Source organism: Streptomyces sp. NPDC001920 (genome assembly GCF_053594495.1).
Window position 1 is genome coordinate 1 of the sequence record NZ_JBSFEP010000015.1, and the last position, 54,863, is coordinate 54,863.

A 54,863-nucleotide genomic window follows, 5' to 3' on the forward strand; every position below is an offset into this window, starting at 1 on the left:
TACGAGGGCTTCCGCCCGGCACGCCGAGAGCACGCACCATACGCCGCGGGGCCCGCCCTCCGGGCGGACGACGGGACTTTGCGGACACGACCTAGCGGTCGGCGGGGGCGGCCGGGTCCGTGGTGGCTGCCGTCTGCCACGCCGGCCGTGCCTCCGCCGCTCGCGCCGGCCCCGCGTTGGCCGCCAGGACCAGCGTCACCACGGCGACCACGGCGGCGGCGACACCTCGGGTGTAACGCTCGGTGGTGCTGGTGCGTTCGAGCACGGCGACCTCTCAGCGGCAATGTATTAAGCACGTTTAATACACGGTTTAACCTAGGGGTCGTCCCAGCCGAACGGCAAGGGTCACAGGGGGAGTTGGGGCCATGGCCGAGCGTGACGACCCGGAGGTCATCGGGCGCCGGGTACAGCAGCTGCGCGCCGAAAGGGGGCTCACCCAGCGCCAGTTGGCGGAGCCCGCCTACACGCCCGCGTACGTCTCCACGCTGGAGGCCGGCCGGGTGCGGCCCTCCGACGACGCGCTCAGGCATCTCGCGGAGCGGCTCGGCGTAGGCTTCGACGAGCTCGCGACCGGACGTCCGGCCCGTCTCGCCACCGATCTGCGCCTCCGGCTCACCGAGGCGCAGCGCACGTTGGCCGTCGGACAGGCCGAGACCGCGGCGGAGCAGTACACGGCCCTGCTCGCCGAGGCGCGCGAGCACCGACTCGTCGAGGCGGAGGCCGTCGCGCTGCTCGGACTCGGCGAGTGCGGCATCGACACGGGCGAACTGACCGAGGCCCGCAGGTACTTCGAACTGGCCGAGCGGGCCCTCGCGGACGCACCCCTGCCCGCCCGGGTGCCGGCCCTGCGCGGCCGCGCCGTCTCGCACTACCTGGCCGGTGAACTCCGGTACGCCGTCTATCTGTTGGAGTCCACCCTCGACGAACTGAACCGCGGCGGACTGCACGACCCCGACGCCCTGCTCCTGCTCTACACCGCGGTCATCGGCCCCTACATGGACATGGGCGCCCACGCCCGCGCCGCCCAGGCCGCCGAGTACGCCCTCGCCCTCGCCCCGCAGGCCGGCGACCCGGCCCTGGTCGCCCGGATGCACCGCTCCGTCGCCCGCACCCTCCTCGCCGAAGGACGGATCGCCGAGGCCGACGCCTCCCTCGCCAAGGCCGCCGAACTGTACCGGCAGCTCCAGATCCGCACCGAGCTGGCCAACTGCCACTGGATGCGCGGCTACGTCTACGCCCAGAACGGCGAGCTGGAGCGGGCCGAGGCCGAACTGCGCCAAGCCCGGACCATGCTCACCGCCCAGCGCGCCGCCCTCTACACCAGCCAGGTCGCCGTCGAACTCGCCGACGTGCTGCACCGGCGCGGCAGCTCCGGCGAGGCAGCCGCCCTCCTGCACGAGGTGCTCAGCGACCTCAGCCCCGAGCGCGGCGCCCTGCACTCCGCCGCCGCCCACCGCCTCCTCGGCATCATCGCCGAGGACGCCCGTGACACCGAGGCCGCCGAGGAGCACTACGTACGCGCGCTGAGCCTGCTGGAACGCGCGGGCGCGGCAGGCGACCTCGCCGACCTGTGCCGGCTCCTCGGCGACCTGCTGCGCCGCACCGGCAGGGTGGAGGCGGCCCTGGACGCGTACCGCACGGGCCTGGGCCACCGCACGGCCCCCGGCACCACGACCCTCGGCCCCGCGCCCGCACAGCCTCCGCTGTAAGGCCCCGGGGTGGTGCCCGGCCCCGGCCGGGTTAGCCTGCGCGGGAGCGGTGAGAACGATGGGGCGGGCGCGTGGAGAACCAACGGACGGTGGCCGACGGCCTGCGCATGGCCGTGCGCGCGCTGGTGTACGCGGTGTTCGGCGGTGCCGCGCTCCTCGTCATCGCCACCGTCGCCTCGGTCCTCGGCCCCGCGCTCGCGCTCGACCTGTACACCCCGCCCGTCGCCGCCTGGTGGACCGTCTTCACCGCGATCGCCGTGCAGGGCGTGCCCTTCCTGCTCCTCGGCACCGTCGTGTCGGCGGCGATCGGGGCCTTCGTCCCGGAGAAGGTCTTCAGCCGGCTGCTGCCCCGCAACCAGGCGCTCGCCGTGCCCGTCGCCGGCGCGGCCGGCGTCGTCCTGCCGGGCTGCGAGTGCGCGTCGGTACCGGTGGCCGGGAGCCTGATGCGGCGTGGCGTGGCCCCGGCCGCCGCCCTCGCCTTCCTGCTGTCCGCACCCGCCATCAACCCGGTCGTCCTGGTGGCCACGTCCGTCGCCTTCCCCGGGCAGCCGGAGATGGTCCTCGGCCGCCTGGTCGCCTCGCTCGCCACGGCCCTGGTGATGGGCTGGCTCTGGCTCCGGTTCGGCCGCGAGGAGTGGCTGCGGCCACCCGCACGGCACGCCGACCCGGCCGCCTCCGGCCTGCGCGCCTTCACCGCCGGTCTCCAGCACGACTTCCTGCATGCGGGCGGCTTCCTCGTCGTCGGCGCGGCGGCCGCGGCGACCTTCGACATCGTGGTGCCGCGCTCGGTCCTGGACCTCTTCACCGACTCGCCCTGGCTGTCGGTGCTGCTGCTGGCGCTGCTGGCGGTCGTGCTGTGCGTGTGCAGCGAGGCGGACGCGTTCGTCGCCGCTTCGCTGAGCGGGTTCTCACCGACCGCGCGGCTGGCCTTCATGGTCGTCGGGCCGATGGTGGACCTGAAGCTGATGGCGCTGCAGGCGGGGACGTTCGGGCGTTCCTTCGCGCTGCGGTTCTCTTCGGTGACCTGGGTGGTGGCCGTGGTGAGCAGCGTGCTGGTGGGATGGTGGCTGCTGTGAGGCGCTACGGCCCGGCCGTCCTGCTGCTCCTGACGGGCGCGGCGATCCTGCGGATCTCCCTGTTCGGCGAGCTGTACCTGCGCTACGTCCAGCAGTCGCTGCGGCCGTACCTGGTGCTGTCCGGCCTGGTGCTGGTCGCGCTGGCGGTGGCGGCGGCGGTCGTACGCCCGCGGGAACGGCACGCGGGTCCCGGGAACATCCCGCACGGTGGCCCCGAGCCCGAGCCCGAGCCGGGGCCCGAGCACCGGCCAGGGCAGGGGGACCGCCACGGGCACGATCACGGCCACAGCCCGCGTATCGCCTGGCTCCTCGCCCTCCCCGCCCTCGCCCTCCTGCTGTTCCCGCCCCCCGCCCTCGGCTCCTACAGCGCCGAACGCGAGGCGGCGCGACGGGCGGCGCAGGGCGTCGGGACGTTCCCCGCGCTCCCGGCCGGGGATCCAGTGGAGCTGACGCTGGCGGAGTTCGGCTCGCGGGCGGTCTACGACAGCGGACGGTCACTGGCGGGCCGCACGGTCCGGCTCACCGGCTTCGTCACCCGCGACGCCGACGGCACCTGGTACGTCACCCGCCTCCAGATCGCCTGCTGCGCGGCCGACGCCACCGTGGACAAGGTCGAGGTCCGGGGCGTCCAGGCGCCTTTGGCCGACACCTGGATCGCCGTCACCGGCACCTGGCGGGCCAAGGGCGCGCTCGGCACGGACGAGGCCTGGCCACCGGTCCTGGACGCCGCTTCGGTGCGGCGGGTCGAGCCGCCCGCGAACCCGTACGAGAGGCGGTGAAGGCGGGGTTCGCCGCGCCGGCCGGGGGGTTTCACGGGGCAGGGCACGGGTAGTCGGGCGTCGTTCGAGACGAGCGATCGAGGCCGCGTGGGTCTGGGACGAGGCATGCCGTTCCGCGCTCGGGACGAGGAGGCTGCCATGCAGCCCGAAGACGATCACCGGGGTGAACGGGGGCAGGAGACGGTCGGCGCGGGCGTGCGGGGCGCGGGGCCCGGAGAGATTCCCGCGCGGCTGTGCCACGTCGCGGTGGAGCTGCTGCCCGTCACGGGCGCGAGCGTGTCGCTGCACAGCGACGGCATGCCCGTCCAGCTGGGCGCGAGCAGTCCGCAGGCCGCCTATGTGACCGAGCTCCAGGCCACCCTCGGGGACGGTCCCTGCCAGTCCGCCGCGCTGAGCGGGGCGCCCGTGCTCGCCCGCGACCTGACGGGAGGCGGGGACGTCCTGCGCTGGCCGGTCTTCGCCCAGCAGGCCACGGCCGTCGGAGTGCGGGCGGTGTACTCGATACCGCTCGGCAACGAGACGGTGTGCGTGGGCACCCTCGACCTCTACCGCGACACCCCCGGCGACCTCACCGACCGGGACCTGCGCACGGCGCGGCTGGTGGCCGGGATGATGACCGTGGCGCTGATGGCGCTGCCCCGCGCGGAGGAGGCGGGCGGCGACCCGGAGGACGAGCGGTGGCTGAGCGGACTGGCCGCCGACCAGGACCGGCTCTACCAGGCCACCGGCATGATGATGGCCCAGCTCGGCATCGGCACGGACGAGGCGCTGGCCCGGCTGCGCGGCCACGCCTTCGCGCACGGGCGTACGGCACTGGACGTGGCGCGGGACGTGGTGGCGCACCGGTTGCGGTTCGACAGGGATTAGCCGGCGTCCGGCCGGTCCGGCCCGCCCCGTGGCGTGCGGGCCCCGGCCCGGTGCCTAGGATCGACGGTCATGGACACAACGGGGCTGATTTTCGTGGCCGTCGCGCTCGTGATGCTGCTCGGCGTCGAGAGCCGGATGGGCCGTGCCGACAAGCGGGTTGCCAGAGTGGAGCGCAAACTCGACCTGATCATGGACCACTTGGGGTTGCGTGACGAGGACCCGAGGATGGACGAGGTCGTGGCGCTCGCGCGGGAGGGCAAGAAGATCCCGGCCATCAAGGCCTACCGGGAGATCACCGGGGCGGGACTGAAGGAGGCCAAGGACGCGGTGGAGCGCATCGTCTAGAGGCCGCCGTGCCGTAGGCCCTGTCGTCGAATTCCGGGCCCGCCCTGCGGGCGGACGGCGGGAATGTGACGACAGGGCCTTTGCCGCGCGCCGCGTTCACACGCTCGCCCGGCCCCGCTTGCGCACCTCCGCCAGCCGTTGGACGCCCACCTCAAGGGCCGTCCGGGTGGCGTCGGCCGACACCTCGCCGAGGCCCCCGGTGGTGACGACGATCGCGTCGTCGCCCACACGGACGGCGGCCACGTCGAAGGTGAGGGTGGGTGCCTCCTCGTCCTCGGAGACGGCGCCGAGGACGATCCGCAGGCCCTGCCGGGCGTCCCCGACCTCCGGCAGCTCGACTCCCCTGACCCATACGGTCATCGGCCCGCCCCGCGCGGTGGCCGCGAACCGCCCGCACTCGCTCGACAGCCCGTCGAGCCAGGCCAGTGCCCGGTCCACGTCCGCCGGCCGGTGCGCGACGACCTGGTAGCGCAACTGCGCCTCGTCCCCCTGGTCGTCCAGGCCCACCGACGCGCGGACATGGGCGTCGGGGCCGAAGAGCTCCTCCGCGTAGAGGCTGTCGAGGAGCCGGCCGCACTCCTCGGACTCGGTGGTCGCCTTCAGCATGGTTTCCCGCCAGGTGGCGAACCCCTCGGTGGGCACCCAGGGCTCCCCGAGGTCGGCCTCGCCGATGAGGGCCGCCCTGGCCTGGGCCTGGGTGAGCGTGGGGTCGGCGGCGGGCACCCGCGGCGCGCCGGTGGTGCCCGCGGGGGAGGCGGGGGCGCGTACGTCATCGGCCGCCCGGTCCAGCCCGACGGCGGAGCAGGCGGACGCGGTCAGCAGGGCGCCCGCGGTGAGCGTCGAGGCGATGACTGCGCGGGCCGGGGGACGGGGCATCGGGGACCTCCTGCGCTGGGACCGTGGGCGCGCTCAAGATCGGGGTACGTGTTCTCAAGGCACCACCAAGGAAGGGTGACCACCAGCGCGCCGGTCCGTCCGGGTGACGCGGCCCGCCCGCGCGGGTCCGTACCCCGCCGTTCCCGGCGAGGCGTGTCAGGGGCGGGGCGCTCCCGGTGCCCGCCGCGATGCCGGGGGGCCGGCTGGTCTGGTCCGCGCCGGGCCGCGGCGGCCGGACGGCTCGCGGGTGACGTAGGGGGCCGCCCGCGGCCCCTCCCCCGCTCCAGGCGGGCGTCGACGGTGCGGTCGGAGCAGGGGCCCGTGCCCGAGGCGTGGACGCCGTGGCCCTCGTCGCCCTCGACGGACGGCATCCGCGAGCCCTGCGGGGAGGGGAACCGGAGGCCCGATCGCCGTGCGGGCACCGCAAAATCACCGCGACACCCGCACCCCGCCGCTGTTACGGTCGCCCCATGAAGCGCGCCATGCCGTCTGTGACGACGACGCCGGACCCCGTCCCGGCGCGCTGACAGCTGAGCGAATCCGAAGCCCCGGGGCGAGCCGCCCCGGGGCTTCGTCGTGTGGGTGCTCGCTTCCGGCCCGACCCAGGGAGCCACCGTGCAGGAACCCACCCCGCAGCGACCCTCCGTCCACGACCACCGCCGCCTCGGTCGCGAACTCGGCCTCTTCGACACCGACCCCCTGATGGGCGCAGGCCTCCCCTACTGGCTGCCCGACGGCGCCACCCTCCGGCAGGTGCTGGAGGAGTACGTCCGCGAGACCGAACGCCGGGCCGGCTACCGGCACGTGTACTCACCCGTGCTGGGCAAACGGGAGTTGTACGAGATCTCCGGGCACTGGTCCCACTACAGCGACGACATGTTCCCGCCGATGGACCTGGGCGGCGGGGGAAACACCGCCGAACAGGTCGTCCTGCGCCCCAGCCTGTGCCCGCACCACGCCCTGATCTACCGCTCCCGCTCCCGCAGCTACCGTGAACTGCCCTACCGCATGGCCGAGTTGGGGGGCATGTACCGCTCGGAGCTGTCCGGGGTGCTCGGCGGCCTCACCCGGGTGCGGGCCATCCACCTCAACGACGCCCACATCTTCTGCACCCTCGACCAGGCCGTCGAGGAGGCTCGCGCCGCACTCCGGCTCATCGCCCGCGCCTACGCCGACCTCGGCATCCGTGCCGCCCGACACCGTCTCTCCCTGCCGGGCGAGAGCGGCAAGTACGTGGCCGATCCGGTGCTGTGGCGCCGGGCCACCGCGCTGCTGCGCGAGGTCCTCGACGGGTCCGGCATCCCGTACGAGGCCGTCGAGGGCGAGGCCGCGTTCTACGGGCCCAAGATCGATGTGCAGATCACCGACGCGGCCGGCCGCGAGGCGACCCTGTCCACCGTGCAGATCGACTTCCACCAGCCCGAACGCTTCGACCTGCACTACATCGGCCCCGACGGCGCCAGGCACCGCCCGGTGATGGTCCACCGCAGCGTCATCGGCAGCGTCGAACGCGCCGTCGCCCACCTCGTCGAGCAGCACGGCGGCGCCTTCCCGGTGTGGCTGGCCCCCGTGCAGCTGGTGATCCTCCCCGTGTCGGACGCCCAGGCCGACCAGGCGCGGCGACTGCTGCGCGCCGCCCTCGACCGGGGACTGCGCGCCGAGCTCGCCGGCCCCGAGGACGGCACCCTGGGCGCCCGGGTCCGGGCGTCCCGCCTGGTGCCGTACCAGGCGGTCATCGGGGAACGCGAGTCCGCGGCGGACGGCGGCCTCGTGGCCGTACGGCTGCGGGACGGGCGCAGCCCCGGGGCCCTGTCCGGTGCGGAGCTGATCGGCCGGATCGCCGACCGGGCCGCCGCGCGCGGCCCGGAGCTGTGGGAGTGAGCGGGACATCCGCGGCGCCCGCAGGCCGTAAGGTCGCTCCCGCAGGGCCGCCGCCCGTGAGAGGAGCCTGTCGTGACGAACGACGGTCAGCCCGTCCCGGTGATCATCGACTGCGACACCGGCGTCGACGACGCCCTGGCACTGCTGTTCGCCGTCCGCCACCCGGGCCTCGACCTGCGCGCGGTCACCTGCGTGGCCGGCAACACGGACGTGGACGGCGTCGTACGCAACACCCTGACCGTCCTGGAGACGGCCGGCGCCCCCGACGTCCCCGTGGCCCGGGGAGCCGGACGCCCGCTGGTCGAGCCCCCGCGCTCGGCACGGCACGTGCACGGCGAGGACGGCATGGGCGACCTCGGCCTGCCCGGCCCGACCCGCGCCCCGGCCGAGGTGGACGCGGTCACCCTGCTGCGCCGCGAGATCCTCGCCTCCCCGCGCCCGGTGACCCTCGTCCCCACCGCCCCGCTCACCAACATCGCCCTGCTGCTGCGCACGCACCCCGAGGTCACCGCGAACATCGAGCGGATCGTCTTCATGGGCGGCGCGGTGGCCACCGGGAACGCCACGCCGGTCGCGGAGTTCAACGTGTGGCACGACCCGGAGGCGGCCGCGATCCTGCTCACGGCCGGCGTGCCGATCACCATGTACGGCCTGGACGTCTTCCAGCGGGTCGTGGTGCCCGGGGCGGACGTGCGGCGCCTGCGCGAGAGCGAGGAGCCCGGCGCCCGGCTCGCCGGCGACCTGCTGTCCCACCGCCCGGCCACCCCCGACCTCGCCGCCGATCTGCTGTCCCGCGACCCGCCGGCCTCCGGCGTCACCGCCGACCCGGAGGCCGGCGGCATCGGCGACGCCGGTGCGGTCTGCGCGGTCGTGGACCCGGCGGGCATCACCACCCGCCTGCTGCCGGTGGAGGTCTCCCTCGCCCCCGGTCCGACCCGCGGCCAGACCATCGTCGACCGCCGCCCGCGCCACGGCGAGTCCGAGATCCACGCCGGCCATCGCGAGCAGCCGCTGGTGGACGTGGCCCTGGGCGTCGACGTCGACCGGTTCGTGAAGCTGTACCTGGGGACCGTGGCCGGTCTCTGACGGCCGGTCGGACCGGCGGCGAGGGCCAGTGCCCGTCGTCCGGATCATGCCGGCGTCCGAACGACGGACCCCAGGGTGACCGAATGCCGCCTTGTCCGTACAAGTGCGGTTCGGTCACTGTCGGGGGCACAGTGAGGCACCGCCTCGCGCCCACATCCCCCCACCACCCGATGACCGACCACCATCGGAGACCCCATGCTGCGGGTGCACTTCACCGCCGACGACCTCGCGCGCGTGCGCGTCGCCGCCGCCCCCGACCCCCTCTGGGAGATCGCCACCAGCTTCCAGACACTGATCAGCGCGGACGCCCCGCTGCTCTTCGACGAGTGGCGCAGGCTGGTGCGGCGCCGGGTGGGCTCGGTGCACACCCTGCTCGCCGCGCTGCTGCCGCCGCGGGGCTACTTCCCGGACTTCCTCACACCCGACCCGCGCGGCTCGTTCGACCTGCCGGCCGCGGTCGACGCCGTGCTCGGCACGCCCCGGACCCGGCTCCGCCGCGACCTCGCCCTGCTCGCCGCCTCCCCGGCCCGGCCGCCGCGTCCGCTACCACCCGGCATCCGTGCCCTGGCCGACGGCGAACCCGAGGCGCTGCGCGGCCTGGGCGCCGCCCTGCACGCCTATCACCGGGCCGCGCTCGCCCCCTTCTGGCCCCGGATCCGGGCCCAGATCGACGCGGACCGGGCCGTCCGCGCCCGGGCGGTGCTGGAGGGCGGCACCGACGGGCTGCTGGCGGGCTTCCGGCCGGTACTGCGCTGGCGGCCGCCCGTCCTGGAGGCCGACTATCCCGTCGACCGCGAACTGCGGCTGCACGGCAGGGGGTTGCTGCTGCAGCCGTCCTTCTTCTGTCTGCGCCGACCCCTGACCCTGGCCGTCGACGAAGGGACGCCGGTCCTGGTCCACCCGATCCAGCACACCCTGGGCTGGGCCGGGGAGCCCGGCCCGGTCCGGGTCGGCACGGCGGCCGGCGGCGCGGAACTCGGGGCGCTCATCGGCCGGACCAGGGCCGCCCTCCTGGAGGACGTCGTCGCGGGCCGTACGACCGGCGAACTCGCCCTGCGCTTCGGCATCTCCGACGCGGCGGTGAGCCAGCACACCGCGGTACTGCGCCGGGCCGGCCTGCTGGTGAGCGTCCGCCGCGGCAGGAACGTCCTGCACACCATCACCCCGACGGGCCTCGCCCTGATCTCCGGCGCGGTGCACCGCCCGGTCGACGCCTGAGCTCCGGCTTCCGTTTAAGGCTGGGCTTCAAGGTGTGGCAGGGGGAGGAGGGGCGCTGACAGCCTGAGGGCGACCAAGCTCCACACCACACAGGGGGAGTTCACTCTCATGCGTCTACGTTCCCTTCTCGGTACGGCCGTCACCGCCGCGGGCATGCTGGCCGTGGGACTGGCCCCGGGTGCCGGCGCCGCGCCGGCCACCGGTGACGTGAGCACCCGGGCGAACGCGCCGACGGTGTCGCCGGCCGCGGACTTCTTCTACACGCCGGGCCCCGGCTACGAGTGCCCGACCGGGAACCTGTGCGCCCGCGTCTGGGACCCGACGAGGAACACGTACAAGGTGTTCAAGTTCTACCGCTGCGCCACGTACGCGCTGTCGTACTGGAACGGCACGGGCGGCTACGCCAACTTCCAGACCGGCAGCCGCGCGACGGCGACCTTCTACGGCTCGTCCGGCAACGTCCTGAGGAACGTCCCGATCGACGAGCAGAACACCAGCTACGACTGGGGGCCGGTGTACCGGATCCGCAACTGCTACTGACGTCCCACCGTGCAGCCGAAGGGCCCGGGGACGGCACCCCGGGCCCTTCGGCTGCCGGATGGTCAGGAACGCGCCGTACGACGCCGCTTCGACGCCACCACGAACGCCGCGCCGCCCGCGACGAGCACCACCGCGCCGATGGCGATCGGGCCGGTCGCGCTGCTGCCGCCGGTCTCCGCGAGGTTGTCACCGCCGCCGTTGGGCTTCGGGGCCGGGGGAGTCGTCGACTCGGAAGGCTCCGGGGTCGGGGTCTCGGTCGACGGGGTCTCGGAGGCCGGCGGCGTGGTCTCCTCCGGCGGGGTCGAGGGCTCCTCGGACTCCGGCTCCGACGGCTCCGCCGGCGGCGTGGTCGGCGGCTCCTCGGTGGCCGGGGGCTTGCTCGTGCAGTCCTTCGTGCCGCCGTTCCAGGCCGCGATCAGCTTGTCCTTGATCACCGGACGGTCCGGGCCCTTGGGCAGCTCGCCGTGCTCGAAGCCGTCGTTCGCGTCGAGCTTGCCGTCGAACTTCACCGCGCCGCGGTACAGGTCGATCTGCCCGAAGCAGCCCGCGTCCGGGACGGCGATGTCGAGGGTGCCGGTCGCGCCGGGCTTGACCGTGACCGTGTCGAAGTCGACGAAGACCTGCTCACCGGAGGTGGCGAAGGTCGGGCCGTGGGCGAGGTAGGACGCGAGCGAGGCGGTGCAGGTCGTGGCGTCGGCGGCGGCGCGCACCGTGAGGTGGACCTTGCCGTCGTCGCTGACCTTCAGGTTCTGGTCGTCGACCTTGACGGAGTCGTAGAAGTTCGTGCCGTCGAGCGAGAACTGGCAGCGGTCGGTGGCCGTCTCCGTGCCGGCGCCGGTGCCGGGCTGGTAGGAGCCGCCGGACTTCCAGCCGTCGCCGCCGGGCGTGCCGGTGGCCCAGGCACCGGAGGCGGAGGCGACGGTGGCCGCGCACAGGGCGAGTGACGCGGCGCCCGTCCCCAGCAGGCGTCGCGCGATGACACGTCTCGCTATGGACATGCGTATCCCATTCTTGGCGTGTGCATGGTGGGGGGACAGAACACCCCCATGGTCGAAGAAACACTGGGCTCATTGGTCACCTGCGCCACAGCGTGAGCACATGGTGGGTCCCCTGGTAGAACGCTGTCAACCTGCGGCGATACAAGCCCTGTTCGCGGTGTCATCACAATTTCGCCACACAAGGAAGCAACCACTCCGGGGGGCTCAGAGGTTCACGTTTCCGGTGATATGGACAGAGTTCTGGTTATCGCCTGTACGGACCGCCGCACCGCAGAGGAGTACGCGTGACCGTCCGCACCACCACGCCCGCGACCCCCGACCTCTCCTCCAAGGACCCCGACTGGTGGCGCCAGGCCGTCATCTACCAGATCTACCCCCGCAGCTTCGCCGACGGCGACGGCGACGGGCTCGGGGACCTCAAGGGCGTCACCCAGCGCCTGAACCACCTCGCCGCGCTCGGCGTGGACGCCCTGTGGCTCAGCCCCTTCTACCCCTCCGAGCTGGCCGACGGAGGCTACGACGTCGCCGACTACCGCGACGTCGACCCGCGTCTGGGCACCCTCGACGACTTCGACGCCATGACCGCCGAGGCCCACCGGCTCGGCCTGAAGGTGATCGTCGACCTCGTCCCCAACCACACCTCCCACCAGCACGTCTGGTTCCAGGAGGCGCTGCGCTCCGGCCCCGGCTCCGCCGCCCGGGACCGCTACGTCTTCCGGGACGGCCGCGGCCCGCACGGCGAACTCCCGCCCACCGACTGGCAGTCCGTGTTCGGCGGCAGCGCCTGGCACCGGGTCCCCGACGGCCAGTGGTACCTGCACCTGTTCACCCCGCAGCAGCCCGACCTGAACTGGGAGAACGAGGAGGTCCGCGCCGACTTCCGCACCACCCTGCGCTTCTGGTGCGACCGCGGCGTCGACGGCTTCCGCGTCGACGTGGCGCACGCCCTCGCCAAGGACCTGAGCGAGCCGCTGCGCGACCTCGGCGCCCCGGAGCTCAGCCGCGAGGACGCGCTGCCCGGCTTCCCGCCCGGCACCCACCCCTTCTACGACCGCGACGAGGTCCACGAGATCTACCGCGACTGGCGCAAGATCCTCGACGCCTACCGCCCGCCCCGCATGGCGGTCGCCGAAGCCTGGGTCAACCCGAGCGCCCGCCGCGCGCTGTACGCCCGTCCGGACGAACTGGGCCAGGCCTTCAACTTCGAGTACCTCCAGGCCGGCTGGGACGCGGCGGAACTGCGCCGGATCATCACCGACTCCCTGGCCACCGCCCGCGCCGCCGGAGCCTCGGCCACCTGGGTGCTGTCCAACCACGACGTCGTACGCCACGCCTCCCGCCTGATGCTCCCGCCCGGCACCGACGACAACGCCTGGCTGCTGTCCGGCGGTCACGCGCCGGAAGTCGACGCGTCGGCGGGCCTGCGCCGCGCCCGCGCCGCCACCCTCCTCATGCTGGCGCTGCCCGGTTCGTCGTACGTCTACCAGGGCGAGGAACTCGGCCTGCCCGAGGTCGCCGACCTGCCCGTCGAGGTCCTCCAGGACCCCGTCTGGGAGCAGACGGGACGTGTGCGCAAGGGCCGCGACGGCTGCCGGGTGCCGTTGCCGTGGACGACGACGGGCCCGTCGTACGGCTTCGGCGCGGGCGGGGCCTGGCTGCCGCAGCCCCCGGCGTTCGCGGCGTACGCCGTCGAGGCCCAGGACGGCGTCGAGGGCTCCACCTTGGAGCTGTACCGCAGGGCCCTGCGCCTGCGCCGCAAGCTCCTGCAGGGCGAGGAACTCCACTGGGCGCCGGACGGCCCGCCCGGAGTGCTGCACTTCGCACGCTCGGACGGCTGGCGGTGCGTGGCCAACCTCTCCGGCGCGCCGGTGCCGTTGCCGCCCGGTGAGGTGCTGATCGGCAGCGCGCCGCTGGAGGGCGGCCTGCTGGGGCCGGACACGACGGTCTGGCTGGCGTAGCCGGGCGGGCCGCCGACGGGCCGGGCCCCGGGCCCGCCTGGCGGCACCGGTCGACTCCGTCCGGGTGACAGGCACGGGCCGCGCGCGTGGCGAGACGGGCGGCGCGGCCCGGCTGCCCAAGGATCCGGACGCGTGGCACGCACCTTCGACGAGCTGGTCGCCATGCAGCGGGCGGCCGACCAGGCGCACACCAGGGTCGAGGAACTACGGGACCGGTACGGGCCGCCCGCCCATACGCCGTGGACCCAGCTCCAGACCGAAACCTACGAGACGGCCTGGCGGGCCTGGCGCGATCTCGCCCGCGACGTGCAGAGCGCGGTGACCGAGTACGCGAAGCAGCAGGGCACCTCGCGCAACGAGGCCGAGGAGGACGTCAAGAAGGCCGTACGGCATGCGAAGCCCGAGGGCGAGGGCTGACACGACCGGCCGTGGGCGGCGCCCGGACGGGTGGTGGGCGCCGCGGCCCTGGCCCGTACGGCCGAACTCCGCACGTCGGGGACGGGAACACGCCGTGAGAATCGCAGACAGTGCTGTTGCCGACGCGTGTGAGGAGCTCCGCCGACGATGAGCAGGTACGCAAAGACCTCGGTGCTCGGGTCGCTCGCCGTCGCGGGCGCGCTGGTGATGTCCGGTACGGCGTACGGGGGAGAGGGCACGGTCGGACTGCTCGGCCGTGGCCTCGGTCCGGTCGTCGACAGCCTCGGGCCGGCCGGCGGCCCCCGCCCCGTCGACCGTGATCTGTGGGCGTCCGCGACCATCGAGCCCGGGCGCGAGGGCATCGTCGAGGTCGGCGGGTACGACGGGGCGGCGCTGAAGGCGGGTTCCACACTGACCCTGACGGCGCCCGCGCGGACACGGGTGACCGGGGTGCCGTACCCGACGGGCGCGTACCGGGCCTCCGTGGCGCTGGGCGGGGGCAGCGGGACGTACACGTTCGTGGGAACCCCCTCCTCGGCGGGGGAGCCGGTGCCGGGTTCCGCCGCCGAGGCGGACGCGGCGGCCGGGGAGGCGTGGAAGGGCCGTACCTTCCCCTTCGTGCTGTCGGTCCGTCCGGACGCCGAGCCCGGCACCCGGCTGCCGGACTGCACCCTGGTCCTGAGGGACGCCGAGGGCGTGGTGCGGGAGCGGGGCACCTGCACCGTCACGGTCGGGCTGCCCGCACCGACCCTGTCCCGGCCCCACTCGGGCGTCCCGTTGGGCGCCTCGCCGCAGGCGGCGGGGACGGCCTACCCGGGCGCCCAGGTGACGGTGCGCGACGCGGGCGAGAACGAGGTCTGCGCGACGACCGCCGCCCCCGACGGCACCTGGTCCTGCGTACCCGGCCTCGCCCTCACGCCGGGCCCGGGCCGCCTCCAGGCGACGGCGACCCTGAACGGGGTCAGCGCGACGAGCGAACAGATCAACATCACCGTGGCCGGGCGGCCGCACACCGTGTCGGACGGCGAGGGCGATCCGCTCCGGCGCAGTCCGACACGGTGACCCGCGCTCAGTAGCGCACCGCCCGTGCCACCTCCGCCCGTACCTCGCCGCTCAGATCACGCGTGCTGCGCGCGGTGCCCGTCCCCGATCCGCCGGCGGCCACGTCGGCCACGGTCACCACGGCCGCGTCGAGCAGATTGCCGTCCTCGTCCCGGAAGTCGATCTGCGCCGCGAAGGACCGCGTCGAGTCGGTCGTGTTCCGTACGGTGACCTGCACGGTGGCCCGGCCGTCGGCGTCGGTCGTCGGCTCGCCCAGCCGCACCGCGTCCCTGGCGTCGACACCGCCCTTGATGTCGTCCAGCTTGCGGCCCGCCTCCGCGGTGGCCGAGGCGAAGGCCGACGCCGCCTTGCTGGCCGCCGAGGAGGGGGTCTCGTCCTCGGAGCAGGCGGTCAGGACGGCGGCGGCCACGGCAGCGGTGGTCGCGAGGATCGTGGTCGTCGTCCACCGCGTCCGGTGACCGGGCATGGTGCCTCCAGGGGATGTGGTCCGGTTCGGGCCGGTGAGCCGCTCGTACGGGCTCCTCCCCAGTGAAGGTCCCCGCGCCCGCGCCCGCACCCCGGTCGTCACCCGATCGGCCTTTCCCCCGTGGTGACCGCGCCCTCGCGGTCCGATGGTCGTACCGACCGCAGAACACGATCGCGGAACACGCGAGAAGTGGGGTACGGCAGCCATGAGCCAGCAGCAGCCGCAGTCGCAGTCGCGAGCGACCGACGCCGCCCACAGCCCCTCGGGAACCTCCGGGCCACCGGACTCACGCGCCGCCCACCCGGAGCGGCCCTGGGCCGAGGGCGGACCCGCCCCGGCCCCGAGCCCCGCCCCCGCGCCCGGCTGGGCGACCGGCGGTCTCGTCTTCGCCGGTGTCCTGATGGTGGTGAACGGCCTGCTGGCCGTCCTCCAGGGCATCTCCGCGATCGCCGAGGACGATGTGTACGGCCGTATCGGCGACTACGTCTTCGAGATGAACCTCACCGGGTGGGGCTGGACCCTGCTCGTCCTCGGCGTCGTGGTGGCGGCGGTCGGCTTCGGCATCCTCAGGGGCGCCTGGTGGGCCCGGGTCACCGGCATCTTCGTGGCGTCCCTCGGGCTGGTGCTGCACTTCCTCTTCCTGCCGTACACGCCCGCCTGGTCGGTGATCATGGTCGGTATCGACTTCTTCGTGATCCTGGCCCTCGCCCTGGCCCCGGACGTCCCGGAGACCGACGCCACGGACTCCCGAGGCTCCGCTAGCGCTTCGCGGCGCGAGCACGCCTGAGCAGCTCGCCGATCCTGGCCTGGTCCTTGCGGCCGTTCAGCTCTGCCAGCAGCTCGTCCGGGCAGAGCTCGTAGAAGTCGCCCCAGAACCGGCGGCCGTGGTTGTCCCAGATGCGGTAGCCGCCGGGCACCCCCCGGGCCACATAGCGTCGTCTGCTCAATCCGCCCCCTGACCTGACACGCCCGGCGGGTGCTGGGCGTTCCGGTCAGGGTGACACGGTGTGACCGTCCCGGCACCCGAATATCCCGGTGCGGTGCGGTGCGGACACCCCCCAGGCGGTCAGATGCCGCCGCCTCCGAAGGACCCGCTCTTGCCGGGCTGCCAGCGCCTGCGGTGCTGGTCCTCGCTGCGCCTGCTGCCCGCGTGGTGCAGTTCGTGCGGCAGGAGCCGTTCCTTGCCCTCCGCGTGCGGCACCTCGTCCGGCTCCCTCACCTCGCGGACCTCATGGACCGGCCCGGTGTCGGGGAGGTGTGGCTGCTCCTCGGCCTTGGGCCGGGGCAGTTCTCGATCACGGACCCGCATGCCGAGCTGCACGGCCCAGATCAGTGCGCCTGCGATGAACAGGCCACCCACGAAGGCGGCGATCACGTTGAACACTTCGCCCGACGCGGCCGCTAGTACAAAGGTCGCCGTACTCATGCCCCAATTATCACCGAAACGGACGAATAGGCGCCTTGAGAGACGGCCTCCTTCAACTCACCGCCGGGTCCCCCGCCCCGCCCGCCTCCTCGTCACCCAGTTCCTGGAACAGGGTCAGCTGGAGCGCGCCGGGAGCCTCCAGGCGGGAGTTGAGGGAGTTCCAGGGTGTCCGGGTCGGCTCGGCGAGGACCTCCGCTCCGGCCGCCGCCAGCCGGGCCGTGGCGGCGGTGGAGTCGTCCACCTGGAAGGCGACCCGGATGTGGCCGGCCACCCTGCGGCCCACCTCGACCTCGTCGATGAACCCGGCGTGATGGGGATCGGTCAGCTCCAGGGTGGCCCGCCCGGCGTCGAGGATGGTGACCCGGCCGTCCGCCGAGGCGAACGCGGCCTGCTCGGGGAGGCCGAGCACATCCCGGTAGAAGCGCAGCGCCTCGTCGTAGTCGGCCGCGGTGACGACCAGGCGCAGTTCGCGTACGGGGGGTCGGGCCGGTGTGCCGGACATGGGGGCTCCTCCTCGCCGCCTCGCAGCCGTCGGCTCTCCGACGGTCGTGCCAGGGGAACCGTGGCGCCCGGTGATCTGATTCCCCACGGGGCCGGCGGACCTGCTCCGGCGGTCGCGTCGCGAGGTTCCCACCTGAACGGGCCGCCGCCCGCACCGAACCGGCCGGGCGGTGGCCCCGGGCCCCTTGACGCGGCCCGGTTCCACCACCCGGCGGGGTGTCAGCCGGCGTTCTTGCCGAGCAGCTTGTTCATCTCCCGGATCTCGGCGGTCTGGGTGGTGATGATCGTGTCCGCCAACTCGCGCGCCGGACCGTACTCACCCTTCTTCTTCTCGGTGGTGGCCATCTCCACCGCGCCCTCGTGGTGCTCGATCATCATGGTCAGGAACATGGTGTCGAAGCCCTTGCCGGACGCCTTCATCAGCTGGTCCATGGCCTTGCCGTCCATCATCCCGGCCATGCCGGAACCGTCGGAGTGACCGCCGGAGTGGTCCATGCCGGGGGACGCCGAGGGCACGTCCTCGCCCCAGGTCTTCAGCCACCCCGACATGGTGGCGATCTCCGGGGCCTGGGCCTTCTCGATGCGGGCGGCGAGGTCCTCGACCTGGGCCGAGGAGGCGCGGTCGGCGGCCATCTCCGCCATCTGCACGGCCTGCTGGTGGTGCGGGATCATGCCCTGCGCGAAGGTGACGTCCTGGTCGTTGTGGGCGGCGGCCTGCGCGTTCGACGAGGAGGGCTTGCCGGCCGGAGCGGCGGAGCCGGAGCCGCCGTCGCCACCGCAGGCGGCGAGGACGAGGGCGGTGGTGGCCGCCGTCGCGGTCAGGGCGGCGCGGCGGGCGAGGGTACGTGTGCTGGTCATGCTGAGAACTCCTGCGGGGTACGGGTGTCGCCGCGCTCGCCCTGAGGGCGTTCCAGGCGCGGCATGGGCATGGCTGACCGCCGTGCGCCCGTGGGTCACGGGGACGGCTCGGCCTTGTCCTAGGTCCGCAGGATCTGCAGTTCGGCCAGTGAGGGCGGCGCGCGCCCGCCCTTCGGGGGCGCGGCCACAAAACGACCGCCGAGGTCCACGCCGACGGCCGCCCCGGACGGATCGGGCACCAGGGCCGGCAGCACCGGGCCCGCCCCGACGGCACCGGAGGCGCAGGTCGGATCGGCGTGCAGGGCGTGGCCGCCGCCGGCATCGCCGCCGTGGCAGACGGATTCGTCGGTCGGGGGCTGCGTAGGGGCGCTCGCGGCGTGCGCGTGGGGGTGAGGGGCGGAGGCGGCGGCGAACGCGTCGCCGGGTGCGAGCCCGTGCATCGCGAACAGCCCGGCGAGCAGCCCGAGCAGCACGAGCACGCGCCACGGCCCCGTGATGGGGAGCCGTGGCGCATGGTGGCGCTGCGCGCGGGCCGTCATGCCCTCATCGTACGTACGCGGTCCGCGGTCGGTTCACACGCGCCGTGCGTCGCGGACCGCGACCTGGGTGCCCCCGTGGGCCACGACGAGCCGCCCGGCGGAGGCGAAGGACCACCTCAGGGGATCGTGTTGCCTTCGGAATCATGAGTCCCGACGTAAGGCCGCATGGGCGCGCCCCCACGCCGTCCCCGGTCCGCCCCCGCGTCGGCGACGGACTTTGCCTTCTCTTTACAACCCGCCCACCGGCCGCCTCGTCTCTCCGCTCGACCCGTCACCCAGGCCCGCCACAGACCGGGCGAACGACGAAAGAGAGCGACCCCATGCGCCGCACCCTCCTCAGTGCCGCGGCACTGACCTGCACCGCCCTGCTGGCGAGCACCGCCCCCGCCTTCGCCACCACGGGCACGCCCACTCCGGCACCCGCCACGCCGACCACCGCCCCCTCGGCCACCGCCGCACCGACGCCCACCGCCGAACCGAGCGCCCGGCCGAGCACCAGCGCGTCCCCCGTCCCCACGGCACCGCCCTCCGCCGAACCGACCCGGGCCCCGGGCGGCGGCCAGGTCTCCCGCGTACCGTCCGGCGCGCCCGACACCGGGGTGACCGCGTCGACCTCGGGATCCGCCACCCCGGGCGGCGGGCTGGTCGCCGGGGGTGCGGCCGCGCTCCTGCTGGCCGGCGGCGCGACCACGTTCGTCGTCCGGCGCCGGCGGGCCACCGGGGAATGACCTCCCTGTCCAGGCGCGCGTTCGGCACGGCCGCGCTGGCCTCGGTGCTGGTGGGCTGCGGTGGCGACGCGGCGGAGCGGGACACGCAGGCGGGCTCCCGCAGGAGGAGGGGCGCGGAGCCGTCCGGGAAGGACGCCTCCCCCTCGTCCGGCGCGAACTCCCCGCGCATCCTCGGCCGTTCGGACCCGGTCCGCCTGAGGATCCCGGCGATCGCGGTCGACACCCCGGTCATACGGCTGGGGCTGGCGCCGGACGGCACCGTGGAGGTGCCGCCGATCACCGCCGACGACCGTGTGGGCTGGTACCGGCACTCACCGACGCCGGGTCAGATCGGCCCGTGCGTCGTGCTCGGCCATGTCACGGTCGGCAGGTACGGGGACGGGGTGTTCCGGCGGCTGGACCGCCTGCATCGCGGCGACCGCATCGTCGTGGGCCGCGAGGACGGCGCCGCGGCCGAGTTCGCCGTCAGCGCCGTACGGACCGTGGCCAAGGCGGACTTCCCGGCGCGGGACGTCTACGGGGACGTGGCCCGCCCCGAACTGCGGCTGATCACGTGCGGGGGCCCGCGCAAGGGCGACGAGTACCGGGACAACGTGATCGTCTTCGCCGAGCTGAACGCCACGTCCCCCTGACATCTCCCGCCAGGCCGGCACGGACGGGGTGCCGGGGCCGCGGAACGTACGCCGACGGCCCGGCATCTCCTCCTGCGCAGGCTTCCTCACGACCATGGAGCGCGTTGAAACGGTCCCGCGACACGGCAGCGTCCGAGCTGTTCGCCGCCCTGTATCCACGCCTCGCAGGCTGGTGCCGCCGTCTCGTCGACGACGACGAGACGGCCCACGAGATCGCCTCCGAGGCGTTCACCAGGCTGTGGGCGCGGTGGAGCCGGGTGGACGAGCCGCGCGGCTTCCTCTACGTCACCGCGGCCAACCTGGTGCGGGACCACTGGCGCAAGCTGGAGCGTGAGCGCAGGGCGATGCGGCGGGTCTCCTCGGAAGCGGCCGTCAACTGCCATACGGAACAGGCGGATCCGTCCGTACGCCTGCTGGTCCAGTCGCTGCCGGAGCGACTGCGCGTCCCGATCCTCCTGCACTACTACGCTGACATGCCGATCCGGGAGGTGTCCGTGCTGACCGGACGCAAGGAAGGAACCGTCAAGGCCGACCTCCACGCGGCCCGCGAACTGCTCCGCGCCCACCTGAGGAGAAGCCTTGACCACACGCTTTGACGACGAGGAGGAGGGCCTCGAGTTCGCCGCGGACGACCCCTTGGCGGTGATCCTGCGGCCCCCCTCGCCCGAGCACCTCGCCCCGCCCCCCGGCCGCTACGAGACGATCCGCCGGACGGCCTCCCGGCGCCGTCTGCTGCGTACGGCGGCGGGTCTGGGCGCGGCCTGCGCGGTCACCGCCCTGCTCGCGGTGCCGCTGTACCTCGCCAGGCCCGACACCTCCCCGTCCCCGGCGCCCCCGCTGGCCCCGGCGCCCACGAGCACACCGACGACCACCTACGAACCGTCACCGCACCCCACCCCGGCGCCGACCTCCGGCACGGGCACACCCACCCCGACGGTGCCGCCGAGGCCGGCCGACTCCGCCACGCCCACGAGCGACGGGGCCGGCGGGCCCCGGACCCCGAGCGGCTCGCTCCCCACCTCCGAGCCGTCGACCTCCGCGCCGACACCGACCTCACCGGCCACCCGGACGCCGCCGACGGCACGGGCCGAACCGTCGGCGGACCCGGCCGCGGCCACGCCGGACGTCAGTACCGGAAGCCGATGACCCCGAAGCCCGGGCGCTGCACCGCGTGCCTCATCCAGCCGAGGCACTGCATGACGGCCTCCACGACCTCGGGCTCCAGCGGCGGCGCCTGACCCGACGCGTCGACCGCGCGCTTGGTCGCCTCGAACTGCTCCAGCGCCCGCGCGATGTCCTCGGGCCCCCACTGGCCGCAGCCCGGTACGTAGGTGTACGGCAGGGGAGCGGGCAGGCCGCTGTAGCCGAACTCCTCGACGGACACCGCGGTGATGCCCAGCGCCTTCAGCCCCTGGTCGACCTGCGTCAGCCAGTCCCCCCGATGCGGTGTGAAGCAACTGTTGTCCAGGAACGATCCGGTGAGCGAGCACAGCCGCTCATAGGCGTAGCCGTACTGGAACGCGTGATCCTCGTCCTCGCTGAAGGGGCCCCCGTGGACGACCGCGCGCAGCGCCTCGTACGCCGTGGGGGCGCCCTGGTCGATCTCATGGCGGAAGTCGCGGTCGGACCGCTCCAGCCGGTCCCCGAAGCTGTCGCGGATCACGTGCAGCAACTGCTCGTCGCGGGATCCGACCAGGGCCCGCGTGGCGGCCACGTCCAGCAGATAGACGCTGAGAGAAGAACTCATACGACGAACCTAGGCCACGCCACTGACAATCGGTCCGCGGCGAACTGCGCCCCCGCACGCGGATCCTGACGCCCACCGGGTCGGCGCGCCGTGCCGGGGAGCCGAAGCACCACCGGCCCCGGGACCGTCGAGGAAGCGGCGCCCGGCGCCTGTCCTCCCGGTGCGGTTGCGCCGCCCGCCCACGGCCCCAAGCATGGGCTCGGGGGAACACGGCAGGGGCGGCCCGGGAGGACGACCGGCATGACAGACGACGACCCGCCGCTGCGCTGCCTGGTCACCGGTGCCACCGGGTATCTGGGCGGCCGGCTCGTACCCGAACTGCTCGCGGCCGGGTACTCCGTGCGCTGTCTGGCCCGCTCACCGGGCAAGCTGCGGGACCATCCGTGGGCCGGGCAGGCGGAGGCGGTCCGCGGGGACGTCACGGACGAGGAGTCCGTACGCGCGGCGATGGAGGGCATGGACGTCGCGTACTACCTGGTCCACGCCCTGGGCACCGGGCCTGGCTTCGAGGAGACGGACCGGCGCGCGGCCCGGGTCTTCGGCGAGCAGGCGCGCGCCGCGGGAGTCCGGCGGATCGTCTACCTGGGCGGGCTGGCCCCCGCCGGGGTCCCCGAGCACGCGCTCTCGCCCCACCTGCGCTCCCGCACCGAGGTCGGCCGGATCCTCCTGGCCTCGGGGGTCCCGACCGCCGTCCTGCGGGCCGCGGTGACCATCGGGTCGGGTTCGGCCTCGTTCGAGATGCTGCGGTATCTGACCGAGCGGCTTCCCGTGATGGTGACCCCGAGCTGGGTGCGCACCCGTATCCAGCCGATCGCCGTCCGCGACGTGCTCCGCCTCCTGGTGGGGTGCGCGCGGCTGCCGTACGACGTGAACCGCGCCTTCGACATCGGCGGGCCGGACGTCCTCACCTACGAGCAGATGATGCGCCGGTACGCCGTCGCCGCCGGACTGCGCAGGCGTGTCATCCTGCCCGTCCCGCTGCTCACCCCCCGGCTGTCCAGCCTCTGGGTCGGGCTGGTCACGCCGGTGCCGGGCGGCCTGGCCCGCCCGCTGGTGGAGTCGCTCAGGCACGAAGTGGTGTGCGCGGAACGGGACATCGTCCGGTACGTGCCGGACCCGCCGGAGGGCCCGGTCGGCCTCGACCAGGCGATCCGGCTGGCCCTGCGCCGTGTGCAGGACGCGGACGTGGCCACCCGGTGGTCCTCGGCGTCGACCCCGTACGCCCCCAGCGACCCGCTGCCCACGGACCCCGACTGGGCGGGCGGCAGCCTCTACACGGATCACCGTGAGCGCACGGTCGCGGCGTCCCCGCAGGCGCTGTGGCGGGTGGTCGAGGCGATCGGCGGCGAGAACGGCTGGTACTCCTCGCCGCTGGCCTGGTCCCTGCGTGGATGGCTGGACACGCTGGTGGGCGGGGTGGGGCTGCGCCGGGGCCGCCGCGACGCGACCCGGCTGCGGATCGGCGACAGCCTGGACTTCTGGCGGGTGGAGGAGATCGAGCGGGGCAGGCTGCTGCGGCTGCGCGCGGAGATGCGGCTGCCGGGTCTGGCCTGGCTGGAGATGTCCGTCGAGAAGGATCCGCGAGGGCGTACGGTCTACCGGCAGCGGGCGCTGTTCCACCCGCACGGCCTGGCCGGACACGCGTACTGGTGGGGCGTGGCGCCCTTCCACGCGGCCATCTTCGGCGGGATGGCCCGCAACATCGCCGCCGCGGCGGAGTCGACCGCGTTGCGCTGAGGGCGGCCGGGGGCCCGAAGGACCGGCGTGCCGGCGCCCATGCAGGCACCGGCGTGAGGCCCCAGGCAGGCACCGGCGTGAGGCCCCAGGCCGGCACCGGCGTGAGGCCCCCTCAGCCGGCCCCGTGGGGAGCCCGCCGTGCCGTGCTCTCGCGCACGACGAGCCGGGTCGGGACGAGCGTCGTGCCGTGCGCGGCACCGTCGTGCCGCATCTTGATCAGGACGCCCTCGACGCAGAGGCGGCCCACCTCGGCGAAGTCCTGGTGGATCGTGGTCAGCGGGGGCAGGAAGGACGCGGCCTCGGGGATGTCGTCGAAGCCGATCACGCTGACGTCGTCGGGCACCCTGCGGCCGCGCTCGTGCAGGGCGCGCAGCAGCCCGAGCGCCATCTGGTCGTTGGCGGCGAACACCGCCGTGCACTCCCGCTCCTCCGCGAGCCGCAGACCGGCCCGGTAGCCGGACTCGGCCGACCAGTCGCCGCGCACCAGGGGCGGTGGGACCGCGCCCGCCGCCACGAGGGTGCCGTGCCAGGCGTCGGCGCGGCGCTGGGCGGCGAAGGAGCCCTCCGGCCCGGCCAGGTGCCACACCGTGTCGTGACCGAGGTCCAGCAGATGCCGTACGGCCTCGCGGGCGCCGCCCGCCTGGTCGGTGTCGACGACGGTGTAGCGGTCGCCGGCGTCCGAGTCGGCGACCACGACCTGGACGCCGGGCGGCAGCGAGATGGTCGCCGCGTCGAGCAGATGGATCTCCATGATGACGATGACCGCGTCCACGGCCAGTTCCCCGAGGCGGGAGAAGGCGCCGTTGACCTCGTCCTGGGTGGGCACGGCGAGGGGCAGCAGCGTGACGGCGTACCCGTGCTCGGCGGCGCAGGTGGCGATCGCCTCCAGGGTGCGGATGTTGCCCATGGTGGACAGCGAGAAGGTGATCACGCCGAGGGTGCGGAACTCCCCGCGGCGCAGGGCCCGTGCGGCGCTGTTGGGCCGGTAGCCCAGCTCGCGCATGGCGTCCAGGACCTGTCGGCGGGTCTCCTCGGTCACCCCGGGGAAGCCGTTGGAGACGCGGGAGACCGTCTGGGAGGAGACGCCGGCGAGCTGTGCGACGTCGGCCATGGAGGCGCCCTGGCGGGGACGGGCGGCACGTTTCCTCGTACGGCCTCCGGCCCGGCCCGTGCCCACCGGGGCCTTGTCACCGTCCACTGCACCCACCTGCCCTCGCCCCTTCACCCCGCGACCGGCGTGAACTTTCGGTCCGGAACGACTCCTTGACCCCTGAGATTCGGACAGTGTAGACATCCGGCCAGTGGATGTTTACGTAAACATCGCCTAGTCGGAATCGTACGAGAAGGCGCCAAACCCGCACCAGTCGCATCACGTAGGTCCCGTTCTCTGCGTCCGCCGGACACCCGGCACGCAGAAGAGTTGGAGTACTCGACATGGCACACCGCACCCGCAAGAGAAGGCTCCTCGGGGCCATCGGCGTCACCCTGGCGACCGGCACCGTCCTGGCCACGACCACCCTGCCCGCCGCGCACGCCGAGACGACGTCTCAGGCGGCCGCCGCGGTGACGGTCCGGCCCGACCCCTCCTACAAGCAGGAGAGGTTCGAGGGCTGGGGCACCAGTCTGGTCTGGTTCGCCAACGCCACCGGCGACTACCCGCCCGCGATACGCGAGAAGCTGTACAAGCTGCTCTTCGGCGACGAGGGCCTCGCCCTGAACATCGCCCGCTACAACATCGGCGGCGGCAACGCCCCGGACGTCAAGGACTACCTGCGCGCGGGCGGCGCGGTCGAGGGCTGGTGGAAGGCGCCGGCGGGCACCACCCGCGAGGACGTCGACTGGTGGGACGCCGAGGACCCGGGCGACTGGAACAGGAACGCCGACAGGACGCAGCGCTGGTGGGTCGACCGCATCAAGAAGGACATCACCCACTGGGAGACCTTCAGCAACTCGCCGCCCTGGTTCATGACCGAGAGCGGCTACGTCTCCGGCAACTTCGACGCGGGCAAGGACCAGTTGAAGCCCGAGTCCGTCGAGGACTTCGCCGAATACCTGGTGGGTGCCACCGAGCGGCTGGAGAAGGCGCACGGCATCAAGGTCGACACCCTCGACCCCTTCAACGAGCCGAACACCGACTACTGGGGCACCAGGCTCGGCCCGGACGGCGAGCCCACCGGTGGCCGCCAGGAAGGCGCCCACATGGGCCCCGAGCTCCAGCAGAAGGTGCTCCGCGCGCTGGCCCCGGTCCTGGAGAAGTCCCGTACGCACGCGGAGATATCCGCGATGGACGAGACCAACCCCGGCACCTTCGCCACCAACTGGAACTCCTACCCCCAGGAGGTCCGCGACCTGGTCGGCCAGATGAACGTCCACACCTACGGCACCGGCGGGCGCACCACCGTCCGCGACCTGGCCAAGGCCGCCGGCAAGCCGCTGTGGATGAGCGAGGTCGAGGGCGACTGGGGCGACGGCCAGAGCTTCACCGACATGCGGCCGGGCCTGGGCCTCGCCCAGCGCATCGTCGACGACCTGCGCGAACTGGAGCCCCGCGCCTGGGTGTTCTGGCAGCCCGTCGAGGACTACGACAACATGAAGCCGGGCGGTGAGTCGGCGAAGGGCGGCAACTGGGGCGAGATCCAGCTGCCGTTCAGCTGCACCTCCAAGGACACCCTGGAGACCTGCCCGGTCCACACCAACACCAAGTTCGACACCGCCCGTAACTTCACGCACTACATCAAGCCCGGCGACCGGCTGATCAAGACGAACGACACCTCCAGCACCGCGGCCGTCTCCCGCAAGGGCGACGCGGCGACCGTCGTCCACGTCAACAGCACCGCCGAGGCGCGTGACGTCACGCTCGACCTGTCGAAGTTCGGCCGGGTCTCCTCCCGCGCCACCGTCACCCCGGTGGTGACCAGCGCCGACGGCAAGCTGGAGAAGCAGAAGCCGGTCCGGGTCGGCGGCAAGCAGGCCACGGTGACCGTGCCGGCCCAGTCGGTGACGTCCTTCCTCGTCAGGGGTGTCTCGGGGGTCGCCGGGGACGCGGCCGAACTGCGCGAGGGCCGCACCTACCGGCTGACCGGCGTCCAGAGCGGCAAGGACCTCAGCCTCGCCGACAACGGCACCGGACTGGTCATCAAGAGCGCGAACGCCTCCGACCCGAGCGGCGGGCGGTGGCGGGTGGAGAAGATCACCGGCAGCGACAACCGCAAGCGGTACGTCCTGTCCGAGGCGACCGAGGACAAGCGCCTGGCGGTGCGTGACGGCGCGCTGGTGGCCGAGCCCGACGAGGGCCGTCGCGACAGCGCCGCCCAGTGGATCATGTCCACCACCGGCGACGGCACCTGGACCCTCGTCAACGCCGGCACCGGCCGCCTCGCGGACGTGGGCGGCCAGTCCACCGACGAGGGCGCCGCGGTGGGCGTCTGGCTGCCCAACTCCGGCACGAACCAGCGCTGGAAGGTCACCGACGTCACCGGAGGGTGACGACAGCGCTCCTGCCTCCGTGACACCCCCGCCCGCCGCCGTACCGACATCCCTCGGCGGTCGTGGCGGGGGTGTCGTGTCCTCGGCTGTCGTCGATGACGCCGCTCCCCGGTCGACGCGGGAGTGAAGGCGGCGACAGCACGGCCCGCGGTCTCGCGCAGCTGTCACCCGTCCGGTGCGGTCCGAGCGTCCACGGGACGTCCGAGCAAGGCGGCCATCGTCTCGGCGGCCCGTACGGCGGCGTCCCCGCAGCAGTTGTTGAACAGCACGTGGAGCCGCTCGACCCGGTCGGCGAGAACGCGCAGGCGCGGCAGCCATTCGGCGAGCTCGTCGCCGCCGTAGGTGTGCCGGAACCGTTCCTCCTTGCTTCCGGTGCCCCAGGCCGCACTGCGTCCGTGGAACCGGACGACCGACAGCCGGGAGGAGGTGACGGGCGTCACGGGCGGTATGGAGGACGGGAGCGTCCGGTTCATGTCGACGGCCACGGTCGCCATGCCGTACCGGGTGAGCAGCGCGCACGTGTCGCGCTCCTGTCCCTCCCGCCACCACGCCGGGTGCCGGAACTCCACGGCGAGGGGCCAGCCTCGGGTGCGCCGGGCGGTGGCCGCCAGGAACGCCTCGGCCTCGGGCCCCGGCCGGAACCACGGGGGGAACTGGAACAGCACGCACCCCAGCCGGCCGGCCTGCCGCAGCGGCGCGATCCCGGCGGCGAACCGCGCCCACACCGCGTCGAGCACCCCCGGATCCCGGGCGTTCGGGGGCAGGCCGTCCGGCATCACCGCACTGCGGGTGGGGTGCCCGGTCAGCAGGGAGAAGGCCTTCACGTCGAAGACGAACCCGTCCGGGGTCCGCTCCACCCACAGCCGGCTGTTCCGTTCACCGGGCAGGGCGTAGTACGACGCGTCGACCTCCACGACGGCGAAGCGCTCCGCGTAGTGCCGTAACCGCCCTTCGGCGTCCCGCCGCCCCGCCGGGTACCAGCCGCTGTTCACCAGCGCCCGGTCGGTCCACGAGCACGTGCCCACGAGGATCTCGCCCATGGCGTGCGGTTACCCAGTCCGCCTACCGGCAGACAACCCTTCCGTCCGCCGTCGCGTCAGTCCACAACGGGACCGACCGGAACGCCAGTTCACATCCTTCTCATGACCGATGAAATCCGCCCGCCTGTTCGATAACATGATCGACCTTACGATGATCGTTCTCATTTACTAACAAATCGGCTGATGAATTGATATCCAGAGCATCGCGGTCTTTCTCGCGAATCAACGTCAAAACCCTGTTCGTCGCGTGGCGTCGGCCGAGGGTGCTGCTGTGGACCGCGGCGACCGTGGTGGCGGTCGGATTCCTCGTCGCACTGGAGATCGCCGCACGGGGCTACGGTGTTCCGGGCCCGGTCACCAATCAGGCACGGGAGGCGATATTCGCCCCCAAGTCAGGTTTCCTGCTGTATGCCGGCATGGCCCTGATGATGGTGGTTCTCACCTGGCGACAGCGGTTCATCGCCCTGGGCGCCGCGATCGGCGTCGATCTAGTCTTCCTGCTGGTGCGTTGGGCGGCCGACCTGAAGACGACCGACGGCCATCCCTTCGGCAACGGCGCGTTGTGGGTGATCCTCGGCGCCGCGGTCGTCGCCGTCACCCGCCGCACCGGCCGGGAACGCCTCCTGCTGCTCAAGGGTGTCGGGCTGGGCCTGTTGCTGGTGGCCGGCCGCAAGACCGGCGACACCTGGCTGCTCATCACCTCCAAGACCCGCCCCACCGTGCTCGACCAGTACGTGGCGACCGCCGACCACGCCCTGGGCAACCCGTCCTGGCTGGTGGGCCGGATGGTCCGGGCGACCGGCCCGGTCGGCGCCCACGTCCTCGACTGGGTCTACGTGCAGCTCGCGGTCGCCGCCGTCGTCGTCGCGCTGTACCAGCTGCGCCACGTGGCGGCCGAACGCCGTTTCCCGCGCCACCATCTGGTGCGTACGTTCCTGGTGATCGGCCTGCTCGGGCCGGGCATCTACATGATCTTCCCGGTCGTCGGACCGATCTTCGCCTACGGGCCCGGCGCGATGGGCACCGGCGGCGGGCAGTGGGCACTGGCCAACCTGTGGCCGGACGTGCCGCCGCCGGCCGGGGGACCGCAGCCGATGCCGTACGACGGGATCACCCCGCGCAACTGCATGCCCAGCCTGCACACGGCGTGGGCCACGGCGATCTTCATCCACTCCCGCAAGGGCCCGCGCGCCCTGCGTTTCGCGGGAACCTTCTGGCTCGTGGCCACACTCGGCGCGACGCTGGGATTCGGCTACCACTACGGCGTGGATCTCGTGGCCGGCGTGGTCTTCGTGATCACGATCGAGGCGGCACTGCGCGCACTCGACCGCGGCTGGGGCCGGGCGGGAATACAGCTGGTCGCCTACGGGGCGACCGTGTTCGCCGCGCTTTTGCTGTCGTACCGCTTTCTGCCGGGGGAAATGGCCGCCCACCCGTGGCTTTTCGGCCCCCTTCTCATTCTGGCCATGGCCTCGGTGGTGTACGGCTATCTGCGGACCACCAGGCAGTGGGAGCCGAATGCCGCACCGGTGAGGCAACCCGCACCACAGCCCGAATTGGTGTGAGGGTCCCGCTACAACAGAACATTGGTGAGGAAGATGTTCCAGTCGTCGCTTCCGACCCAGCCGGGGCCTTGCGGGGCGGCGGACAGCACCAGTGCGGTCATGGCAACGGCCAGGGCGGCGACGACACGACGCTTCACGGTTCCTCCTCGTTGGCGGCAGTACGCACCACCCTGCGCCGCCCCGGCCGCCCCGCCCGCCGGACACGCTGCTCGGCGCGTGCCACGTCCCACGGTCGGCGGGCCCGTGTCACTCGGTGAGCCCGGCCTTCACGCGGCCAGGACGCCCGCCGGGCGGGCGTCCTGGCCGCGTCGGTCGGGATCCGGCGTACCGCCCGCCCGGTGCGCGACGCCGACATGATCCAAACGGCAGGCCCTAGCCGCCCACGTACCAGCTGAAGCCGCCGTTGCTGGCGGCGACGGCCAGGAGCACGAGCCACAGGACCACGTCGATGACGCCGAGGACGATGCCGGCCTTCGCCATTCCGGCGCCGTTCCTGACCGCTGCCTGACGGCGGGCGACGGCGCCGAGGACGATGGCCACGGGGCCCAGAACGATGTTCAGGATGAACAGGCCGACGATGCCGCAGCACAGGCTCGCGATCGCCAGGCCGTTGGTGCGCGATCCGGAGGACGCGGCAGACGAACCACCGTAACTCGCCATGGGGTACTCCCGGTTGTCGGTTGAACGGACTGAGCGGGCCGCACGCTCCTTGCTGTTGGCTTGCCCGTTCCGAGTGCCCCTTCGAGGCGCCCTCATGTCCGCGTCCCCTTGCGCCCCCTCACTTTCCACTCCGGAAAAACTTCACTTGCGACATCGGAAAGTCAGCCCTACTCTTTCCGTCATGGAAAATGATGCGGGCCTCCCCGACCGTCCCTCCCCTCCCACCTCGCAGGAGGCGCTGGCCACCCTGGCCGAAGCCGCTCGCATCCGGGCCTCGGCCAACGCTCTGTCGGCGACGCCATGGCCGACCTGGTTCGCCACCGTCCTCACCGCGTACATCGCGGCGTTCCCCCTCGCCTACGGAGGGATGCTCGCCGACGAGCGGTGGCTGCTGCCGAGGGCCGCCTGGGCGACGGTGCTGCCGGTCATCACCGCGGCGTTCCTGACGCTGTACGTCATCGCCGCCCGGTCCTGGAAGCAGCGCACCGGCGTGGCCCTGCGGCTCGACGTGCTGCCCAAGCGCGCGACCGTTCCCCTGACGATCGGCATGCCCGTACTGCTGGTGGGGTCGGCCTGGGCGTTCCGTGCCACCGGCCAGGCATGGTGGCTCGTCACCGCCTCGGTGATCGCGGCCGCGGTGTCCGTGGGCTTCCACCTCGCTTTCGTACGGCTGCACCGGAAGACGTCGTGACCGGCCGGCCCACCGACCCGATGGACGGCTTCGACAACCTGATCCACTCACCCAACCGGCTGCGGGTCTGCGCCCTGCTCGACACCGTCGGCGAGGCCGAGTTCGCCGTACTGCAGGAGCAACTCGACCTGTCCGCATCCGTGTTGAGCAAGCACGCCGGAGCCCTGATCGAGGCCGGTTACGTCGAGCAGCGCAAGGCCGTCCGCGACACCCGGCAACGCGTCTGGCTGCGCCTGACCCCGCGGGGACGCAAGGCGTACCACGGCCACCTCGCCGCTCTCCGGGCGATCGTCGGACCATAGGCACCCTCCCGGCAGGGCTCCGGGCCGCCGCCCCACACCGGCCCGGACCGCCCCACCCCTCTCACCGCAGCGCGCTTCTGCCCTGCCACTCGCTCCACGAGAGGTTCCACGCGCCGAAGCCGTTGCCGGGCGCGACCACGCCCTTGGTGTCCTTGCCGGTGATCTCGAACGGGTCGCCCGCCCGCACCTGCCCGTAGAACCAGGCCGCGTCCGCGTCGCTCATTCCTATGCACCCGGAACTGCGGTTGGCTCGGCCGAACCAGCGGGCGTTCCACGGGGCGGCGTGCGCGTACATGCCCGACCAGGTCAGCCGCATCGAGTGGTCGACCATCTTGTTGTAGGCGTCGGCGAGGCCCACCGTCTCGGAGTTCATGTTGATCGTGCCCTCCTTGGCCATCAGCACGGCCGTTCCGCGCCAGGAGCGCTTGTCACCGCCGGGCCTTCCGCCGGATACGGGTATACGCCGGACGGTCTCGCCGTCGCGGACGAGGGTGAGCCGATGCCTGTCGAGGTCGACCTCGACGATCTGCCGGGCGCCGATGGTGAACGTGGTCGTGTAGTCGCGTACGAACCAGCCGCCGTCCGCGCCCGAGTCGGTGCCGTTCAACTCGGCGTTCAGGGTGACCTTCGTCCCGGGCTTCCAGTACGTCCTGGGCCGCCAGTCCACCCGGTCCCTGCCCGACCAGTCGCGTATCCAGCCCCAGGAGCCCTCGGTACCGTTCGATGTGGTGATCTTCAGCTGCCTCTCGACCTCGGCCCGGTTCCTGACCGGATGGTCGAAGACCAGCGAGACCGGCTGGGCGACCCCCACCGTGGAGCCGGTGCCCGGTCGCCAGTCGACCTTGTTGACCTTGTCCGCCGGAGCCGTGGTGAAAGCGGCCTTGGTGCTCTTGGCGGTGCCGCCCTCGGTCCGGGTCGCCACCGTCACCTCGTACGCAGTGCCGGGCACCGCCTTGCGGTCGGACACCCAAGACCGGCCGTCGGCGGCGACCTCGCCGGCGAGTCCGCGGCCCTGGGCGTCGGTGACGGTCACCGAGGTGAGTCTGCCGCCCGAGGCCGTGACCTTCACGGGCTCGCCCGCCGGGACCCGTTCTCCCTCGGGCGTGACGGTGACCGTGACCGGGCGGTCGTCGGCGCTCGGCCTCTCCTCGACGTCCGGGTCACCGGGCGAGCCGCTCGACGAGCAGGCGGCGAGCGGCGCCAGCAGAGCGGCCACGACGGCGGCCCGGACGCGGACATGGGCGAGTGCACGGGAGCGCGGCAGGACGCGTGGGCGCGACAACGGGACCTCCGGAAAGGAAGGGAACGGGGTGGGTGAGTCGGCGATGTCGTGACTGTAGAGCCGGAAAACCCGAGGTCAGCCGCTTCCGGGCAATGTGACGGCGACTGGTGAGGAACGGTCATGGTCCGGTCACATTCGCCGGACGGAGCGGTCATGGACCGCTGTGAGCCTCCTGTGTGTCCCCGCGACGGCCACGGGGAGAAGGAGAGGCTCAGACTGTGTCAGCACTGCTCGTGCCGCCCAGCCGCGTGTGCCAAGCACGGAACCGCGGCTTCGCCCTGCGCACCATCACCGCGCAGACGTACCGCGCCTTCCTCGCCTCCCCCGAAGGCGCCGCCCTCGGTGCCGGCTTCCTGCAGTGCCCGTCTTGGGCCGACGTCAAGGAGGGCTGGCGGGCCCAACTGCTCGGCTGGGGGCCGGATCCGGAGGCGGGCGCCCTGTCGGGCGTGGCCCTGGTGCTGCTGCGGCAGTTCCCCGGCACCCGCAAGTACTTCGCCTACCTCCCCGAAGGGCCTGTCGCCGACTGGACCGACCCCGGCATCGACGGCTGGCTCGGCCCGCTCCTCGAACACCTTCGCAGCGCGGGCGCCTTCGCCGTGCGCATCGGCCCGTCGCCCGCCTACCGGCGCTGGGACGCCGCCCTGCTCAAGCCGCTCACCGGACCGGGCCGGCGCCTGGGCGACGTCCTCGCCAGCGAGGTCGACCCGCTCGGCGCCGCCGTCGCCGACCGGCTGCGGGCCCGGGGCTGGCGCCGCTGCGGCGGTGACGGGACCGGGGAGGACACGGACGCCCAGCCCCGCCACGTCTTCCATGTGCCGCTCGCCGGCCGCAGCACCGAGGACCTGTGGCGCGGGCTCAACCAGGAGTGGCGACGCAACGTCCGCCGAGCCCAGAAGGAGGGCGTGGAGGTGGTGGTGGGCAGTGCGGCCGAACTCCCCGAGTTCTACCGGCTGCTCGGCATCACCGAACGCCGCGACGGCTTCCGGCTCGGCCGCTCGCTCGCCTACTACGAGCGTCAGTACGCGGCGCTCAACACCGAGGAACCGGGCCGGATGAAGCTGTACCTCGCCCGGCACCGCGGGGAGATCCTGGCCGCCCACACGCTGATCACGGTGGGCCGCAGGGCCTGGTACCAGACCGGCGCCTCCGCCGACCACCGCCGCGAGGTCCGCCCCTCCAACGCCCTGCAGTGGCGAATGATGCAGGACGCCCACGCCCTCGGCGCCGACGTGTACGACATGCGCGGGGTACCCTCCACTCTCGATCCTGAGGAACGTGCGTACGGACTGCTGCGGTGGAAGCTCGGCACCGGTGGACAGGTCGTCGAGACGTTGGGGGAATGGGAGAGACCCTTGGGCGGCAGCGCCAACCACACGCTTCACCGCGCCTTCCAGGCGTACCTGAACCGCCGATGAGGCAGCCGACGGCGGATACGCCGACGACCACGCCGGCCGGCACGGACAGCACGGGGGAGGCGGCGAAGGCGGTCTCCGCGGCACGCGGCAGCGCCGTCATGGCCGCCGGATCCGTCGTAGGCCGCGCCACCGGCTTCGCCAGGTCCGCCGTGGTCGCGGCGGCGATCGGCACCATCGGGCCGGTCGCCGACGGCTACGCGGTCGGCAACGCCCTGCCCACCATCGTCTACATGCTGCTCCTGGGCGGCGCGTTGAACGCCGTCTTCGTGCCCGAACTGGTCAGGGCCGCCAAGGAGCACGACGACGGGGGCGCCGCGTACACCGACCGGCTCGTCACCGTCTGCGTCGTCGCCCTGCTGGCGATCACCGCGACCGCCGTGTGGGCGGCGCCCGCGATCGTCGACGCGTACACCGACTACTCCGGCGAACAGGCGGCCATGACGACCGCGTTCGCCCGCTACTGCCTGCCGCAGATCTTCTTCCTCGGACTGTTCACGCTGCTCGGGCAGGTACTCAACGCACGTGGCCGGTTCGGCGCGATGATGTGGGCGCCGGTCCTGAACAACGTCGTCGTCATGACGGTGTTCGGTCTGTACCTCGCCCTGGCCGTGGGCGGCGGGGACGGCGAGGACCTGCTCACCCCCACCGAGACCGCCGTGCTCGGCTGGGGCACGACCGCCGGTATCGCCGTCCAGGCCCTCGCCCTCGTCCCCGCGCTGCGCGCGGCCCGCTTCCGCTGGCGGCCCCGCTTCGACTGGCGTGGCAGCGGACTGACCCGCCCCTTGCGCGCGGCCGGCTGGCTGGTGCTGCTGGTTCTGGCCAACCAGGCCGCCTACTGGGTCACCACCCGGCTCGCCACCACCGCGGGCCTCGACGGCGGCCCCGGATACGGCGCCTACAACAACGCCTACGTCCTGTGGGTCGTACCGCACGGCGTCATCACGGTCTCCGTGGTGACCGCGCTGATGCCCCGGATGAGCGCGGCCGCCGCCGACGGGGACACCGCCGCCGTGCGGCGCGACGTCTCCCACGCCCTGCGCGTCAGCGCCTCGGCCGTCGTACCCGCCGCCTGCGCGCTGTTCGCCCTCGCCCATCCGGTGATGGCCCTCGTCTTCGGATACGGCAGGACCAGCGCCGACGACACGGCCGCCATGGCCGGGATCCTGATGGCCTTCGCGCCGGGGCTCGTCGCCCTGTCGGGCCAGTACGTCCTGTCCCGCGCGTTCTACGCGCTCTCCGACACCCGTACGCCGTTCCTGCTCAACCTCGTGATCGTCGCCCTCAATGCGGGAGGGTCCCTGGCCGCCGCCCACCTGCTGCCGGCGCGCTGGGCCGTGACGGGCATGGCGGCGGCGTACGCGCTGGCGCTGTGCGCGGGTTGGGCGGTGACCGGCCGGGTGCTGAGCCGCAGGCTCGGCGTCGTACGCCCCCTGCGTTCGTCCGCCCTCGGCGCGCACGCGCGGCTGGTGCTCGCCGCCGTGCCCGCCACCGCGCTGGGCCACCTCGCGGCCCGGGGCGCCGCCCCGGCGGGGGCTCTGGCCGCCTGTGCCGCCGGCGCGGCCGTCGTCGTGCTCGTCTTCGCCCTGCTCGCCCGCCCGTTGCGCCTCACCGAACTCGCCGCGCTGCTCTCCGGCGTACGCCGGCGCTTGTCCCGGTCCTGACCACCACCGAGGGAGAACCGCAGATGCCCCGCGTGCTCCTCATCGAGGACGACCCTTCCGTACGCGAGGGGGTCGAACTCGGTCTGCGCCGCCGCGGCCACGAGGTACGGGCGGCCGCCACCGGCGAGGCCGGCCTCGCCGCGCTGGCCGAGTTCCGCCCCGATCTGCTGCTGCTGGACCTGATGCTGCCCGGAATGAACGGCGTCCAGGTCTGCCGGCAGGTCCGCGAGCGCAGCCAGTTGCCGATCATCATGCTCACCGCACGCGGCGACGACTTCGACGTCGTCATCGGCCTGGAGGCCGGTGCCGACGACTACATCGTCAAGCCCGCCCGCACCGAGGTGATCGAGGCCCGGATCCGTGCCGTGCTGCGCCGCCTGGACGACACCGCCCCGGGCCGCCCGGCCATCGAGGTCCACGGCGAACTCGCCATCGACCGGGTCGGACTGAACGTCACCAAAGCCGGCCGGCCGCTCGCGCTCGCCCCCTCGGAGCTCAGGCTCCTGCTGCACCTGAGCGCCGCGCCCGAGCAGGTGTTCAGCAGGCAGCAGCTGCTGGAGCACGTCTGGGAGCACAGCTACCACGCCGACGCCCGTCTGGTCGACGCGTGCGTGGCACGTCTGCGCGGCAAGATCGAGGACGAGGCCGGCAGCCCCCGCTACGTCCAGACACTGCGGGGCTTCGGTTACCGCTTCGGCCCGCTGTGACCACCGGCTCCGCCCCTGGCCGGTCGCGGGTCCGGGCGTTCGGGCTGCGCACCCGGCTGCTGCTGGCGTTCCTGCTGGTCGCCGCCGTCAGCGCGGGCACCACGGCAGCGCTGACCTACCGTGAGGCCCGCAACGCCATGCTGCAGACCGCTCAGGACACGGCGGTCACGTCGTTCCGCGACCAGGTGCAGCAGACGGCCTTCGGCCTGCCCGTGCAGGGAGGGGAGGACCTGGAGTCGGTGCTGCGGGACATCGCCCGCAAGGGCAAGCCGCACCCCTGGGTGGTGTTCGCCGAATACGGTTCGGTCCGCGCCTCCTCGGGCGAGAACCCCGTCTCCACCGTCATCACCCCCGAACTGCGGCGCGCCGCACGCGCCAACCCCCACGGCAGTTTCGAACGGGTCGTCAAGGACGGCGTTCCCTACCTGACCATCGCCATGCCCATGGTCTTCAAGACGGGCCCGTACGACGTGCTGCCCAGCGGACTCGTCCTGTACGCCGTCATGCGGATGACCGACGAGCAGGTCAACGTCGACGCCCTCCTGATGGCCGCCCGGGACGGCGCCCTGCCCGGCCTCGCCGTCGCGCTGGTCCCCGCCCTGATCGCCGCGCGCAGCGTGCTGCGCCCGGTACGGGAACTGCGCCGCGCGGCCCTGAGCATGGGCAGCGGCCGGCTCGACACCAGGATCCCGGTGCGCGGCAGCGACGAACTGGCCGACCTGGCGCGCACCTTCAACGAGTCCGCGGCCCAACTCGAAGACTCGGTACGGGAACTGCGCGAGGCCGAGGCCCGTGCCCGCCGTTTCGCCTCCGACGTCTCGCACGAACTGCGCACCCCCCTCGCCGGGATGCTCGCCGTCACCGAGGTCCTCGACGAGGACGCGGACCACCTGGACGCCGACACCGCACGCGCGGTCCGGCTGGTCAGCGCGGAGACCGGCAAGCTCGCCGTGCTCGTCGAGGACCTGATGGAGATCTCCCGCTTCGACGCGCGCGCCGCCGAGCTGAACACCGACGAGGTCGACGTCGCCGAGGCCATCCGCAAGACCCTGGTGAACCGGCACTGGACCGACGACCGCGTCCGCACCGACCTCCCCGACGGCGTCCGCGCCCGGCTCGACCCGCGCCGCTTCGACATCGTGATCGCCAACCTCGTGGGCAACGCCCTGCGGCACGGCAGCGCGCCGGTCACGGTACGACTGCGCACCGAGACCCGCTCGCCGGGTACGCCCGTGCTGATCACCGAGGTCACGGACAGCGGCCCCGGCATCCGCTCCGAGTCGCTCCCGCACATCTTCGACCGCTTCTACAAGGCCGACGCGGCCCGCACCCGCTCGGCGGGCAGCGGCCTGGGGCTGGCGATCACCCAGGAGAACGTGAAGCTGCACGGCGGAACGATCCACGCCGGGAACCTGCCCGGGAAAGGCGCCGTCTTCACCGTGGAGATACCGCTCCACACGGAGGAGGCCGGCGGATGAGGCGTGCGCGGACGCGCCGGGGTGCGGCGGCCGCCGTCGCCGTCGCGGCGGCCGTACCGCTGCTCGGCGGCTGCGGCATCCCGGAGACCGACGTCATCGAGGCCGGCGGTCCCGCCAGCTTCCAGGCGTTCCTCGACCGCGACCACGACATGCTGCTCTTCTTCCGGTCCCCGGACGGGCGCCTGACGCCCGTGATCCGGTCGCCCGAGCCCGAGGGCGGGTTCGGCGACGCGTACGACCTGCCGGGCTCCGCGGACCGCGACCCCGGCGGGACAGCCGGTCCGGTGCCGACGGAGAAGGTCGTCATGGCACTGCTCGCCGGTCCGCTGAAGGAAGACCGGACCGCAGGTCTGAGCACCTCCCTGCCCGCCGCCCGCCCCGGCGGCACCGTCGAGGTCGAGCCCTTCCCGGGCGGCCGGGTCACGGCCCGTCTGCCGCTCGCCCTGAAGGGCCTGGACACCACCGCTCTGCACCAGCTGACCTGCACGATCGCCTACAGCCGGAGCGCCGACGGGCGGGCCGTCGTCGAGCTGACGGGACAGGACGGGACCAGGAGGTCCGGGACCTGCGGGCTCACCCCCGCCGGCACCGTCGAGCCGCGCCGCGGGGACGGCCGATGAGTGGGCGGGGTGTACGGGGCCCCGGTGGGGACCCCGGCCCGGCCGGATCCGGGGCTCAGCGCACCGGGAAGCCGAAGGAATAGCCCTGCTCCCTGAGCGAGGGGAGGACCCGGCGCAGCGCCTCCACGGTCTGCGAGCGGTCACCGCCCGCGTCGTGGAAGAGGATCGTCGGCCCGTTGGGCAGCTCCCGTTCGACGGTGGCGACCATCGCGTCCGCGCCCGGCCGCTCGAAGTCCTTGGAGTCCACGTTCCAGCCCAGCGGGCGCATGCCCCGGGAGGCGGCCAGCTTGCGGCTGTAGGGGGTGAAGGCCCCGCCGGGCGCCCTGTAGTACATGGGGCGTACGCCCCCGGACGCCTCGGTGATCATGCGTTCGGCATCGAGGATCTGCTGCGACTGGTACGCCTCGGACTTCCTGTCCATGGTGGTGTCGTGCGACACCGAGTGGTCGCACAGCCGGTGCCCCGCCGCGACCACCTTCTTCACCAGGTCCGGGTGGGCCTGCGCCTGCGTCCCCACCATGCAGAACGTGGCCTTCGCCCCGTTCTCCCGCAGTACGTCGAGCATCTGCGGGGTCCACACGGGGTCGGGGCCGTCGTCGATGGTGATGTTGACGCCGCGCGGCCCCTTGTCCGAGGCGTGCGCGATGCTCACCGCGACCGGCTTGACGTCACTGCCCGGCTCGGCCGACGCGGTCGCCCTCGGCGACGAGCCGCCCACGGCTCCGGCCTGGGCGGTCCACGCCGCCGCCCCCGCCGCGAGCACCGTCACCCCGAGCGCCGCCCCGATCACCTTGCCGTACCAGCCCCGCCCACCGCCGTGCCGTGCCATGTCCGCCCCCGCCCTCGCGCAGTTCCTCACCGACCCTCGGCCGACTTGCGGCCACCTGGCAGGACGAGGGAAGGCGGCCACGGGATGCGTCCGTTACCGATCACGGACAATCCCGGAGGAGTTCAGGGACAACTCGGCGGGCGGCGAGGGAACCACAGCGCCCGCGGCGCGGCACCGGGGCATGGGCCCGGCGCGGGCGGGACCGGTCTCAGGGCCGGCCCGACGGGTCGGCCGGCTCACGGAACCCCCGAGGGCGCACGGACCCCCGTCGCGGCGCACTCCTGCGGGGGCGAGGCGCGTTCCGGCGTCAGCGGCGCCCGGCGGCGCCAACGGGCGGTGCGGGCGGTGCGGCCCCAGCCGGGCGGTGCGGGCGGAACCGCCCCAGCCGGGCGGTGCGGGCCGTACCGCCCACGTACCCGCCGCGGCTCCTTGCCGAACCGCCCCGCAGGGACGTGGTGCGGGTACGACCCGCCCGTGTACCGGGTGCCACTTCCTCCGGCCCTCACACGGAGAACCGCGCCTCACCTGGCTCGCCCTCGGACCGGCCTCGGCGAGCGTCGGCACGCGGGCGGCCGTCAGCGCGTCGCACGGATCCGCGGCGGTTGTCGGTGACCAGGGGGCGCCGCGACCGACGCGCCGGGTGGGACGACGCGCCGGCTACGGGCATCCGGTGGGTATGGGCCCCGTCCGGGGAGCTGCCGTCGGCCGACGTGCCGGTGACGTCCGTCCCCCGATCCCGTCCCGAGCGGCTCCTGGCGGTTCGCTTCCGGGGCGCCCCGAGGACGCCCGCGGGCCTCACTGGTCCGAGTAGCCGATGTCCCCGACGGTCCACGCGCTCACGTCCTCCAGCGCGACGCGGTACATGCCTCCCGTGTCGGGGATGCCGAAGCTTCCCTGGAGGATCCGGGCCATGTGGAAGTGGAGGTGGGCGGGGCCGTCGTCGTGCTCCGGGCGACGGTCGCCGCCGCCGTGGGACGGGGTGAAGGCGGCGGCGAACCGTCCCAGGTGCTCGGAGTCCCGCAGGACTTCGGCCACACGTTCCTTCCAGAGGGCTTCCGGGGCCAGCCGTCCCGTGATGACGGCTCCCGGAATCACCACGGTCAGGGACATCTGACTGGTGTGCTGCGACTCCACCATCGCGGCGATCGTGGCGAGCAGGTGGTCAGGGCGCTTCATGCCTCAGGAGCCTAGTCCGACGAGGGGTGTCGGCGCAGCGGCAGCAAACGAGCCGTCACCAGCCCAGTACACCCTCGTCAGGCCGTACCTGCGCGGCCGGTGCGACGGGAGGCGCGTCGTGGCAGGTGAAGCCGAGTCGGGTCAGCGCCCGGCGCATCTCGCCCGAGGTGAAGTCGCGACGGTCCTGCCGGGTGATCACTTCCCCGACCTGCATCACGGGATAGACCCGGCGTCCGATGGTGACGGCCACACCGGTGACCGGTTCGGGCTCGATGCCGCTCATCGACTGCTCGACCTCACCCTTGACCAGGTCGAAGGGGAAACTCGCGATGACACAACGCATGGCTGCCTCCACGGGGTTGGGGGGTAACACGGATGGGATCGACGGTGCTGCGGCCGGTCAGCGACCGGGGCGAGGGCCTCTCCTCTTCGTCGGGTCGGTGAGGACGAGCGGCGGGACGTGCCGACCGCGGGGCGCGGATCGGCGTGCCCGGCTAGGCGTTGTTCCTCGGTGCGGAGCGCCGGGTCCTGGAGGCGCCCCGCCCGGCCCCGCCGCCGGCGGTCCGGCCCCGCCGGCCGCGACCGGAGGCCCGCTCCCGCCGGTTCGCGTCGGGGGAGCCCGTGCGCGCGCCCTGTGCGGCGGCGGCCGGTGGGGTGAGGGTGACGGGCACACCGGAGGGAGTCCGGGCGCCGGTGATGCGCTGCAGTTCGGCCTCGCCGGGACGGATCCGGGCGGTGCGCGGGGTGATGCCGGCGTCGGCCATCAGACGGTCCACCGCGCGGCGCTGGTGGGGCAGGACGAGGGTGACGACGGTGCCGGACTCGCCGGCGCGGGCGGTACGGCCGCCGCGGTGCAGGTAGTCCTTGTGGTCGCCGGGAGGGTCGACGTTCACGACGAGGTCGAGGTCGTCGACGTGGATCCCGCGGGCGGCGACGTTGGTGGCCACCAGGGCCGTCACATGGCCGTCCTTGAACTGGGCGAGCGTCCGGTTGCGCTGGGGCTGGGACTTGCCGCCGTGCAGGGCCGAGGCGCGTACGCCGACGGACAGCAGATGCTTGGCGAGCCGGTCGGCCGCGTGCTTGGTGTCCAGGAACATGATCACCCGCCCGTCACGGGCGGCGATCTCGGTCGCGGTGGCGTGCTTGTCGTCGTCGTGCACGTGCAGCAGATGGTGCTCCATGGTGCTGACGGCGCCCGCGGACGGGTCGACCGAGTGCACCACGGGGTCGTGGAGGTAGCGGCGCACCAGGAGGTCGATGTTGCGGTCCAGGGTGGCCGAGAACAGCAACCGCTGGCCGTCGGGACCCACTTGGTCGAGCAGCGCGGTCACCTGCGGCATGAAGCCCATGTCGGCCATCTGGTCGGCTTCGTCCAGGACGGTGACGGCGACCTGGTCCAGTCGGCAGTCGCCCCGCTCTATGAGGTCCTTGAGGCGGCCGGGTGTCGCCACGACGACCTCGGCGCCGCCGCGCAGGGCGCTCGCCTGACGGCCGATCGCCATGCCGCCCACGACGGTGGCGAGGCGCAGGCCCAGGGCGCGGGCGTAGGGGGAGAGCGCGTCGGTGACCTGCTGCGCCAGTTCCCGGGTGGGTACGAGGACGAGGGCGAGCGGCTGCCGGGGCTGGGCCCGCTGTCCGTCCAGCCGCGCCAGCACGGGCAGGCCGAAGGCGAGGGTCTTGCCGGAGCCGGTGCGCCCGCGGCCCAGCACGTCCCGTCCGGTCAGGGCGTTCGGCAGCGTGGCCGCCTGGATCGGGAAGGGCACCGTCACGCCCTCGGCGCCCAGCGCGGTCAGCAGACGTGCGGGCATGTCCAGCTCGGCGAACGTGGCGACCGGTGGGAGCGGCTCGGTGAGCGTGACGGGGAGGGCGAACTCCTGTGGGCGTGTCGTGGCCCGTGCCCGGGGGCCGCTGTTTCGCCCGGTGTCCGAACGCCGGCTCTGCCGGCCCTTCTCCTGGGCGCGGACGTGGCCGGAGCCGCGGCCGGCACGGCGGGGGGTGCGGTTCATGGAGGGAACCTTCCTCGATGCGGCGTATCGAGGAATTCCTTCCGGCGGCGCGAGCCGCACGAGGATTCACAAGAATGGGCCGACAGACATGCGAAGCAAGCCCTCACGGCGCTGTGGCCGGGGCTTTTCGCAAGAGTGAAAAATCCGGGAATCCGGGGGTCTACGGAAAGCAATGAGCTGGGGCCCGCACCCCTAGAGTGCGGGCCCCAGTCACGTGGTGCGCGTCAGCGTCAGGCGGGAACGATGTTCTCGGCCTGCGGGCCCTTCTGGCCCTGCGTGACGTCGAAGGTAACCTTCTGGCCTTCCTGAAGCTCGCGGAAGCCGCTGGTGGCGATGTTCGAGTAGTGGGCGAACACGTCAGCGCCGCCACCGTCCTGCTCGATGAAGCCGAAGCCCTTTTCCGCGTTGAACCACTTCACGGTGCCAGATGCCATATTGAATCTCCCTTGGGGGGCAGTGCCGGATTCCGCACTTTACGGATCCGAGTCGCCGCGATGATCACCCCTCCGGAAGAATCCGGAAAGCTCTGCAAAGAATCAATCTCTGGCAACCAAAACTGCAACTGCTATCACGTTAACACAGGTCGGGTGGAATCCGGCGAGCGGTTTTCGTGATCGATCAGGAATTCTCATCCCGCCGGACCAGGTAATTCTGCAGCGGCGAGACTAGATATCCGTGCTGCGCTCGTCCAGCTCCCGGCGCAGGTGCCGGTTCTGGCGCAGGGCGTCCTCCAACTGGTCCTCCAGCGAGACGATGCGGCACGCGGCCTCGACGGGAGTGCCCTGGTCGACGAGCTCACGGGCGCGGGCGGCGATACGCAACTGGCGGCGGGAGTACCGGCGGTGGCCGCCTTCCGAGCGCAGGGGAGTGATCAGTTCGGCTTCTCCGACGGCCCGGAGGAAGGCGGGGGTGGTGCCGAGAACATCGGCGGCCCGCCCCATGGTGAACGCGGGGTAGTCGTCGTCGTCGAGGTTCCCGTTGACCGGGGCGTCGTCAGCCGGCATGGCACCTTCGTTCGGGGGCACGGCCACAGGCCGGGCGTGCACGGCACCCGTGCTCCGAAGGAGCCGGCACCACCCACCCGGTGCGACAACCCTAACTCCGGCAGGCACGAGGATGTGGTCCCGCCATGGCAGACTTTCCCCTGCCGCGCGGGTAGGAGTGCGCACCGGAGCAGGGCACCGGCGAACGCCCGGGGACCGTACGGTCATCCGGCCGGCGATCACCTCCGCGGGGGTGACCGCCGCGCGAGTCGACGATCACCTCAGCCGGGGATCTCCGGGGCGTACTCGTTGCGCCCCCACTCGGAGGAACCGAGCGGATAGGTGTACGCGGGCCGTCCCACGTTGCCGCTCGTGCGGAACGGCTTGCCGTGGTCGTCGATGCGTACGGTGCCCTGCTGGTCACCGCTGGACCAGTCCAGCTCCAGGTACCAACTCACGTTGTGCGCACGCGCGTCGGCGAAGATGTAGAAGACCTCGGGGTCGGACTCGCTCACCCGGTACGGGAAGTCGCGTTGACCGGCCTTGGGGGAGAGCGCGGGCCGCCCGGCATCGAGGTCCACCTCGAACGCCGTCGTCTCCACCCCGCCACCGCACCCGACGCCCATCTCGAAGTCGTTCCAGGCCAGCGGCTCGCTCTTCTCCACCACCCGCACATGCAGATCGTCCAGGACGACGGTGGCCGCCCCGGTGCCCTGCACGTTGAGCGCGAGCATCTGCTGCCCGGCGGCGACCCCGCCGAGCGCGTGGACCCACCCGCGCGCGTCCGGCTCACCCGGAGGCGGGGGCACCTGCTCGGGCTTCCGGTCGACCAGGTAGTGCTGACTGCACGGGCTTTCCCACTTGTACGGGTTGACGGTGACGGCCGGCGCGGTGGCCCCGTCCTCGGAACCCCCGCCCCGGGCCGCCCCGCCCCCAGCGCTGCGCGAGGCGGACACCGAACCGGCGGCCGCGGGGGTGCCGCTGCGCGAGGCGGACGGCGAGGCCGATCCGCCCTTGGCGTCGGCCGACTCGGATGCGCCCGGCTTGGTGACGCCGGAGTCGACGGACCGGGAGGCAGCCCCCACGGTCCGCTTCCCGCCCTGGTCGTCCTCGCCCCCGCCGGGCACGAGACTCACCACGAGCGCCGCCGACACGAGGGCGGCGGCCGCGGCGGCCCCGGTCAGGGCGACGGTGCGCCGCCGCGCCACGGGGGCCTGCGCCCGGGGCCTGCGCCCGTCGTCGGGAACGGCCTCGGCGGCCGCTTCGGGCCCATCCGCCCCGGTCCCGGCCTCCGCCGTCCCGGCCCCCACCGCGGCCCGCGGTTCGTCCTCCGCAGGGGCCCCGCCCGCCTTCTGCCCCCGCCGGGCATCCGCCAGAACCCACCGCCGATGCAGTTCCACCAGTTCCTCGGGCGTCGCCCTGCACACCCGCGCGAACCGTTCCACGGGTGCGTAGTCCGTCGGTACGGCGTCCCCGTTGACGTACCGGTGCAGCGTGGACGCACTCGTGTGCAGCCGCTTGCCGAGCACCCCGTAACTGAGTCCGGACCGCTCCTTCAACCGGCCCAGTAACTGCGCGAACTCGTCCCCAGCCACCGTTCCTCCCTCTGCCCGCGTTCCGGGCCCCCGTTCCAGGGGCAGGTCATTCCCCCAGGTCAGAGCTATCACAGGCGTTCCAGCGTCCCTGATGCCCCGGCAGCCGTGGCGGTCGGGACGGATCGCCGCACAAGCTTGGGCCATCCAAGCACGCCGCTCCCGGCACCCGGTCGAGCGGCCCGCGTCAACACCCTTACCGCACCTGGGGATTCACATGTCCACACGCACCCACCGCACCCGTATGCTCCTCGCCGCCGCGCTCACGGCCGCCACGCTGACACTGACGGCGTGCGCCGGCGGAGCAGGCGTCCAGGACGAGGGCCCCTCGACGGGAGCCGCGTCCACTGCTTCCACCACGCCCTCCGCAAAGGCGAGCGGAGCAGCCTCCGCCGGGGGTTCGACAGGTGGTGCGGCGGATTCGAGCGGCGCAGCGGGTGGCACGGGCTCGTCGGGATCCACGGGCTCGCCGGGCGCCGCGGACTCGCCGCGTGCCACGGGCGCCGAGGAGCCGGAGCCCGTCTCGGGCCCCTGCTCCGGCGCCGTCACCCGGACGACCGCCACGGAGGTCACCCGCCCCCTGAACCACCTTCTCCTCACCGTCACCAACACCGGCTCGAAGAACTGCGACCTCACCGGCTACCCGGCGGTCAAGTTCGACGGTGCCCAGTCCGTCCCGTCGGCCTTCGAGGACTCCAAGCCGCAGGCGGTGGTCACGCTGGCCCCCGGCGAGTCGGGCTACGCGAGCGTCCTTCTCTCGGCGGCGGACGGCAGCGGCTCCAACGGCTACACCGCCAAGTCCCTCACGGTCCACTTCGGCAAGGGCACGAGCGCCGCCGCCCGCCCGTCGCTGCCCGCGAAGGGCGTGTACGTCGACGACTCGATCCGGGTCTCGTACTGGCAGTCCACCATGGCCGACGCCCTGGCCTGGTGACGCACCGGCCGAGGCCCCGGGGGCGGTCGCGCCGCGGCCGGAGGCGTGCTGTCCTGGAATCAGCCAGGAGTACACGCCGATGCGTCACAGCCGGACCGCCGCCTTCGCCTCCGCCCGGTCTCCCGCGCCGACCGGAGCGGGCGGAGGGCTGCTGCCGGCCAGGGATCTCGCCGGCGCCTGGTTCCTGATCGTCCTGATCGCGGTGCCCGCCTGGGCGCTGACGCTCGGGCAGGCCCGGGACATGGGCGTGGAACCGGGCACGATGGGGATCGCCCTGCCGCTGTTCCTGCTGCTGTGGGTGACGATGACGGCGGCCATGATGCTGCCGTCCATGGCGCCGGTGGCCCTCACCTGGGTGCGCGGGATCGGCCGGCAGTCCTCCGGCTGGTCGCGGACCGCGCGCACCATCGAGTTCGTGGGCGGGTACCTGCTGGTGTGGACCGCCTTCGGCCTGCTCGTCCACGCGGCTCTGGCCCTCACCGGCGGCCTGGTGGACGACCATCCGTCCGCCGGACGCTGGATCGGTGCGCTGGCCTTCCTGCTCGCGGGCTTCTACCAGCTCGGCCCGCTGAAATACGTCTGCCTGCGGCACTGCCGCGACCCCATGGGCCACCTGGTGCGCTACGCCGGATTCCGGCGGCCGGCCCGCGACCTGCGGGTGGGAGTCCATCACGGCGCCTACTGCGTCGGCTGCTGCGCGGGACTGATGGTCGTCCTGATCCCGCTCGGCGTGATGAACATGGCGGCGATGGCCGGACTCGCCGTGGTGATCTTCGTGGAGAAGCTGTGGTCCCGTGGTCCGCTGCTCGCCCGGGCCGTCGGCGTCACGTTCCTCGTGCTCGCCGTGCTCGCACCGTTCCAGGACTGGTTGCTGCCGGGACTGCGGGCGTCGATGCCGTCGATGGGAGGTGCGTGACTCAGCCGGCCGGCCTCCTGGGCCGGGTCCGCGAAGTCCCGCCTACTCGGGACCGCTCCACTCGAAGGGGAAGTGCTTGCTGGACTTCCCCGAGCGTTCCCAGGAGAAGCCGAACGCGTCGACGCGGTCGGCGGTGGCCCGGCCCCAGGTGGCGATTTGACCCGGTCCGACCTCGGCGCCCGGGGCGTTGTGAACCTGGACGCGTGCGCCGTCCGGTGTCGTCGGGCCGGTCAGCGCCTCGGCCGTGGCGGTCACCCGGCCGGGAACCTCGGCCCGCCAGGTGGCGAGGTCCTCGTCGATCTCGACGTGGACGGGGGCGAAGTCCATGCCGCGCATCTCGGGGTGGAACATCTCCCCGAACTGCGCCGGCCACCCGCCCGCCTCACCGCCGAAGATCGCCCCGAGCGCGCGCCGCTGCTGCTCGTCGGCCCGCTCGTCGAGGAAGACCGCGGCGTAGGGTTCGGTGTGCGTGCCGGCCCAGGGGTTGCCGACGAACGAGCCGAGCATCAGGACGTTGAGGCCGTCGAGCCGCACGTCACCGAAGGTGCCTTCCCGGATGTGCCACACGAGCACGCCTTCGCAGTCGCCGTAGGTCGGGGGCTGGGCGAACGTACAGGGGCACGGTATGGCGCACTTGCACACGTCGAACCAGTCACCGACCAGGTGCCAGCGTGTACCGGTGCTCACTTGATCCGTCATCTCGCTTCCCTCCTGCCGAGCCCGAGGGAGCTCCGTCGCAGCGGCGAGACCGCGCGTCCCGAGCGCGCACCCGGGACGACCGGGCGGCCTCCCTTCCAGCTTGCACCCGGCGTCCTGACGGAGGAATCCCCGGAGGCCAGGGGCGGGGTGAGCGTGCGGCTGCCGCAGTCGCCCGTGGCGCCGCCGTCGGTGCGGTGAGGCCGGCTGCGCGTGCCCGTGCCGGCCTGCCGACCGTCCTGCCCGGCGGTGCGGGCCGCCGGCCGTCCGCGGGTCCTCGTCGCACCCGCTCCCCGTCAGCAGCCCACCCTGTCCTCGACGAGCTGTCCCTCGATCACGTTCGCGGCCCGCCGGGTGCCGCCCTCGGCGCGCACCTCGGACCACAGCCATGCCGAACGGGTGGCGACCTGCGGGTCACCGATGAGTTCCAGGAGGGCCGAACGCAACGCCGGCGCCGTGATGTCCGCGGCGTCGACCCGGCGGGCGACGCCCAGTTCGACGAGCCGGTCGGCGTGGAGGCCCTGGGCGGGCCCGTTCGGTACGGCGATCATCGGCACCCCGGCGTACAGGCCCTCACCGCAGCTGTCCACACCGGTGTGCGTCACCCACACATCGGCCTGCTCGAGGATCGTCGACGGCGTCCCCCACGGCCGCACTTCGAAGTTGGGGGGAACCCGCTCGGCCACCTCGCTGCCACCGCCCGTCTGCAGCACCACATGCCAGCCCGGGAGATCCGCGAACGCCGCCATGCACCGGTGGTGGACCTCCCGCGCTCCGAGGCTCCCGGAGCCGGCCAGTGAAACCAGCAGCACCTTCTGCACCCCGGCCGGCCGCATCCAGCCGTCCTGCTCCTGCCCGGCGCCGAAGCACGGGCCGACGAACGTCACCGCCTCGGTGTCGACCCGGTCCACATGCGGCTGCATGGCACGCGGGATCAGGGCCAGCACACGCCGCGGGCGGCCGGTGAACTCCTCCACGTTCGTGGTCGTCGCACCGCACCGCGTCAGCCAGGCGGCGAACCGCGCGCGGTGGGCGAGCCCTCCGGGCAACTGGGCGAAAGCCGCGCCCATCTCCTCCTGGGCCCCCTCCCAGGCCACGTGCGCCGAGGAGAGCTGGACGCAGCCGCGGCCCTGCGCCTCGGCCAGCGCGCGACCCGCGTGCGCGCCGGCGTCGTAGAGGTACAGGTCGGCGGGATCGCCGTCGTACGCGGCGCGCAGCTGGGGGAGTACGGCCATCGCCTCGTCGAGGAAGAGGGAGGCGGAGGCGATGGGGTCCCGCGGCCAGTCGCGCTCGGCGACCGGAAGAGTGGACGTGATGCCGACCAGCTCGGCGCCGGTGGGAGTGATCAGCTCGGCGACGGAGGCGGCGGTGGCGTACGTGACGCGATGACCACGGGCCACCAGCTCACGGATGATCTCCAGGCTGGGCAGCACATGGCCGGCCAGAGGCGTGCCGATCATGGCGATATGGGCAGGACGGGGCATATCCGGACTTCCTTGGATAGGGGTCTACGTCACGGAAACGCCGAGGAGCCCGACGGGGAAACGCAGCCCTCGGACCGAACCGCCCCCACGCCGCGTCGGCCGGCTTCTACGCCGGCTCGGTCGGCTGCCCGGCGGCCTCGTGATCGCCGGCGCTGACCAGCCCTGTCTCGTAGGCGACGATGACGGCCTGGACACGGTCACGGAGTGCGAGCTTGGCAAGGATGCGGGCGACGTGCGTCTTGACGGTCGTCTCGGCCAGGTGGAGGCGGGCGGCGAGTTCGGTGTTGCTCAGCCCGCGGGCCAGGAGGCCGAAGACCTCCAGTTCGCGCGGGGTGAGCGAGGCGAGGTCGCGGTGGAGGGCGGCGTCGCCGCTGCCGCGCTGGGTGCCGTGCCGGTGTTCGGTTGCGGCGAACCGCTCCACGAGACGGCGGGTGATGGCGGGCGCGAGGAGAGCGTCGCCGGTACGGACCGTGCGGACGGCCGCGGTCAGCTGCTCAGGAGTGACGTCCTTGAGGAGGAAGCCACTGGCCCCGGCGGACAGGGCCGCGTAGACGTACCGGTCGAGGTCGAAGGTGGTCAGGATGATGACGCGGGGCTCGCCGGGGGCGCCGCCGAGGATGCGGCGGGTGGCCTCCAGACCGTCCATCTCGGGCATCCGGACGTCCATCAGGACCACGTCGGGACGGGTGCGGCGGACCGCGTCGACCGCTTCGATCCCGTTGGTCGCCTCGGCCACGACGTCGATGCCGTCGGCGCCGAGGATCAGTCGGAAGCCGGTGCGGACCAGGGTCTGGTCGTCGGCGAGGAGCACCCGCAGCGGCTCGGTCACGGTGTCTCCAAGGGGATCAGGGCCTCCACACGGAAGCCACCGGTCAGGCGTCGGCCGGTGTTCAGGGTTCCGTCGTAGACGGCGAGGCGCTCACGCAGACCGATCAGGCCCCTGCCGCTCCCGGCGGTCCCGACCGGGTGCCCACCGGTGTCGGTGACTTCCACCCGGAGCCGCTGCGGGCCGTACTCGACGGTCACGGCGGCGGTGGCGCCGGACGCGTGCTTCACGGTGTTGGTCAGGGCTTCCTGGACCACGCGGTACGCGGCGAGTTCAAGGCCGGGCGGGAGCGGACGGGGCTCGCCGGTCACCGTCAGGCCGACCGGCACTCCGGTGTCCCGGACCCGTCCGACCAGCCTGTGAAGTTGGTCCAGGCCGGGTTGCGGGGCCAACGCGGCGGCCGTGTCGGCCAGGTCTGCACCGGTGTGCGTCCCCTCGCCCTCGTCGGCCGGGGTGAGCAGTCCCATGACGTGGCGCAGCTCGGTCATCGCCGCCCGCCCGCCGGCCTCGACGGCGAGCAGCGCCTCGCCGGCCTGCTCGGGGGAGGTCTTCATGATCTTGCGGGCGGCGCCCGCCTGAATGATCATCACGCTGACGTTGTGCGTGACGACGTCGTGCAGTTCGCGGGCGATCCTGGCCCGCTCGTGCTCGACCGCCCGGCGCAGCGCCTCGGCCTGTTCACGTTCCAGGGCGGAGAGCCGGGCGCGGCCCTCGTCGGTTCGGAGTTTCCAGGTGCGCAGTCCGACGGCGGCCACGGACATCGGGATCAGGATCAGCAGCGCGATGTATGCGTTGGGGACGATCGGTGTCACCGAGTTCCCCGAGGTGCCGATCAGGACGACCGACACCGGCAGCGCCGCCAGGGTCGCCACCCGGTACGGGCTGTACACGGCGGCGCTGTAGACGGCGATGACGAACGCGTAGAAGGTCAGCCGCATCACGCTCTGCGGGGTCGCGAGGGTCGCGGCCGTCACGACGCACAGCACGGCGAGCGGGTAGCGGCGGCGCAGCGCCAGGGCACCCGAGGCGATGACCGCGAGGGTCACCATGAAGGCCGCCCCGCCCGGGCCGGACGGTCGCGGCATCACGTACTGCACGCCGGGTGCGATCTCCCGCACCACGACGACGTCGACGTTGTCGATGCCGTAGTAGACGGTGGCGACTCCGAGTACCAGTGCCACCACCGCGTCGAACTGCCAGGCGCGCCGGGTGGGCCGCGCCGGCGGGCCGCTCGGGAGGCCGGCGTCGCGGACCGCCCGGCGGGCGGCTTCCCGCAGCCGGCGCAGCGTCGCACGTAAGTCCGTCACCGGCTCATTGTCGCCGCCGCGCCGATCCGCGGAGTCCGTCCCGGCGGTCATTTCCGCCCCACCGGATACACCACCCGCCTACATCGCAGGGATGACGTTCCCGGGGCTCGTCCCGGCGCGGTACCGCGATGGGTCCGGGCGGGGGACGCGTGCGGGCCGGGTCCGCTCCTAGCGTTCAGGCAGCCGACTGCCTGTGATCGAGGAGCCTTTCATGACCATGCCGGTGCTCGAACTGCGCGAGGTGAGCCGTCGGTACGACGACGGCCCGCCCGCTCTGCACGAGGTGTCGCTGACCGTGCAGCCCGGCGAAGCCGTCGCGATCCTCGGCCCCTCCGGCAGCGGCAAGTCCACCCTGCTCAATCTGATCGCGGGCCTCGACCGGCCCGACGCGGGGACCGTCACCGTGGACGGGGTGCGGGTGGACCGGCTGGGCGAAGCCGGATCGGCGCTCCACCGGCGGTCGAGGATCGGCATGGTCTTCCAGTTCTTCAACCTGCTCGACGATCTGACCGTCACCGACAACGTCGTCCTGCCCGCGCGTCTTGCGGGTATGGCACGGGCCGAGGCAGCCCGCCGGGCGGCGGAACTGATGGAACTGCTGGGCATCGACCGGCATGCCCGTGCCTACCCGGGGCGGCTGTCCGGCGGCGAGCGGCAGCGCGTCGCGGTGGCCCGGGCGCTGATGAACCGGCCGGCACTGATCCTGGCCGACGAGCCGACCGGGGCACTGGACACGGCCGCGGGGCAGGACGTCAGCAGGCTCCTCGCCAGCCTCAATGGTGAGGGCCAGACCGTCGTCGTGGTCACCCACGACCTGGCTCTGGCCCGGTCCTGCACCCACCGTACGGTCCGGATCGCCGACGGCCGGATCACCGAAGACGTCCGGTCGCAGGACATCGGGCCACAGGACATCGGGCGACAGGACATCGCGCGACAGGACATCGGGCGACAGGACATCGGGCCACAGGACCTCCGGTCGCAGAACGACGGCTCGCGGGCCCTCGGCTCACAGGCCCTCGGCTCACAGGTCGTCACCCCCAAGGCCGTCCGATGAGCGCGCTCGGCAAGGTGGTGCGCTCGGGGGTGGGGCGACGCCGGGTGCAGACGCTGGTGATCGGGCTCGCCACGATGATGGCGGTGGCCGCCTCCGTCCTCGGCGGAACGCTGCTCGTGGTGTCCGGCGCGCCCTTCGACGACGCCTTCGCCGAGCAGCACGGCGCGCATCTGTCCATGCGGTTCGACGCGGGCAAGGTGAGTGCCGGGCAGCTGTCGAAGTCCAGGGACGCCGAAGGGATGAGCAGCGCGGCCGGGCCGTTCCGCGCGGTGACGGTCACCCCGCGGTCGGGTGAGGCGGGCCCCGGGTGGCCGATGACCGTGGTCGGCCGGGGCGATCCCGGCCGGGACGTGGACGAGGTGGCACTGCTCGACGGGCGGTGGCCAAGGCGCTCCGGCGAGATCGTGCTGTCCGCCGACTCCTCGCTGATCCCGGCCATGGGCACGGAGGTCGCCTTCCCCGGTCTGCCCGGCCGTCCGGCGCTGACGGTGGTCGGTGTGGCCCGCTCGGTCACGCGGACCGCCGACGCCTGGGTGGTGCCGTCCCAGATGCCCGCGCTCACCGCACCCGGCAGCGGCGGCTACCAGATGCTCTACCGCTTCACCGACGCGGGCACAGCCGCGCGGATCACCGCGGGCGGCAGCGCCGTGACGCGGTCCCTGCCGCCGGGATCGGCAGTCGGCGAGCAGTCATGGCTCACCGTGCGCAAGTCCGCCGAGCGGGACACCGCCCTCTACGTTCCGTTCCTGGCCGCGTTCGGCGCCCTGGGCCTGGTCATGTCCGTGCTCATCGTCGGCAACGTCGTGGCGTCGGCCGTCGGCACCGCCGCGCGTCGTATCGGCATCCTCAAGGCCGTCGGCTTCACCCCGGCCCAGGTCGTGCGGGCCTACGTGGGCCAGGCGCTGATCCCGGCCGCCGTCGGCACGGTCCTCGGTGTCCTCGCCGGCCACCTGCTCGCCGTCCCGGTACTGGCCGAGGCCCAGGAGGTCTACGGCACCTCGTCCTTGGCCGTCACCCCCTGGGTCGACCTGGCGGTGATCGCCGGGGTGCTCGGCCTCGTGGCGGCGACCGCGTGGGCGAGTGCCTGGCGGGCCGGCCGGCTGCGTACGGTCGACGCGCTCGCCGTCGGGCGCACCGCTTCGGCGAGGCGCGGCCGGTGGGCGGTCCGCCTGGCCGGACGGCTGCCGCTGCCGCAGCCGGTCGCGCTGGGCCTGGCCCGGCCCTTCGCGCGGCCCGTTCGCGCGCTGGCCATGGGCACGGCGATCCTGTTCGGCACCGTCGCCGTCACGTTCACCGTGGGGATGGGCGCCTCGCTCGGCCAGGTGATGAAAGCCAAAGCCCACGACGCCGCCGATGTCGTCGTCCCCCCGCCCCCGCCGGACTTCGGACCCGGGGGTCCCGCCCCCGTGAAGCGGCCCGAGGCCGATCCCGCCGCGGTCGTCGCGCGCATGGAGGCCGTCGCCGGAACCGGGAAGTACTACAGCGCCTCGACGGTACGGGCGGCCGTGTCCGGCCTGACCGGCATCGTCGACGTGATCGCCTTCACCGGCGACGCTTCCTGGGGCGGCTACACGATGGTCTCGGGCCGCTGGATCGACAAGCCGGGCGAGGCCGTGGTCCCGACCCCCTTCCTGACCACCACCGGCACCCGCGTCGGTGACACCGTCACCCTGAACGGCCTGGCCGAACCGGTCACGGCCCGGATCGTCGGCGAGGTCCTCGACCCCCGCAACGACGGCATGCAGGTCTTCACCGATGCCTCGACCCTCTCGGCCGCCCATCCCGACCTGACGGAGACGAGTCATCACATCGCGCTCACGGCAGGCACCGACGTGACCGGCTACGTCGACGAGCTGAACAGGAAGTTGGCCCCGCTGGGGGCCACCGCTCGGGCAGGCGGCCTCGACACCGGCGGCGACATGGTCGTCACGCTCAACACGCTGTCCCTGATCCTCACGCTGATGCTCGTCGCCGTCGCCGCGCTCGGCGTGCTGAACGGCGTGCTGCTCGACACCCGTGAACGGGTCCGGGAGATCGGTGTCCACAAGGCGCTCGGCATGACCCCCCGGCAGACCGTCACGATGGTCCTCACCTCGGTCATCGTGACCGGACTGGTCGCGGGCACTGTGGGCGTGCCGCTCGGCGTGACCCTGCACGGCTGGGTCGTGCCCGCGATGGGCGACAGTGTGGGGCTCCGCCTCCCCGGTTCCGTCATCGCCGTCTACGACGTGGCCGAACTGCTCCCCCTCGCACTCGGCGGCCTGCTCATCGCCGCCCTGGGCGCACTCCCACCCGCCGGCTGGGCCGCCGGTGCCCGCACCGCGACCGCTCTGCGCACCGAATAGCAGGCCGGGGGGCTGCGCCTGCGGCAGGTCGGCGAAGCAACCTGGCCAGGCCCGGCTCCGCCGGTCGTGCGGACCGCGTATGCGATCTTGAGGGCCACGAGCAGCCCATGGCAGGCTCACGCCGCTGCCCCGCTGCCCCGCTGCCCCGCTGCCCCGCTGCCCCGCTGCCCCGCTGCCCCGCTGCCCCGCTGCCCCGCTGCCCCGCTGCCCCCGTCGCTCGGGACTCCGCCCGCCACCGCGCATCGCAGCTTCACGGCAGGGAGGAGGGAGTACGGCAGCCGGTGGCGGACGAGACGGATCTGCGTGCGGCGCCTTCCCCGCCGCACGCGACCGCTGATCACCACGGACAGCAAAAGGCCCAG

The 54,863-nt window shown here is 73.2% G+C and carries 56 protein-coding genes and 1 pseudogene; 31 read left to right on the forward strand and 26 right to left on the reverse strand.

The window, feature by feature from the left end; all coding sequences use genetic code 11:
• Positions 1-91 precede the first annotated feature (91 nt).
• Positions 92-265 (reverse strand): hypothetical protein, encoded by a 174-nt coding sequence (locus ACWCPI_RS25335; protein ID WP_451040275.1) that lies wholly within the window; start codon positions 263-265, stop codon positions 92-94.
• A gap of 100 nt (positions 266-365) precedes the next feature.
• Between ACWCPI_RS25335 and ACWCPI_RS25340 the strand changes: the two genes are divergently transcribed.
• The 5 genes from ACWCPI_RS25340 to ACWCPI_RS25360 all read left to right on the forward strand — a co-directional run bounded on the left by ACWCPI_RS25340 (position 366) and on the right by ACWCPI_RS25360 (position 4,776).
• Positions 366-1,709: a helix-turn-helix domain-containing protein gene (locus ACWCPI_RS25340; RefSeq protein ID WP_451040276.1), complete on the forward strand. Its 1,344-nt coding sequence runs from the start codon at positions 366-368 to the stop codon at positions 1,707-1,709.
• Between the two features lie 107 nt (positions 1,710-1,816).
• The gene (locus ACWCPI_RS25345; RefSeq protein ID WP_451040457.1) at positions 1,817-2,785 is read left to right on the forward strand and encodes a permease; all 969 of its coding nucleotides are present in this window, start codon (positions 1,817-1,819) and stop codon (positions 2,783-2,785) included.
• The gene (locus tag ACWCPI_RS25350; protein WP_451040277.1) at positions 2,782-3,564 is read left to right on the forward strand and encodes a TIGR03943 family putative permease subunit; all 783 of its coding nucleotides are present in this window, start codon (positions 2,782-2,784) and stop codon (positions 3,562-3,564) included. Before ACWCPI_RS25345 ends, ACWCPI_RS25350 begins: the two co-directional genes overlap by 4 nt.
• 138 nt (positions 3,565-3,702) lie before the next feature.
• Positions 3,703-4,431 carry a GAF and ANTAR domain-containing protein gene (locus ACWCPI_RS25355; protein ID WP_451040278.1) on the forward strand — a complete coding sequence of 243 codons (729 nt, stop codon included), beginning with the start codon at positions 3,703-3,705 and terminating at the stop codon, positions 4,429-4,431.
• A 69-nt stretch (positions 4,432-4,500) separates the two neighbouring features.
• Positions 4,501-4,776: a ribosomal protein L7/L12 gene (locus tag ACWCPI_RS25360; protein ID WP_451040279.1), complete on the forward strand. Its 276-nt coding sequence runs from the start codon at positions 4,501-4,503 to the stop codon at positions 4,774-4,776.
• 96 nt (positions 4,777-4,872) lie between these two features.
• On the opposite strand, the gene ACWCPI_RS25365 is transcribed toward ACWCPI_RS25360, so the two are convergent.
• Positions 4,873-5,652, reverse strand: coding sequence for a hypothetical protein (locus ACWCPI_RS25365; RefSeq protein ID WP_451040280.1), 780 nt, complete (start codon positions 5,650-5,652; stop codon positions 4,873-4,875).
• Between the two features lie 615 nt (positions 5,653-6,267).
• On the opposite strand from ACWCPI_RS25365, the gene thrS reads away from it, so the two are divergent.
• The 4 genes from thrS to ACWCPI_RS25385 all read left to right on the forward strand — a co-directional run bounded on the left by thrS (position 6,268) and on the right by ACWCPI_RS25385 (position 10,377).
• Positions 6,268-7,533 carry a threonine--tRNA ligase gene (gene thrS, locus ACWCPI_RS25370; protein WP_451040281.1) on the forward strand — a complete coding sequence of 422 codons (1,266 nt, stop codon included), beginning with the start codon at positions 6,268-6,270 and terminating at the stop codon, positions 7,531-7,533.
• A 72-nt stretch (positions 7,534-7,605) separates the two neighbouring features.
• Positions 7,606-8,619 (forward strand): nucleoside hydrolase, encoded by a 1,014-nt coding sequence (locus ACWCPI_RS25375; protein ID WP_451040282.1) that lies wholly within the window; start codon positions 7,606-7,608, stop codon positions 8,617-8,619.
• Between the two features lie 195 nt (positions 8,620-8,814).
• Positions 8,815-9,837, forward strand: coding sequence for an ArsR/SmtB family transcription factor (locus ACWCPI_RS25380; RefSeq protein ID WP_451040283.1), 1,023 nt, complete (start codon positions 8,815-8,817; stop codon positions 9,835-9,837).
• 108 nt (positions 9,838-9,945) lie between these two features.
• Positions 9,946-10,377, forward strand: coding sequence for a hypothetical protein (locus ACWCPI_RS25385; RefSeq protein WP_451040284.1), 432 nt, complete (start codon positions 9,946-9,948; stop codon positions 10,375-10,377).
• A gap of 62 nt (positions 10,378-10,439) precedes the next feature.
• Here the strand turns inward: ACWCPI_RS25385 and ACWCPI_RS25390 are convergent, their stop codons facing one another.
• Positions 10,440-11,375 (reverse strand): LAETG motif-containing sortase-dependent surface protein, encoded by a 936-nt coding sequence (locus tag ACWCPI_RS25390; protein WP_451040285.1) that lies wholly within the window; start codon positions 11,373-11,375, stop codon positions 10,440-10,442.
• 284 nt (positions 11,376-11,659) lie between these two features.
• Here ACWCPI_RS25390 and ACWCPI_RS25395 point away from each other — a divergent pair, with 284 nt between their 5' ends.
• The 3 genes from ACWCPI_RS25395 to ACWCPI_RS25405 all read left to right on the forward strand — a co-directional run bounded on the left by ACWCPI_RS25395 (position 11,660) and on the right by ACWCPI_RS25405 (position 14,812).
• Entirely contained in the window at positions 11,660-13,333 is a 1,674-nt protein-coding gene (locus ACWCPI_RS25395) for a glycoside hydrolase family 13 protein (RefSeq protein WP_451040286.1), read from the forward strand.
• Between the two features lie 132 nt (positions 13,334-13,465).
• Entirely contained in the window at positions 13,466-13,750 is a 285-nt protein-coding gene (locus tag ACWCPI_RS25400; protein ID WP_451040287.1) for a hypothetical protein, read from the forward strand.
• Positions 13,751-13,897: 147 nt separating this feature from the next.
• Positions 13,898-14,812 carry a carboxypeptidase regulatory-like domain-containing protein gene (locus ACWCPI_RS25405; RefSeq protein ID WP_451040288.1) on the forward strand — a complete coding sequence of 305 codons (915 nt, stop codon included), beginning with the start codon at positions 13,898-13,900 and terminating at the stop codon, positions 14,810-14,812.
• A gap of 7 nt (positions 14,813-14,819) precedes the next feature.
• Here ACWCPI_RS25405 and ACWCPI_RS25410 read toward each other — a convergent pair whose 3' ends face one another.
• On the reverse strand, positions 14,820-15,278 hold the full coding sequence (locus ACWCPI_RS25410) for an FxLYD domain-containing protein (protein WP_451040289.1): 459 nt from the start codon (positions 15,276-15,278) through the stop codon (positions 14,820-14,822).
• A gap of 205 nt (positions 15,279-15,483) precedes the next feature.
• Here ACWCPI_RS25410 and ACWCPI_RS25415 point away from each other — a divergent pair, with 205 nt between their 5' ends.
• Positions 15,484-16,065 carry a DUF7144 family membrane protein gene (locus ACWCPI_RS25415; protein ID WP_451040290.1) on the forward strand — a complete coding sequence of 194 codons (582 nt, stop codon included), beginning with the start codon at positions 15,484-15,486 and terminating at the stop codon, positions 16,063-16,065.
• On the opposite strand, the gene ACWCPI_RS25420 is transcribed toward ACWCPI_RS25415, so the two are convergent.
• The 5 genes from ACWCPI_RS25420 to ACWCPI_RS25440 all read right to left on the reverse strand — a co-directional run bounded on the left by ACWCPI_RS25420 (position 16,037) and on the right by ACWCPI_RS25440 (position 18,602).
• Positions 16,037-16,225, reverse strand: a complete 189-nt coding sequence (locus tag ACWCPI_RS25420; RefSeq protein WP_451040291.1) for a hypothetical protein — start codon at positions 16,223-16,225, stop codon at positions 16,037-16,039. The genes ACWCPI_RS25415 and ACWCPI_RS25420 overlap by 29 nt on opposite strands.
• Positions 16,226-16,344: 119 nt before the next feature.
• Complete coding sequence (locus tag ACWCPI_RS25425; protein ID WP_451040292.1) at positions 16,345-16,704, reverse strand: DUF6479 family protein; 360 nt, start codon at positions 16,702-16,704, stop codon at positions 16,345-16,347.
• A 52-nt stretch (positions 16,705-16,756) separates the two neighbouring features.
• A complete protein-coding gene (locus tag ACWCPI_RS25430) occupies positions 16,757-17,206 on the reverse strand; it encodes a VOC family protein (protein WP_451040293.1) in 450 nt (149 codons plus the stop codon).
• A 218-nt stretch (positions 17,207-17,424) separates the two neighbouring features.
• Positions 17,425-18,063: a DUF305 domain-containing protein gene (locus ACWCPI_RS25435; protein WP_451040294.1), complete on the reverse strand. Its 639-nt coding sequence runs from the start codon at positions 18,061-18,063 to the stop codon at positions 17,425-17,427.
• 119 nt (positions 18,064-18,182) lie between these two features.
• On the reverse strand, positions 18,183-18,602 hold the full coding sequence (locus ACWCPI_RS25440; RefSeq protein WP_451040295.1) for a DUF6153 family protein: 420 nt from the start codon (positions 18,600-18,602) through the stop codon (positions 18,183-18,185).
• A gap of 320 nt (positions 18,603-18,922) precedes the next feature.
• On the opposite strand from ACWCPI_RS25440, the gene ACWCPI_RS25445 reads away from it, so the two are divergent.
• From ACWCPI_RS25445 to ACWCPI_RS25460, 4 genes are all read left to right on the forward strand, one after another.
• A complete protein-coding gene (locus tag ACWCPI_RS25445) occupies positions 18,923-19,330 on the forward strand; it encodes a sortase-dependent protein (RefSeq protein WP_451040296.1) in 408 nt (135 codons plus the stop codon).
• Positions 19,327-19,962, forward strand: a complete 636-nt coding sequence (locus ACWCPI_RS25450; RefSeq protein ID WP_451040297.1) for a class F sortase — start codon at positions 19,327-19,329, stop codon at positions 19,960-19,962. The genes ACWCPI_RS25445 and ACWCPI_RS25450 overlap by 4 nt, the downstream gene beginning before the upstream one ends.
• 104 nt (positions 19,963-20,066) lie before the next feature.
• The gene (locus ACWCPI_RS25455) at positions 20,067-20,558 is read left to right on the forward strand and encodes an RNA polymerase sigma factor (RefSeq protein ID WP_451040298.1); all 492 of its coding nucleotides are present in this window, start codon (positions 20,067-20,069) and stop codon (positions 20,556-20,558) included.
• Positions 20,542-21,108, forward strand: a complete 567-nt coding sequence (locus ACWCPI_RS25460) for a hypothetical protein (RefSeq protein WP_451040299.1) — start codon at positions 20,542-20,544, stop codon at positions 21,106-21,108. The genes ACWCPI_RS25455 and ACWCPI_RS25460 overlap by 17 nt, the downstream gene beginning before the upstream one ends.
• On the opposite strand, the gene ACWCPI_RS25465 is transcribed toward ACWCPI_RS25460, so the two are convergent.
• Entirely contained in the window at positions 21,089-21,709 is a 621-nt protein-coding gene (locus tag ACWCPI_RS25465) for a DUF7691 family protein (protein ID WP_451040300.1), read from the reverse strand. The genes ACWCPI_RS25460 and ACWCPI_RS25465 overlap by 20 nt on opposite strands.
• Before the next feature lie 240 nt (positions 21,710-21,949).
• Here ACWCPI_RS25465 and ACWCPI_RS25470 point away from each other — a divergent pair, with 240 nt between their 5' ends.
• On the forward strand, positions 21,950-23,446 hold the full coding sequence (locus ACWCPI_RS25470) for an SDR family oxidoreductase (RefSeq protein WP_451040301.1): 1,497 nt from the start codon (positions 21,950-21,952) through the stop codon (positions 23,444-23,446).
• A gap of 112 nt (positions 23,447-23,558) precedes the next feature.
• Here the strand turns inward: ACWCPI_RS25470 and ACWCPI_RS25475 are convergent, their stop codons facing one another.
• The gene (locus ACWCPI_RS25475; protein ID WP_451040458.1) at positions 23,559-24,557 is read right to left on the reverse strand and encodes a LacI family DNA-binding transcriptional regulator; all 999 of its coding nucleotides are present in this window, start codon (positions 24,555-24,557) and stop codon (positions 23,559-23,561) included.
• A gap of 323 nt (positions 24,558-24,880) precedes the next feature.
• Here ACWCPI_RS25475 and ACWCPI_RS25480 point away from each other — a divergent pair, with 323 nt between their 5' ends.
• Entirely contained in the window at positions 24,881-26,932 is a 2,052-nt protein-coding gene (locus tag ACWCPI_RS25480) for a glycoside hydrolase (RefSeq protein WP_451040302.1), read from the forward strand.
• Positions 26,933-27,096: 164 nt separating this feature from the next.
• On the opposite strand, the gene ACWCPI_RS25485 is transcribed toward ACWCPI_RS25480, so the two are convergent.
• A complete protein-coding gene (locus tag ACWCPI_RS25485) occupies positions 27,097-27,972 on the reverse strand; it encodes a DUF72 domain-containing protein (protein WP_451040303.1) in 876 nt (291 codons plus the stop codon).
• A 188-nt stretch (positions 27,973-28,160) separates the two neighbouring features.
• Between ACWCPI_RS25485 and ACWCPI_RS25490 the strand changes: the two genes are divergently transcribed.
• Complete coding sequence (locus tag ACWCPI_RS25490) at positions 28,161-29,537, forward strand: phosphatase PAP2 family protein (protein ID WP_451040304.1); 1,377 nt, start codon at positions 28,161-28,163, stop codon at positions 29,535-29,537.
• Positions 29,538-29,545: 8 nt separating this feature from the next.
• On the opposite strand, the gene ACWCPI_RS25495 is transcribed toward ACWCPI_RS25490, so the two are convergent.
• Positions 29,546-29,674, reverse strand: coding sequence for a hypothetical protein (locus ACWCPI_RS25495; RefSeq protein ID WP_451040305.1), 129 nt, complete (start codon positions 29,672-29,674; stop codon positions 29,546-29,548).
• 235 nt (positions 29,675-29,909) lie between these two features.
• Complete coding sequence (locus ACWCPI_RS25500; protein WP_451040306.1) at positions 29,910-30,197, reverse strand: DUF4190 domain-containing protein; 288 nt, start codon at positions 30,195-30,197, stop codon at positions 29,910-29,912.
• Positions 30,198-30,378: 181 nt separating this feature from the next.
• On the opposite strand from ACWCPI_RS25500, the gene ACWCPI_RS25505 reads away from it, so the two are divergent.
• Both ACWCPI_RS25505 and ACWCPI_RS25510 read left to right on the forward strand, forming a co-directional pair.
• Complete coding sequence (locus ACWCPI_RS25505; RefSeq protein ID WP_451040307.1) at positions 30,379-30,888, forward strand: hypothetical protein; 510 nt, start codon at positions 30,379-30,381, stop codon at positions 30,886-30,888.
• Positions 30,885-31,190, forward strand: coding sequence for a transcriptional regulator (locus ACWCPI_RS25510; RefSeq protein WP_451040308.1), 306 nt, complete (start codon positions 30,885-30,887; stop codon positions 31,188-31,190). Before ACWCPI_RS25505 ends, ACWCPI_RS25510 begins: the two co-directional genes overlap by 4 nt.
• A gap of 61 nt (positions 31,191-31,251) precedes the next feature.
• On the opposite strand, the gene ACWCPI_RS25515 is transcribed toward ACWCPI_RS25510, so the two are convergent.
• The gene (locus ACWCPI_RS25515) at positions 31,252-32,454 is read right to left on the reverse strand and encodes an Ig-like domain-containing protein (protein WP_451040459.1); all 1,203 of its coding nucleotides are present in this window, start codon (positions 32,452-32,454) and stop codon (positions 31,252-31,254) included.
• Between the two features lie 236 nt (positions 32,455-32,690).
• Between ACWCPI_RS25515 and ACWCPI_RS25520 the strand changes: the two genes are divergently transcribed.
• The 5 genes from ACWCPI_RS25520 to ACWCPI_RS25540 are packed head-to-tail and all read left to right on the forward strand — an operon-like array spanning position 32,691 to position 38,353.
• Complete coding sequence (locus tag ACWCPI_RS25520; protein WP_451040309.1) at positions 32,691-33,887, forward strand: lipid II:glycine glycyltransferase FemX; 1,197 nt, start codon at positions 32,691-32,693, stop codon at positions 33,885-33,887.
• Complete coding sequence (gene murJ / locus ACWCPI_RS25525; protein WP_451040310.1) at positions 33,884-35,548, forward strand: murein biosynthesis integral membrane protein MurJ; 1,665 nt, start codon at positions 33,884-33,886, stop codon at positions 35,546-35,548. The genes ACWCPI_RS25520 and murJ overlap by 4 nt, the downstream gene beginning before the upstream one ends.
• Before the next feature lie 23 nt (positions 35,549-35,571).
• Positions 35,572-36,255: a response regulator gene (locus tag ACWCPI_RS25530; protein ID WP_451040311.1), complete on the forward strand. Its 684-nt coding sequence runs from the start codon at positions 35,572-35,574 to the stop codon at positions 36,253-36,255.
• On the forward strand, positions 36,156-37,733 hold the full coding sequence (locus tag ACWCPI_RS25535; RefSeq protein ID WP_451040312.1) for an ATP-binding protein: 1,578 nt from the start codon (positions 36,156-36,158) through the stop codon (positions 37,731-37,733). Before ACWCPI_RS25530 ends, ACWCPI_RS25535 begins: the two co-directional genes overlap by 100 nt.
• Positions 37,730-38,353 (forward strand): hypothetical protein, encoded by a 624-nt coding sequence (locus tag ACWCPI_RS25540; RefSeq protein WP_451040313.1) that lies wholly within the window; start codon positions 37,730-37,732, stop codon positions 38,351-38,353. The genes ACWCPI_RS25535 and ACWCPI_RS25540 overlap by 4 nt, the downstream gene beginning before the upstream one ends.
• A 55-nt stretch (positions 38,354-38,408) precedes the next feature.
• Here ACWCPI_RS25540 and ACWCPI_RS25545 read toward each other — a convergent pair whose 3' ends face one another.
• The 7 genes from ACWCPI_RS25545 to ACWCPI_RS25575 form a co-directional block, all read right to left on the reverse strand.
• Positions 38,409-39,182 carry a polysaccharide deacetylase family protein gene (locus tag ACWCPI_RS25545; RefSeq protein ID WP_451040314.1) on the reverse strand — a complete coding sequence of 258 codons (774 nt, stop codon included), beginning with the start codon at positions 39,180-39,182 and terminating at the stop codon, positions 38,409-38,411.
• A 795-nt stretch (positions 39,183-39,977) separates the two neighbouring features.
• Entirely contained in the window at positions 39,978-40,358 is a 381-nt protein-coding gene (locus ACWCPI_RS25550; protein WP_451040315.1) for a hypothetical protein, read from the reverse strand.
• 55 nt (positions 40,359-40,413) lie between these two features.
• Positions 40,414-40,701, reverse strand: a complete 288-nt coding sequence (locus ACWCPI_RS25555; protein WP_451040316.1) for an SCO5918 family protein — start codon at positions 40,699-40,701, stop codon at positions 40,414-40,416.
• A gap of 151 nt (positions 40,702-40,852) precedes the next feature.
• On the reverse strand, positions 40,853-42,364 hold the full coding sequence (locus ACWCPI_RS25560; RefSeq protein WP_451040317.1) for a DEAD/DEAH box helicase: 1,512 nt from the start codon (positions 42,362-42,364) through the stop codon (positions 40,853-40,855).
• Positions 42,365-42,594: 230 nt separating this feature from the next.
• Positions 42,595-42,798 (reverse strand): cold-shock protein, encoded by a 204-nt coding sequence (locus tag ACWCPI_RS25565; protein WP_007383480.1) that lies wholly within the window; start codon positions 42,796-42,798, stop codon positions 42,595-42,597.
• A gap of 231 nt (positions 42,799-43,029) precedes the next feature.
• Positions 43,030-43,368 carry a helix-turn-helix domain-containing protein gene (locus ACWCPI_RS25570; protein ID WP_451040318.1) on the reverse strand — a complete coding sequence of 113 codons (339 nt, stop codon included), beginning with the start codon at positions 43,366-43,368 and terminating at the stop codon, positions 43,030-43,032.
• 260 nt (positions 43,369-43,628) lie between these two features.
• Positions 43,629-44,942, reverse strand: coding sequence for a helix-turn-helix domain-containing protein (locus ACWCPI_RS25575; RefSeq protein WP_451040319.1), 1,314 nt, complete (start codon positions 44,940-44,942; stop codon positions 43,629-43,631).
• A gap of 214 nt (positions 44,943-45,156) precedes the next feature.
• On the opposite strand from ACWCPI_RS25575, the gene ACWCPI_RS25580 reads away from it, so the two are divergent.
• Positions 45,157-45,873 (forward strand): DUF4232 domain-containing protein, encoded by a 717-nt coding sequence (locus tag ACWCPI_RS25580; RefSeq protein ID WP_451040320.1) that lies wholly within the window; start codon positions 45,157-45,159, stop codon positions 45,871-45,873.
• Between the two features lie 79 nt (positions 45,874-45,952).
• Complete coding sequence (locus ACWCPI_RS25585; protein ID WP_451040321.1) at positions 45,953-46,789, forward strand: DUF2182 domain-containing protein; 837 nt, start codon at positions 45,953-45,955, stop codon at positions 46,787-46,789.
• Between the two features lie 42 nt (positions 46,790-46,831).
• Here the strand turns inward: ACWCPI_RS25585 and ACWCPI_RS25590 are convergent, their stop codons facing one another.
• From ACWCPI_RS25590 to ACWCPI_RS25605, 4 genes are all read right to left on the reverse strand, one after another.
• Positions 46,832-47,488 carry a DUF1326 domain-containing protein gene (locus tag ACWCPI_RS25590; protein WP_451040322.1) on the reverse strand — a complete coding sequence of 219 codons (657 nt, stop codon included), beginning with the start codon at positions 47,486-47,488 and terminating at the stop codon, positions 46,832-46,834.
• A 293-nt stretch (positions 47,489-47,781) separates the two neighbouring features.
• Positions 47,782-48,969, reverse strand: coding sequence for a macrolide family glycosyltransferase (locus ACWCPI_RS25595; protein ID WP_451040323.1), 1,188 nt, complete (start codon positions 48,967-48,969; stop codon positions 47,782-47,784).
• Between the two features lie 106 nt (positions 48,970-49,075).
• Positions 49,076-49,798, reverse strand: a complete 723-nt coding sequence (locus tag ACWCPI_RS25600) for a response regulator (RefSeq protein WP_451040324.1) — start codon at positions 49,796-49,798, stop codon at positions 49,076-49,078.
• Entirely contained in the window at positions 49,795-51,153 is a 1,359-nt protein-coding gene (locus ACWCPI_RS25605; RefSeq protein WP_451040325.1) for a sensor histidine kinase, read from the reverse strand. The genes ACWCPI_RS25600 and ACWCPI_RS25605 overlap by 4 nt, the downstream gene beginning before the upstream one ends.
• A 160-nt stretch (positions 51,154-51,313) precedes the next feature.
• On the opposite strand from ACWCPI_RS25605, the pseudogene ACWCPI_RS25610 reads away from it, so the two are divergent.
• Together ACWCPI_RS25610 and ACWCPI_RS25615 are read left to right on the forward strand one after the other, a co-directional pair.
• Positions 51,314-52,015 (forward strand): annotated as a pseudogene (locus ACWCPI_RS25610) (ABC transporter ATP-binding protein); the annotation flags it as partial.
• A 137-nt stretch (positions 52,016-52,152) separates the two neighbouring features.
• Entirely contained in the window at positions 52,153-54,501 is a 2,349-nt protein-coding gene (locus tag ACWCPI_RS25615) for an ABC transporter permease (protein WP_451040326.1), read from the forward strand.
• The last annotated feature ends 362 nt before the right edge of the window (positions 54,502-54,863 follow it).

What these genes read in the sequence shown, in the direction of transcription:
- ACWCPI_RS25605 (WP_451040325.1), bottom strand. Translation starts at nt 51,153, where the DNA reads ATGACCGCCGGGACGGACTCCGCGGATCGGCGCGGCGGCGACAATGAG.
- ACWCPI_RS25355 (WP_451040278.1), top strand. Translation starts at nt 3,703, where the DNA reads ATGCAGCCCGAAGACGATCACCGGGGTGAACGGGGGCAGGAGACGGTC.
- ACWCPI_RS25615 (WP_451040326.1), top strand. Translation starts at nt 52,153, where the DNA reads ATGAGCGCGCTCGGCAAGGTGGTGCGCTCGGGGGTGGGGCGACGCCGG.
- ACWCPI_RS25440 (WP_451040295.1), bottom strand. Translation starts at nt 18,602, where the DNA reads ATGACGGCCCGCGCGCAGCGCCACCATGCGCCACGGCTCCCCATCACG.
- ACWCPI_RS25365 (WP_451040280.1), bottom strand. Translation starts at nt 5,652, where the DNA reads ATGCCCCGTCCCCCGGCCCGCGCAGTCATCGCCTCGACGCTCACCGCG.
- ACWCPI_RS25480 (WP_451040302.1), top strand. Translation starts at nt 24,881, where the DNA reads ATGGCACACCGCACCCGCAAGAGAAGGCTCCTCGGGGCCATCGGCGTC.
- ACWCPI_RS25405 (WP_451040288.1), top strand. Translation starts at nt 13,898, where the DNA reads ATGAGCAGGTACGCAAAGACCTCGGTGCTCGGGTCGCTCGCCGTCGCG.
- ACWCPI_RS25340 (WP_451040276.1), top strand. Translation starts at nt 366, where the DNA reads ATGGCCGAGCGTGACGACCCGGAGGTCATCGGGCGCCGGGTACAGCAG.
- ACWCPI_RS25415 (WP_451040290.1), top strand. Translation starts at nt 15,484, where the DNA reads ATGAGCCAGCAGCAGCCGCAGTCGCAGTCGCGAGCGACCGACGCCGCC.
- ACWCPI_RS25360 (WP_451040279.1), top strand. Translation starts at nt 4,501, where the DNA reads ATGGACACAACGGGGCTGATTTTCGTGGCCGTCGCGCTCGTGATGCTG.
- ACWCPI_RS25485 (WP_451040303.1), bottom strand. Translation starts at nt 27,972, where the DNA reads ATGGGCGAGATCCTCGTGGGCACGTGCTCGTGGACCGACCGGGCGCTG.
- ACWCPI_RS25570 (WP_451040318.1), bottom strand. Translation starts at nt 43,368, where the DNA reads ATGCCGGCTGACGACGCCCCGGTCAACGGGAACCTCGACGACGACGAC.
- ACWCPI_RS25410 (WP_451040289.1), bottom strand. Translation starts at nt 15,278, where the DNA reads ATGCCCGGTCACCGGACGCGGTGGACGACGACCACGATCCTCGCGACC.
- ACWCPI_RS25585 (WP_451040321.1), top strand. Translation starts at nt 45,953, where the DNA reads ATGCGTCACAGCCGGACCGCCGCCTTCGCCTCCGCCCGGTCTCCCGCG.
- ACWCPI_RS25470 (WP_451040301.1), top strand. Translation starts at nt 21,950, where the DNA reads ATGACAGACGACGACCCGCCGCTGCGCTGCCTGGTCACCGGTGCCACC.
- ACWCPI_RS25560 (WP_451040317.1), bottom strand. Translation starts at nt 42,364, where the DNA reads ATGAACCGCACCCCCCGCCGTGCCGGCCGCGGCTCCGGCCACGTCCGC.
- ACWCPI_RS25505 (WP_451040307.1), top strand. Translation starts at nt 30,379, where the DNA reads ATGGAAAATGATGCGGGCCTCCCCGACCGTCCCTCCCCTCCCACCTCG.
- ACWCPI_RS25450 (WP_451040297.1), top strand. Translation starts at nt 19,327, where the DNA reads ATGACCTCCCTGTCCAGGCGCGCGTTCGGCACGGCCGCGCTGGCCTCG.
- ACWCPI_RS25540 (WP_451040313.1), top strand. Translation starts at nt 37,730, where the DNA reads ATGAGGCGTGCGCGGACGCGCCGGGGTGCGGCGGCCGCCGTCGCCGTC.
- ACWCPI_RS25425 (WP_451040292.1), bottom strand. Translation starts at nt 16,704, where the DNA reads ATGAGTACGGCGACCTTTGTACTAGCGGCCGCGTCGGGCGAAGTGTTC.
- ACWCPI_RS25545 (WP_451040314.1), bottom strand. Translation starts at nt 39,182, where the DNA reads ATGGCACGGCACGGCGGTGGGCGGGGCTGGTACGGCAAGGTGATCGGG.
- ACWCPI_RS25595 (WP_451040323.1), bottom strand. Translation starts at nt 48,969, where the DNA reads ATGCCCCGTCCTGCCCATATCGCCATGATCGGCACGCCTCTGGCCGGC.
- ACWCPI_RS25430 (WP_451040293.1), bottom strand. Translation starts at nt 17,206, where the DNA reads ATGTCCGGCACACCGGCCCGACCCCCCGTACGCGAACTGCGCCTGGTC.
- murJ (WP_451040310.1), top strand. Translation starts at nt 33,884, where the DNA reads ATGAGGCAGCCGACGGCGGATACGCCGACGACCACGCCGGCCGGCACG.
- ACWCPI_RS25500 (WP_451040306.1), bottom strand. Translation starts at nt 30,197, where the DNA reads ATGGCGAGTTACGGTGGTTCGTCTGCCGCGTCCTCCGGATCGCGCACC.
- ACWCPI_RS25380 (WP_451040283.1), top strand. Translation starts at nt 8,815, where the DNA reads ATGCTGCGGGTGCACTTCACCGCCGACGACCTCGCGCGCGTGCGCGTC.
- ACWCPI_RS25590 (WP_451040322.1), bottom strand. Translation starts at nt 47,488, where the DNA reads ATGACGGATCAAGTGAGCACCGGTACACGCTGGCACCTGGTCGGTGAC.
- ACWCPI_RS25555 (WP_451040316.1), bottom strand. Translation starts at nt 40,701, where the DNA reads ATGCGTTGTGTCATCGCGAGTTTCCCCTTCGACCTGGTCAAGGGTGAG.
- ACWCPI_RS25475 (WP_451040458.1), bottom strand. Translation starts at nt 24,557, where the DNA reads ATGGCCGACGTCGCACAGCTCGCCGGCGTCTCCTCCCAGACGGTCTCC.
- ACWCPI_RS25550 (WP_451040315.1), bottom strand. Translation starts at nt 40,358, where the DNA reads ATGAAGCGCCCTGACCACCTGCTCGCCACGATCGCCGCGATGGTGGAG.
- ACWCPI_RS25445 (WP_451040296.1), top strand. Translation starts at nt 18,923, where the DNA reads ATGCGCCGCACCCTCCTCAGTGCCGCGGCACTGACCTGCACCGCCCTG.
- ACWCPI_RS25390 (WP_451040285.1), bottom strand. Translation starts at nt 11,375, where the DNA reads ATGTCCATAGCGAGACGTGTCATCGCGCGACGCCTGCTGGGGACGGGC.
- ACWCPI_RS25565 (WP_007383480.1), bottom strand. Translation starts at nt 42,798, where the DNA reads ATGGCATCTGGCACCGTGAAGTGGTTCAACGCGGAAAAGGGCTTCGGC.
- ACWCPI_RS25435 (WP_451040294.1), bottom strand. Translation starts at nt 18,063, where the DNA reads ATGACCAGCACACGTACCCTCGCCCGCCGCGCCGCCCTGACCGCGACG.
- ACWCPI_RS25385 (WP_451040284.1), top strand. Translation starts at nt 9,946, where the DNA reads ATGCGTCTACGTTCCCTTCTCGGTACGGCCGTCACCGCCGCGGGCATG.
- ACWCPI_RS25580 (WP_451040320.1), top strand. Translation starts at nt 45,157, where the DNA reads ATGTCCACACGCACCCACCGCACCCGTATGCTCCTCGCCGCCGCGCTC.
- ACWCPI_RS25465 (WP_451040300.1), bottom strand. Translation starts at nt 21,709, where the DNA reads ATGAGTTCTTCTCTCAGCGTCTATCTGCTGGACGTGGCCGCCACGCGG.
- ACWCPI_RS25530 (WP_451040311.1), top strand. Translation starts at nt 35,572, where the DNA reads ATGCCCCGCGTGCTCCTCATCGAGGACGACCCTTCCGTACGCGAGGGG.
- ACWCPI_RS25345 (WP_451040457.1), top strand. Translation starts at nt 1,817, where the DNA reads ATGGCCGTGCGCGCGCTGGTGTACGCGGTGTTCGGCGGTGCCGCGCTC.